General features: G+C 66.6%; 53 protein-coding genes and 2 tRNA genes (2 of these 55 only partly in view). 27 read left to right on the forward strand and 28 right to left on the reverse strand.

Annotation, left to right across the window (positions count from 1 at the left end; translation table 11 throughout):
- Window positions 1-212 carry the start of a recombinase family protein gene (locus tag FHS82_RS11450; RefSeq protein ID WP_166952779.1) on the reverse strand. The gene continues 421 nt to the left of window position 1, outside the view, so 212 of the gene's 633 nt are visible here — the first part of the coding sequence; its start codon is at window positions 210-212; its stop codon lies beyond the left edge, outside the window.
- Window positions 213-611: 399 nt separating this feature from the next.
- Window positions 612-2,108, reverse strand: a complete 1,497-nt coding sequence (locus FHS82_RS11455; RefSeq protein ID WP_166952782.1) for a site-specific integrase — start codon at window positions 2,106-2,108, stop codon at window positions 612-614.
- Between the two features lie 512 nt (window positions 2,109-2,620).
- On the opposite strand from FHS82_RS11455, the gene FHS82_RS11460 reads away from it, so the two are divergent.
- The 4 genes from FHS82_RS11460 (at window position 2,621) to pbpC (ending at window position 11,352) form a co-directional block, all read left to right on the forward strand.
- A complete protein-coding gene (locus FHS82_RS11460; protein ID WP_166952784.1) occupies window positions 2,621-2,899 on the forward strand; it encodes a metal/formaldehyde-sensitive transcriptional repressor in 279 nt (92 codons plus the stop codon).
- On the forward strand, window positions 2,896-3,840 hold the full coding sequence (gene dmeF, locus FHS82_RS11465) for a CDF family Co(II)/Ni(II) efflux transporter DmeF (RefSeq protein WP_166952787.1): 945 nt from the start codon (window positions 2,896-2,898) through the stop codon (window positions 3,838-3,840). The genes FHS82_RS11460 and dmeF overlap by 4 nt, the downstream gene beginning before the upstream one ends.
- A gap of 172 nt (window positions 3,841-4,012) precedes the next feature.
- Window positions 4,013-9,262 (forward strand): alpha-2-macroglobulin family protein, encoded by a 5,250-nt coding sequence (locus FHS82_RS11470; RefSeq protein WP_166952790.1) that lies wholly within the window; start codon window positions 4,013-4,015, stop codon window positions 9,260-9,262.
- Window positions 9,259-11,352, forward strand: coding sequence for a penicillin-binding protein 1C (gene pbpC / locus FHS82_RS11475; protein WP_166952793.1), 2,094 nt, complete (start codon window positions 9,259-9,261; stop codon window positions 11,350-11,352). The genes FHS82_RS11470 and pbpC overlap by 4 nt, the downstream gene beginning before the upstream one ends.
- 27 nt (window positions 11,353-11,379) lie before the next feature.
- Here the strand turns inward: pbpC and FHS82_RS11480 are convergent, their stop codons facing one another.
- The 4 genes from FHS82_RS11480 to FHS82_RS11495 form a co-directional block, all read right to left on the reverse strand.
- Window positions 11,380-12,042: an exopolysaccharide biosynthesis protein gene (locus tag FHS82_RS11480; RefSeq protein ID WP_246225310.1), complete on the reverse strand. Its 663-nt coding sequence runs from the start codon at window positions 12,040-12,042 to the stop codon at window positions 11,380-11,382.
- A 148-nt stretch (window positions 12,043-12,190) separates the two neighbouring features.
- The gene (locus FHS82_RS11485; protein WP_166952799.1) at window positions 12,191-12,916 is read right to left on the reverse strand and encodes a Bax inhibitor-1/YccA family protein; all 726 of its coding nucleotides are present in this window, start codon (window positions 12,914-12,916) and stop codon (window positions 12,191-12,193) included.
- Window positions 12,917-12,996: 80 nt separating this feature from the next.
- On the reverse strand, window positions 12,997-13,761 hold the full coding sequence (locus FHS82_RS11490) for an anti-sigma factor family protein (protein ID WP_166952802.1): 765 nt from the start codon (window positions 13,759-13,761) through the stop codon (window positions 12,997-12,999).
- Window positions 13,748-14,347, reverse strand: coding sequence for a sigma-70 family RNA polymerase sigma factor (locus FHS82_RS11495; protein WP_166952805.1), 600 nt, complete (start codon window positions 14,345-14,347; stop codon window positions 13,748-13,750). Before FHS82_RS11495 ends, FHS82_RS11490 begins: the two co-directional genes overlap by 14 nt.
- Before the next feature lie 341 nt (window positions 14,348-14,688).
- On the opposite strand from FHS82_RS11495, the gene FHS82_RS11500 reads away from it, so the two are divergent.
- The 3 genes from FHS82_RS11500 to FHS82_RS11510 all read left to right on the forward strand — a co-directional run bounded on the left by FHS82_RS11500 (window position 14,689) and on the right by FHS82_RS11510 (window position 18,229).
- Window positions 14,689-16,251: a TerC family protein gene (locus FHS82_RS11500; RefSeq protein WP_166952808.1), complete on the forward strand. Its 1,563-nt coding sequence runs from the start codon at window positions 14,689-14,691 to the stop codon at window positions 16,249-16,251.
- 27 nt (window positions 16,252-16,278) lie between these two features.
- Window positions 16,279-17,595 carry a UDP-glucose dehydrogenase family protein gene (locus FHS82_RS11505; protein ID WP_166952811.1) on the forward strand — a complete coding sequence of 439 codons (1,317 nt, stop codon included), beginning with the start codon at window positions 16,279-16,281 and terminating at the stop codon, window positions 17,593-17,595.
- Window positions 17,596-17,731: 136 nt separating this feature from the next.
- Window positions 17,732-18,229, forward strand: coding sequence for a YbaK/EbsC family protein (locus FHS82_RS11510; protein WP_166952814.1), 498 nt, complete (start codon window positions 17,732-17,734; stop codon window positions 18,227-18,229).
- Between the two features lie 15 nt (window positions 18,230-18,244).
- On the opposite strand, the gene FHS82_RS11515 is transcribed toward FHS82_RS11510, so the two are convergent.
- The gene (locus FHS82_RS11515; protein WP_166952817.1) at window positions 18,245-18,814 is read right to left on the reverse strand and encodes an HNH endonuclease; all 570 of its coding nucleotides are present in this window, start codon (window positions 18,812-18,814) and stop codon (window positions 18,245-18,247) included.
- 369 nt (window positions 18,815-19,183) lie between these two features.
- On the opposite strand from FHS82_RS11515, the gene FHS82_RS11520 reads away from it, so the two are divergent.
- Window positions 19,184-20,077 (forward strand): DMT family transporter, encoded by an 894-nt coding sequence (locus FHS82_RS11520; RefSeq protein ID WP_208394203.1) that lies wholly within the window; start codon window positions 19,184-19,186, stop codon window positions 20,075-20,077.
- Between the two features lie 42 nt (window positions 20,078-20,119).
- Here the strand turns inward: FHS82_RS11520 and FHS82_RS11525 are convergent, their stop codons facing one another.
- Window positions 20,120-21,043 carry a D-alanine--D-alanine ligase gene (locus tag FHS82_RS11525; RefSeq protein WP_166952820.1) on the reverse strand — a complete coding sequence of 308 codons (924 nt, stop codon included), beginning with the start codon at window positions 21,041-21,043 and terminating at the stop codon, window positions 20,120-20,122.
- Between the two features lie 364 nt (window positions 21,044-21,407).
- Between FHS82_RS11525 and lysM the strand changes: the two genes are divergently transcribed.
- From lysM to FHS82_RS11540, 3 genes are all read left to right on the forward strand, one after another.
- On the forward strand, window positions 21,408-21,854 hold the full coding sequence (gene lysM / locus FHS82_RS11530; protein WP_166952823.1) for a peptidoglycan-binding protein LysM: 447 nt from the start codon (window positions 21,408-21,410) through the stop codon (window positions 21,852-21,854).
- Window positions 21,855-21,942: 88 nt separating this feature from the next.
- Window positions 21,943-22,245, forward strand: coding sequence for an Rdx family protein (locus tag FHS82_RS11535; protein ID WP_166952826.1), 303 nt, complete (start codon window positions 21,943-21,945; stop codon window positions 22,243-22,245).
- Window positions 22,246-22,275: 30 nt separating this feature from the next.
- Window positions 22,276-22,830, forward strand: coding sequence for a DUF1269 domain-containing protein (locus FHS82_RS11540; RefSeq protein WP_166952829.1), 555 nt, complete (start codon window positions 22,276-22,278; stop codon window positions 22,828-22,830).
- Window positions 22,831-22,897: 67 nt separating this feature from the next.
- Here FHS82_RS11540 and mnhG read toward each other — a convergent pair whose 3' ends face one another.
- The 7 genes from mnhG to FHS82_RS11575 all read right to left on the reverse strand — a co-directional run bounded on the left by mnhG (window position 22,898) and on the right by FHS82_RS11575 (window position 29,589).
- Window positions 22,898-23,302: a monovalent cation/H(+) antiporter subunit G gene (gene mnhG, locus FHS82_RS11545; protein ID WP_166952831.1), complete on the reverse strand. Its 405-nt coding sequence runs from the start codon at window positions 23,300-23,302 to the stop codon at window positions 22,898-22,900.
- Window positions 23,299-23,607, reverse strand: coding sequence for a K+/H+ antiporter subunit F (locus FHS82_RS11550; protein WP_166952834.1), 309 nt, complete (start codon window positions 23,605-23,607; stop codon window positions 23,299-23,301). The genes mnhG and FHS82_RS11550 overlap by 4 nt, the downstream gene beginning before the upstream one ends.
- Window positions 23,604-24,092 (reverse strand): Na+/H+ antiporter subunit E, encoded by a 489-nt coding sequence (locus tag FHS82_RS11555; RefSeq protein WP_166953406.1) that lies wholly within the window; start codon window positions 24,090-24,092, stop codon window positions 23,604-23,606. The genes FHS82_RS11550 and FHS82_RS11555 overlap by 4 nt, the downstream gene beginning before the upstream one ends.
- An 8-nt stretch (window positions 24,093-24,100) precedes the next feature.
- Complete coding sequence (locus FHS82_RS11560) at window positions 24,101-25,744, reverse strand: monovalent cation/H+ antiporter subunit D (RefSeq protein ID WP_166952837.1); 1,644 nt, start codon at window positions 25,742-25,744, stop codon at window positions 24,101-24,103.
- Complete coding sequence (locus FHS82_RS11565) at window positions 25,741-26,085, reverse strand: Na+/H+ antiporter subunit C (protein ID WP_166952840.1); 345 nt, start codon at window positions 26,083-26,085, stop codon at window positions 25,741-25,743. The genes FHS82_RS11560 and FHS82_RS11565 overlap by 4 nt, the downstream gene beginning before the upstream one ends.
- Window positions 26,085-29,048, reverse strand: coding sequence for a monovalent cation/H+ antiporter subunit A (locus FHS82_RS11570; RefSeq protein ID WP_166952843.1), 2,964 nt, complete (start codon window positions 29,046-29,048; stop codon window positions 26,085-26,087). Before FHS82_RS11570 ends, FHS82_RS11565 begins: the two co-directional genes overlap by 1 nt.
- 121 nt (window positions 29,049-29,169) lie before the next feature.
- A complete protein-coding gene (locus FHS82_RS11575) occupies window positions 29,170-29,589 on the reverse strand; it encodes a hypothetical protein (protein ID WP_208394204.1) in 420 nt (139 codons plus the stop codon).
- Window positions 29,590-29,840: 251 nt separating this feature from the next.
- Between FHS82_RS11575 and FHS82_RS11580 the strand changes: the two genes are divergently transcribed.
- Together FHS82_RS11580 and FHS82_RS11585 are read left to right on the forward strand one after the other, a co-directional pair.
- Window positions 29,841-30,422 carry a YqaA family protein gene (locus tag FHS82_RS11580; protein WP_166952848.1) on the forward strand — a complete coding sequence of 194 codons (582 nt, stop codon included), beginning with the start codon at window positions 29,841-29,843 and terminating at the stop codon, window positions 30,420-30,422.
- 64 nt (window positions 30,423-30,486) lie between these two features.
- A complete protein-coding gene (locus tag FHS82_RS11585; RefSeq protein ID WP_166952851.1) occupies window positions 30,487-30,996 on the forward strand; it encodes a disulfide bond formation protein B in 510 nt (169 codons plus the stop codon).
- Window positions 30,997-31,148: 152 nt separating this feature from the next.
- Here FHS82_RS11585 and FHS82_RS11590 read toward each other — a convergent pair.
- Window positions 31,149-31,233: transfer RNA gene (locus tag FHS82_RS11590), tRNA-Leu, on the reverse strand.
- A gap of 235 nt (window positions 31,234-31,468) precedes the next feature.
- Here FHS82_RS11590 and FHS82_RS11595 point away from each other — a divergent pair.
- From FHS82_RS11595 to FHS82_RS11605, 3 genes are all read left to right on the forward strand, one after another.
- Window positions 31,469-32,179, forward strand: coding sequence for a CoA transferase subunit A (locus FHS82_RS11595; protein WP_166952854.1), 711 nt, complete (start codon window positions 31,469-31,471; stop codon window positions 32,177-32,179).
- An 11-nt stretch (window positions 32,180-32,190) separates the two neighbouring features.
- Window positions 32,191-32,835, forward strand: a complete 645-nt coding sequence (locus tag FHS82_RS11600) for a 3-oxoacid CoA-transferase subunit B (RefSeq protein ID WP_166952856.1) — start codon at window positions 32,191-32,193, stop codon at window positions 32,833-32,835.
- A 142-nt stretch (window positions 32,836-32,977) separates the two neighbouring features.
- A tRNA-Pro gene (locus tag FHS82_RS11605) sits at window positions 32,978-33,054 on the forward strand.
- A gap of 230 nt (window positions 33,055-33,284) precedes the next feature.
- Here FHS82_RS11605 and phnN read toward each other — a convergent pair.
- The 8 genes from phnN to phnG are packed head-to-tail and all read right to left on the reverse strand — an operon-like array spanning window position 33,285 to window position 39,659.
- Complete coding sequence (gene phnN / locus FHS82_RS11610) at window positions 33,285-33,872, reverse strand: phosphonate metabolism protein/1,5-bisphosphokinase (PRPP-forming) PhnN (protein WP_166952859.1); 588 nt, start codon at window positions 33,870-33,872, stop codon at window positions 33,285-33,287.
- A complete protein-coding gene (locus FHS82_RS11615) occupies window positions 33,869-35,023 on the reverse strand; it encodes an alpha-D-ribose 1-methylphosphonate 5-triphosphate diphosphatase (protein WP_166952861.1) in 1,155 nt (384 codons plus the stop codon). Before FHS82_RS11615 ends, phnN begins: the two co-directional genes overlap by 4 nt.
- Before the next feature lie 40 nt (window positions 35,024-35,063).
- Window positions 35,064-35,774 carry a phosphonate C-P lyase system protein PhnL gene (gene phnL / locus FHS82_RS11620; protein ID WP_166952864.1) on the reverse strand — a complete coding sequence of 237 codons (711 nt, stop codon included), beginning with the start codon at window positions 35,772-35,774 and terminating at the stop codon, window positions 35,064-35,066.
- Entirely contained in the window at window positions 35,771-36,556 is a 786-nt protein-coding gene (phnK, locus tag FHS82_RS11625; RefSeq protein ID WP_166952867.1) for a phosphonate C-P lyase system protein PhnK, read from the reverse strand. Before phnK ends, phnL begins: the two co-directional genes overlap by 4 nt.
- On the reverse strand, window positions 36,546-37,469 hold the full coding sequence (locus tag FHS82_RS11630) for an alpha-D-ribose 1-methylphosphonate 5-phosphate C-P-lyase PhnJ (protein WP_166952870.1): 924 nt from the start codon (window positions 37,467-37,469) through the stop codon (window positions 36,546-36,548). Before FHS82_RS11630 ends, phnK begins: the two co-directional genes overlap by 11 nt.
- A complete protein-coding gene (locus tag FHS82_RS11635) occupies window positions 37,466-38,566 on the reverse strand; it encodes a carbon-phosphorus lyase complex subunit (RefSeq protein ID WP_166952872.1) in 1,101 nt (366 codons plus the stop codon). Before FHS82_RS11635 ends, FHS82_RS11630 begins: the two co-directional genes overlap by 4 nt.
- A gap of 2 nt (window positions 38,567-38,568) precedes the next feature.
- Entirely contained in the window at window positions 38,569-39,189 is a 621-nt protein-coding gene (gene phnH, locus FHS82_RS11640) for a phosphonate C-P lyase system protein PhnH (protein WP_166952875.1), read from the reverse strand.
- Window positions 39,189-39,659, reverse strand: a complete 471-nt coding sequence (gene phnG / locus FHS82_RS11645; protein ID WP_281351119.1) for a phosphonate C-P lyase system protein PhnG — start codon at window positions 39,657-39,659, stop codon at window positions 39,189-39,191. Before phnG ends, phnH begins: the two co-directional genes overlap by 1 nt.
- A 209-nt stretch (window positions 39,660-39,868) precedes the next feature.
- Between phnG and phnF the strand changes: the two genes are divergently transcribed.
- The 11 genes from phnF to FHS82_RS11700 all read left to right on the forward strand — a co-directional run bounded on the left by phnF (window position 39,869) and on the right by FHS82_RS11700 (window position 53,375).
- A complete protein-coding gene (gene phnF, locus FHS82_RS11650) occupies window positions 39,869-40,657 on the forward strand; it encodes a phosphonate metabolism transcriptional regulator PhnF (protein ID WP_166952881.1) in 789 nt (262 codons plus the stop codon).
- Between the two features lie 10 nt (window positions 40,658-40,667).
- Window positions 40,668-41,966, forward strand: coding sequence for an MgtC/SapB family protein (locus tag FHS82_RS11655; RefSeq protein ID WP_166952883.1), 1,299 nt, complete (start codon window positions 40,668-40,670; stop codon window positions 41,964-41,966).
- 71 nt (window positions 41,967-42,037) lie between these two features.
- Window positions 42,038-43,084: a MaoC family dehydratase gene (locus tag FHS82_RS11660; RefSeq protein ID WP_166952886.1), complete on the forward strand. Its 1,047-nt coding sequence runs from the start codon at window positions 42,038-42,040 to the stop codon at window positions 43,082-43,084.
- Window positions 43,085-43,190: 106 nt separating this feature from the next.
- Complete coding sequence (locus FHS82_RS11665; protein ID WP_166952889.1) at window positions 43,191-43,769, forward strand: cytochrome b; 579 nt, start codon at window positions 43,191-43,193, stop codon at window positions 43,767-43,769.
- A gap of 109 nt (window positions 43,770-43,878) precedes the next feature.
- Window positions 43,879-44,559: a ribulose-phosphate 3-epimerase gene (gene rpe, locus FHS82_RS11670; protein WP_166952892.1), complete on the forward strand. Its 681-nt coding sequence runs from the start codon at window positions 43,879-43,881 to the stop codon at window positions 44,557-44,559.
- Between the two features lie 23 nt (window positions 44,560-44,582).
- The gene (gene purB / locus FHS82_RS11675) at window positions 44,583-45,890 is read left to right on the forward strand and encodes an adenylosuccinate lyase (RefSeq protein ID WP_166952895.1); all 1,308 of its coding nucleotides are present in this window, start codon (window positions 44,583-44,585) and stop codon (window positions 45,888-45,890) included.
- The gene (locus FHS82_RS11680) at window positions 45,890-46,444 is read left to right on the forward strand and encodes an RBBP9/YdeN family alpha/beta hydrolase (protein ID WP_166952898.1); all 555 of its coding nucleotides are present in this window, start codon (window positions 45,890-45,892) and stop codon (window positions 46,442-46,444) included. The genes purB and FHS82_RS11680 overlap by 1 nt, the downstream gene beginning before the upstream one ends.
- Window positions 46,445-46,657: 213 nt before the next feature.
- Window positions 46,658-49,084, forward strand: coding sequence for a DNA topoisomerase (ATP-hydrolyzing) subunit B (gene gyrB / locus FHS82_RS11685; protein ID WP_166952901.1), 2,427 nt, complete (start codon window positions 46,658-46,660; stop codon window positions 49,082-49,084).
- A gap of 127 nt (window positions 49,085-49,211) precedes the next feature.
- Window positions 49,212-50,420 carry an MFS transporter gene (locus FHS82_RS11690; protein WP_166952904.1) on the forward strand — a complete coding sequence of 403 codons (1,209 nt, stop codon included), beginning with the start codon at window positions 49,212-49,214 and terminating at the stop codon, window positions 50,418-50,420.
- Window positions 50,421-50,507: 87 nt separating this feature from the next.
- Window positions 50,508-51,713: a lytic murein transglycosylase gene (locus FHS82_RS11695; protein ID WP_166952907.1), complete on the forward strand. Its 1,206-nt coding sequence runs from the start codon at window positions 50,508-50,510 to the stop codon at window positions 51,711-51,713.
- A gap of 78 nt (window positions 51,714-51,791) precedes the next feature.
- Window positions 51,792-53,375: a peptide chain release factor 3 gene (locus FHS82_RS11700; protein WP_166952910.1), complete on the forward strand. Its 1,584-nt coding sequence runs from the start codon at window positions 51,792-51,794 to the stop codon at window positions 53,373-53,375.
- 36 nt (window positions 53,376-53,411) lie between these two features.
- Here FHS82_RS11700 and FHS82_RS11705 read toward each other — a convergent pair whose 3' ends face one another.
- The 4 genes from FHS82_RS11705 to FHS82_RS11720 form a co-directional block, all read right to left on the reverse strand.
- Complete coding sequence (locus FHS82_RS11705; RefSeq protein ID WP_166953408.1) at window positions 53,412-53,837, reverse strand: type II toxin-antitoxin system VapC family toxin; 426 nt, start codon at window positions 53,835-53,837, stop codon at window positions 53,412-53,414.
- Complete coding sequence (locus tag FHS82_RS11710; protein ID WP_166952913.1) at window positions 53,837-54,082, reverse strand: type II toxin-antitoxin system VapB family antitoxin; 246 nt, start codon at window positions 54,080-54,082, stop codon at window positions 53,837-53,839. The genes FHS82_RS11705 and FHS82_RS11710 overlap by 1 nt, the downstream gene beginning before the upstream one ends.
- 64 nt (window positions 54,083-54,146) lie before the next feature.
- Entirely contained in the window at window positions 54,147-54,632 is a 486-nt protein-coding gene (locus FHS82_RS11715) for a CAP domain-containing protein (protein WP_343042559.1), read from the reverse strand.
- 17 nt (window positions 54,633-54,649) lie between these two features.
- Window positions 54,650-56,012, reverse strand: partial view of a DUF3772 domain-containing protein gene (locus FHS82_RS11720; protein ID WP_166952918.1) — the 3' portion only. Its footprint extends 1,181 nt past the window's final position; 1,363 of the gene's 2,544 nt are visible here — the last part of the coding sequence; the start codon falls outside the window, past its right edge; its stop codon occupies window positions 54,650-54,652.

Consider the following 56,012-nt stretch of genomic DNA (forward strand, 5'->3'; position numbering starts at 1 on the left):
TCAACCCACCGGACCACCAGCACGTCGCCGCGCCGCAGGATGTCGAACAGGCGTTTGCCCTGCGGTCTGTCGGCAAGCCGCGTGTTGACGCCCGACACGCCATGATCGGCAACGACGGTATCAATCTTGAACTCGGCTGCTTCGGCCTGTGTGCGCTGATGGTCAAGCGTCTGATCGGCGGTGGAGACGCGGGCATAGAGGATCGTGGACATGGTGCCCTCCGGATGTACGTAAGGATTATGTCCATAGAAATGCATGTCCGCTGATCGAAGTCAATCCTTACGGACAGAATTTTGAGGGCTGATCTATCTGTCCACAGGGGTATACCCTTGCGGACGATTCAATGGTGACAAGCCTGCGCCGGGCGGAGGCGCGGTTCCTCCCGATAGGCACGTATCCACCGGAAAGCTTTCCTCCGGATGCCCTTGCCCGAGTTCAACGCCCTCCTGCCAAGGTGCTCGTGCGGACTCATAGGAGGCCCGCAGGACTCACGGTATGGGCAGGCGCTAGGTAGGTGCAGGCAGGGTGTGGCGAGTCTGTACGGGCTTCCCTGCGCAACTGCGAGTCTATGGCCCCGCCGCCGCCGGCAGGGGGGTAAACTCGCGCCGCGTTTACGATAATGCCGCTTCGGATTTTTCCGACAAAATGTCCGCTGTCGCCGCAGGCGCGGCTTCCGAGGCCGCTACCGTTTCCGGGCGCTCCTCCCGCACCGAGATTGACGGCAGCTTCACCGCCTCCACGCAAGCCCTCATGGCCTCCATGCTGGCCCTTCCGGGATAAAGGCCCATCGTCATGGGCAACGGCATGTCGTCCTTAGAGTGTCCCACCACGTCCGCTATGGTCCAGCTATCGAAGCCGTTCGCGCCCCGCTGGAGGGCCTGCACGGCCTTCGCAATGAACCAGCGCCGCCACGAATGGAAGTCGATACGGGACTGTCGGGCACCGGGGAGCATGTCATCCACGCCTAGCTTCCTGCGGATGCGGGTGAAGGCTTGTGACGCTGGCGCTCCCTTGCCGCGCATAGTTATGCCGTCTTCGTCGGGCTTCTGGTCCGGTAGCTCATGGAAGACGTAGGCGTCCGGTGTCTTGCCTTGGATACGTGCTGCCATGACTTCCCGAAGGCCGGAGTGCAAGGCGGTGCGCCGTCCTGCGTTCTCCGTCTTCTCTCCGGGAATGTAGACCTCCATCTTGTCGAGGTCGACATGCCGGACGCGGAGGGTCGCAATCTCGCCTATGCGAGCACCTTCAAGGGCCGCGAAGGTGGACATATCGGGGAGGGCTTCCCCGGCCCCTGTCGGCGGGTCCTGCCGGAGACCATTCAAGAGGATGGTGACTTCCTTGTCCGTGAAGGGGCGCTTGTTCCCTTGGCCGTCCTCGGGCTTCGCATGGCCGGTCTGCTCCTTCGCCACACGCTGCCCTTGCCACGGATTGGCCTGTAAGCCTTGGGGGAGATGCCCCCGGTCCATGAGCCATGACCAATAGGCAGACAGGCTCCCAAGGTCCTTGTTCGCGGTCCCGGCATTGGTCCCCGCCTTGATGAAGGTGGCCTTGTAGTCCCCGGCAACCTTCCGAGTGACCGCTTCAATGGCACTGATGGGAGCGGGGAGGCCGGACGCCCATGCGGTAAAGCTACGGACAGCCTTATCCCGTGCCTGCCGTGTCCTGCCTGCAAACCGGCTCTCCGCGAACCAGTCAGGGAGGAGGGACAAGATAGGCGTTGCCTTGCCTTGGGCAATGTCCGCGAATGTCTTTGCTGCCCGGAAGCCTCGCGCCTCTTCGATCTCTTCCGCACGGTCTGTCAGAAGGGACGACATGGCGGCCGACTGGTTGTCGTCGGCACGGGGGTCATTCAGGGCCTCCCGCCACTGCATCGCTTCGGCAACCAGCGGGTCCCCCTTCGTGCCCTTCCGGGCTTCGACAAGGCGATGCTTGAGGTCCGCGATGACACGCCACTTGATCGCCTCGGCGGTCTTCGGGCTGTCCGTGTGCAGGGACTGTTTCAGCTTCGTGGCCCCAAGGGCGGCTTGAAGGTCCTTCGGGACGTGGATGACAACGCGGATGGTGCCGCCGTTCCATTCAAGGTAACGGCCAAGGGCAGGACGGGACATGTCGACAGGGGTCTCATATTCGTGAAAGTCCTGCCAACGTACCTTGAAAACGTACCTGTCGTCAACCCATAGCGCCGTTGAATACAAGGCAGAAAACGGCTTTTCGGACGGCTGGAATCTGCTCCCCTTGGGCGCGCCATTTGAGCGCTTATATTCAAAGCGTCAATTTCCAGAATAAATCCCGGCCGATTTCCCTGATGTGCGCCTTGAAACGCATCTGTAGCGCCGCTGCACTTCAGCATCTGGGGCGAAAACCTGTAACGGCCGGTCGGAATGAATATCTGCTGGAACGGACCGCTTGCCCTCGAAGCTCCCACAAGGAATGCTCCCGGATTCGGGGCCCAATGCATGCACTTTTGAGGAGGGCCCGGATGTCCCCCTCACGGGTCGGTCTGATTTGCATGGCCGGTCTCTCCCTACGGGGAGATAATCAATGACGGAGATGGGGCCGGATCAAGCGGATGCCGAGGTATCGTTGCGTTGACCCGCAATATAGGGTATACCCCTATAGTATGTCGCACACGACGAAAAACAAAACGAAGCTTCTCGCCCGCGTCCGCCGTCTCAAAGGTCAGATCGAGGCGATAGAACGATCCCTTGAGGCGGAGGTGCCCTGTGGGGAGATCCTGAACCTTGTCGCTTCGGTTCGCGGCGCGGTCACCGGCCTGACGGCCGAACTGATCGAAGATCATATTCGCGAACACGTCTCCAACCCTGACAAGGACGAAGACGTAGCCCGCGCTCAAGGTGCCGCCGAGTTGATCGACGTTATCAGGACATACTTGAAATGACCGACACAGCCGTCCGTTTCGCCAGCCCGCACGAGCATGTCTTTCTTGGCCAGGATCACGAGCGCAACGAAAAACGCACCTGGCTCGTTATCGCCACCACCGCAACGATGATGGTCGTGGAGATCGTTGCCGGAACGATTTACGGCTCCATGGCTCTGGTCGCAGATGGCTGGCATATGTCCACCCATGCGGCGGCAATGTTGATTGCTGCGTTGGCCTATCTTTATGCCCGCCGGAATGCGCGAAATCCGCGTTTTACCTTCGGCACCGGCAAGCTGGGCGACCTTGCGGGCTTTGCGAGCGCTGTGGTTCTGGCTCTGATTGCCCTGCTGATCGGCTGGGAAAGCCTGATGCGGCTTTACAGCCCGGTGGCGATCAGCTTTTCGCAGGCTATCACCGTCGCTGTGATCGGGCTGGCGGTGAATCTCGTCTGTGCATGGCTGTTGCATGGCGATAATGCTCATCACCATGACCACCATCACGGTGCTGCTCACGATCACAACCACGGCCACCATGCTCACGACAACAACCTGCGCGCTGCCTATCTGCATGTTCTGGCGGACGCGCTGACCTCGGTTCTGGCTATCGCGGCGCTTGTTCTGGGAGGCCTTTACGGCTGGAACTGGATGGACCCGCTCATGGGTGTCGTCGGCGGTCTCGTCATCGCCCGCTGGTCATGGGGGCTTATCCGCGACACGGGCCGGGTTCTGCTGGATTACGTTCCGACTGGCGAAAATCTGCCGCAGAAAATCCGCGACGTTATCGAACAGGGCGGGGACGAGATCACCGATCTGCATGTATGGCAGCTCGGCCCCGGCCATCATGGAGCCATCATCTCGATCCGTTCCGCAACCCCGATGGAGCCATTGGTCTACCGCAGCAAGCTGGCCCATTTTCATGGCCTGTCGCATGTCACCATAGAGGTCGAAAATGGGGCCTGACGGGCTGCCCGATATGCCCGCAGCCGGATCGAAGCGCTGAAAGATACAAGCGCCGGGAAAATCGGAAGGCGCGCTGGTGGCAACTCCGGGGGCGCTTGCAAGTGGCCGTCCGCTGGTTCATCCTCTGCCGCGTCGTCCCTGCAGCCTGATCCCGCAGCCGTGGAGCGCGCCGATGTCGATTCCGTCCCTGTTTCGCCGGCTGGTGCTGCCGGCCGCACTCGCTCTTGGCATGCTGCCAGGTCTGGCGGTTGCGCAAGGCGCCTTTCAGCGCAACGATCTGGCGAGCAACGTGGTGCGCTTCGATGCCACGCTGAAGCGAGAAGCCGCGCAGGCCGATCTGTCGCGGCCCGTTGCGCAGTTGCGCAAGGACATTGCCGAGGCGACAGCGAGGGGCGATGCGAAGCGGGCGCTGGCGCTGACGAGCGCGCTGCTGCTGCGCGAGCCGGGCAATTTTCAGGACTGGCTGAGCTACGCGCGCCTTGCCTCCACGTTCGAGACGGATGACTACAGTCTGCGCATGCGCTGGCTCGACAGGGCGCAGACCGCGGCCTACGCCGGTTTCCAGCGCGCCGCGAAGCCCGCTGACAAGGCCGCCGCGCTCGTGACGCTGGGCGAGGCGCAGGTGCGCGCGACGCTCTTCCGGCAGGCGATCGACAGCTACAGGGCGGCGCTCGCGCTGCACGATACCGCGCCGGTGCGCGCGGCCTATGAGGAATTGCGCGCCCGCTACGGCTTTCGAATCACCGGCAACCGCGTGGATTCCGATGCGCTGACGCCGCGCGCTTGTTTCCAGTTTTCCGAGCCCGTGGCGAAGGGTGTGGACTTCGCTCCCTTCGTCGCGGTCGCGGGCGCGGCTAACGCCGCCGTCACGGGCGAGGAATCGCAGGTTTGCGTCGATGGGCTGAAGCACGGCGAGCGCTACGCCATCGTGCTGCGGCAGGGCCTGCCGGCGGCTTCCGGCGACACGCTGCTGCGCAGCGCCGACTATGAAATATACGTGCGCGACCGTGCGCCGTCCGTCCGCTTCACTGGCCGCAACTATGTGCTGCCCTCGACCGGGCAGGAGGGCATCCCGCTCGTTTCCGTCAACACGGCCGCAGCCGAGATCGATGTTTTCCGCGTTGGCGACCGCAATCTGATCGCGACGATTCGCGAGGGCGGCTTCCTCGACCAGCTTGGCCGCTGGGTGATCGACGCGCTGCGGGCGGAGCGCGGCGAGAAGGTGTGGAGCGGCACGCTCGAAACCCGCTCAAGCCTCAACAAGGACGAGATCACCGCTTTTCCGGTGCATGAGGCAATCGGCAAAGCCCTGTCGCCGGGCGTCTATGTGCTGACGGCGCGGCCGGGCGGCGGCCCGCCGGCGGACGAGGACTACAGCCAGCGTGCGACGCAGTGGTTCGTGGTGTCCGACATCGGCCTCACCGCGCTGACGAACGAGGGCGGCCTGCGTGTGCTGGCACGCTCGCTGGCTTCCGCCGGGCCTGCTGCGGGCGTAGACCTGCGGCTCGTCGCCCGCAACAACGAGGTGCTGGCGACGGCTCGCACCGACGCGCAGGGCGAGGCGACATTCGCCGCCGGCCTGACGCGCGGGCAGGGCGGCACGCGCCCCGGCCTGCTGGTGGCGACGACGGAGGCGGGCGACTACAACTTCCTCGATCTCGAACAGGCGCCTTTCGATCTCACCGACAGGGGCGTCGCCGGCCGGTCCGCGCCCGGCCCGCTTGACGGGCAGGTGTTCACGGAGCGCGGCGTCTATCGCACGGGCGAGACGGTCCATGTCACTGCGCTGCTGCGCGATGCAACCGGCAATGCCGCCGGCGGCCTGCCGCTGACGCTCGTCGCCCGCCGGCCGGACGGTGTGGAATACCGGCGCGCGCCTGTCGACGATCAGGGGCTCGGCGGGCGCGCGTGGTCCCTGCCGCTGCTCGCCGGCGCGGCGCACGGCACCTGGCGCGTGCAGGCCTATGTCGACCCGAAGGGCGAGCCGGTCGGCGAGACGACCTTTCTGGTGGAGGACTATGTTCCCGAACGCATCGAGCTGAAGCTGGCGCCGCAGGCGCCTGTGCTCGACTGGGGCGCGGTCGCGGAAATCGCGGTCGACGCACAATATTTATATGGCGCGCCTGCCGCCGGGCTCGATGTGAGCGGCGACGTGGTTGTGCAGCAGGCTGGCGGCACGGCCATCCCCGGACTGGAGGGTTATCGGGTCGGCATCGACGACGAGGCTTTCGAGAGCGTGTCGCTGGAAGTCGCATCCGGCGCCGTGACCGATACGCAGGGCAGGGCGAAACTTGCCGTGCCTGTGCCGGATGTCGCGGCGCAACGGCCTGTCGAGGCGCGGATCGCGCTGCGCGTCGCGGAGGCGGGCGGCCGGGCGGTGGAGCGCTCGGTGACCCTGCCGATCCTGCCCGCCGGTCCGGTTATCGGCGTGCGCCCGCTGTTCGACAACCTGACGGAAGGCGCACAGGCGCGCTTCGACGTGGTGGCGGCAACGCCGCAGGGGGCACGGCAGGCGGCCAAGGTGCACTGGACGCTGTCGCGGGTGGAGCAGCGCTTCCAGTGGTTCAACCAGGGCGGGCAGTGGTCGTTCGAGACCGTCACGACGACGCGCCGCGTGCAGGACGGCACGCTCGATCTTTCGACACAGGAACCGGGTCAGATTGCCGTGCCTGTCGAGTGGGGCCGCTACCGGCTCGATGTCGCGGCGGTCGACGGTTCGGTGCAGCCCGTGAGCGTGAGCTTCGCCTCGGGCTACAGCGGCACGGCGAGCGCGAATACGCCCGACCGGCTGGACCTCGTGCTCGACAAGGCGGCCTATGCGGCGGGCGAGGAACTCGCGGTGACGCTGAAGCCGCGCTTCACCGGCAAGGTAACGCTGCTTGTCGCCAGCGACCGCATCCATGAGGAGCGCGTCGTCGACGTCACGCCGGAGGGCGCGACGGTCACGCTGCCGGTGAAGGCGGAATGGGGGCCGGGCGCTTATGTGGTGGCGCTGGCGCATCGCCCGCTCGATGTCGCCGCGCGGCGACAACCCGGCCGGGCGCTGGGGCTCTCGTGGTTCTCGGTCGACCGTGCGGCGCGCACGCTCGGCGTCGACCTCGGCGGGCCGCGCACCGTCGCGCCGCGCGCGCCGCTGTCCGTGCCGGTGAAGGTGAGTGGCCTGCAGCCGGGCGAGGAGGCTTATGTGGCGGTGGCGGCGGTCGATGCCGGCATCCTCAACCTCACCCGCTATGAACCGCCGCAGCCCGACGAGTATTTCTTCGGCCAGCGGCAGCTCGGCACCGATATCCGCGACGTCTACGGCTTCCTGATCGACGGCATGCAGGGCACGCGCGGCGCGATCCGCTCGGGCGGCGACGCCGGGGCGCCGCCACTGGAAGGCGCGCCGCCGTCGCAGGAGCCGCTGGCGCTTTACACGGGCGTCGTGAAGGTGGGCGCGGACGGGACGGCGCCGGTCGATTTCGAGATCCCCGCCTTCAACGGCACGGTGCGGGTGTTCGCGGTCGCGTGGTCGAAGGAGCGTGTCGGCCAGGCGAGCGTCGATGTGGTGGTGCGCGATCCCGTGGTTGTTTCCGCCAGCCTGCCGCGCTTCCTCAATGCCGGCGATTCGTCGCTGCTGTTCCTCGCTGTCGACAACGTTTCCGGCGAAGCGGGGGACTACCGCCTGTCGCTCGCGGTCGATGGGCCGCTCACGGCGGACGCGCGGGTGCTGGAGCCCGCGATCCGGCTCGATCAGGGCGGCAGCGAAGGCTTCGCGATTCCGGTCAAGGCGACGGGCGTCGGGCAGGCGTCGGTGACGGCGACGATCGCCGGTCCGGGCATCGAGGCGTCGCAGACGCTGCGGCTCGGCATCGGTGCGGGCACGCGGCCGCTGACCCGCCGCACGGTGCATCCGCTCGCACCCGGCGCCAGCGTGAGCCTGTCCGGCGACCTGCTCGCGGATATCCAGCCGGGAACGGGCGTCGTCTCGTTGTCGGTCACGCCGCTTGCGGCGCTCGACGTACCGGCGCTGCTTGGCGCGCTCGACCGTTTTCCCTACGGCTGCACGGAGCAGACGGTGAGCCGTGCGCTGCCGCTGCTCTACGCGAATACGCTCGCCGCGCTCAACGCGCTGCCGCCCGACACAGATGCCGACAGGCGTGTCAACGAGGCAATCGCGCGGGTGCTGTCTCGGCAGGATGCCAGCGGTTCCTTCGGCCTCTGGTCCGTGGGCGGCGACGATTTGTGGCTTGATGCCTTCGTTGCCGATTTCCTCACGCGGGCGCGCGAGCGCTCGTTCGATGTGCCGCAGCGCGCGTTCACGCAGACGCTGGACCGGCTGCGCAATGCCGTCGTCAACAGCGCCGACTTCCCGGACGGCGAGGGCGAGGCGCTGGCCTACGCGGCTTACGTGCTGGCGCGCAACGGGCGGCCGGTCATCGGTGACCTGCGCTATTTCGCGGACGTACGCCTCGCCTCCTTCGGCTCGCCGCTGGCGCAGGCGCAGGTGGGGTCGGCGCTTGCGCTGCTCGGCGACCGCACGCGCGCCGACCGCGTGATTGGACAGGCGGTTGACGCACTGGCTGGCGCGAAGGACGACGAGCGTGGCCGCGCCGACTACGGCTCGGTACTGCGCGATGCGGCCGGGGTGCTGGCGCTCGTCGGCGAGACGGGCGCGGGGCGCGCTCATCTCGCCGCGCTCGGCCAGGCGGTCGAGCGGGCGCGCGACGGGCGCCGCTACACCAGCACGCAGGAAAACACGTGGCTGGTGCTGGCGGCCGCGAGCCTCGCGGAGGAAGCCAAGAACCTCTCGCTCACCGTCAACGGCGCGGAGCACAGGGGGCCGTTTTTCCGCACCGTCGCCGGCTTCGATCTCGCGGCTGGCGCGGTGAAGGTGACGAACGGCGGAGATGCGCCCGTGCAGGCGGTGATCGGCGTCGCTGGCAACCCCACGGCGCGCGAGCCGGCGCTGGCGCAGGGCTATACCGTCGAACGCTCCTACTTCCGTCTTGACGGCAAGGCCGCCGATCCGACGAAGGTGGCGCAGAACGAGCGGCTCGTGACCGTGCTGAAGGTGACGGAACGCGATGCGCGTCAGGCGCAGGTGCTATTGGCGGACTTCCTGCCGGCGGGGTTCGAGATTGACAGCCCGCGCCTCGTTGACAGCGCCGATCTGGCCGGCCTGCCGTGGCTGACGCGGGACGTGGAGCCGACCCATGTCGAGTACCGAGACGACCGTTTCGTCGCTTCCTTCGCCCGGGAGGCCGACCAGCCGGCGTTCTTCTCCGTCGCCTATATCGTGCGGGCGGTGTCGCCCGGCCAATACGTGCATCCGCCGGCGGTTGTCGAGGACCTCTACCGGCCTGAACGCTTCGGCCGCACGGGTTACGGCACGGTCGAGGTAACTGGCGCCAGGGTGACGGACGCCAAGGGGGCGCCGTGATCCGCAGGCTGGCCGCGACCGCGGGGGCGGTCGCGCTTGTCGCCGCGCTGCTGGCGGGCGGGGCGCTCTGGCGGTTCGCGGCGAGCCTGCCGCCGCTCGATCTTGCGGCCGCCCGGCAGTATTCCACTGTCGTGCTCGACCGGCACGGCGCGGTGCTGCGTGCCTTCACCTTCGACGATGGCCGCTGGCGGCTTCCCGCGACGGTGGCGGATGTCGATCCGCGCTTTCTCGATCTGCTGATGGCCTACGAGGACCGGCGCTTTCGCCGCCACCACGGCGTCGATCCGCTGGCGACGTCGCGCGCGGCCATACAGATGCTGGCGACCGGCCGCATCGTCTCCGGCGGTTCGACGCTCACCATGCAGGTGGCGCGGCTGATGGAGCCGCGCACGGAACGCACGATGGCCGCCAAGCTGCGGCAGGCCGTGCGGGCCATTGAGCTGGAGCGGCATTTCTCGAAGGACGGGATTCTGGCGTTCTATCTCGGCCTCGCGCCCTACGGCGGTAATCTGGAGGGCGTGCGCGCGGCGAGCCTCGCCTATTTCGGCAAGGAGCCGCGCCGCCTGTCCGTCGCCGAGGCCGCGCTGCTCGTCGCGCTGCCGCAATCGCCGGAAGCGCGCCGGCCGGACCGCTTTCCCGGGCAGGCCCGCGCGGCGCGCGGGCGTGTCCTGAAGCGCGCTTTCGAGCGCGGCCTGATTGGCGCGGCCGAGATGGAGGCGGCGCTCGCCGCGCCCGTGCCCACGGCGCGGCGCAGTTTTCCGATGCTCGCGGCCCATGTGGCGCAGGCCGAACGCGCCGCGAATCCCGAGGCCGGCACCCTGCGCCTCACCATCGATGCGGGCCTGCAAGCGGGTCTTGAAACGCTGGCACGGGAGGCGGCGCGACGCATCGGGCCGCAAATCTCGGCGGCCATCGTCGCCGTCGACAACTCCACCGGCGAGGTGCTGGCACACGTCGGCGCGGCGGATATCATGGCGTCCGAGCGGGCGGGGTGGGTGGATGCGGCGAAGGCCGTGCGCTCACCCGGATCGGCGCTGAAGCCGTTCATCTACGCCCTGGCGTTCGAGGCGGGCCTCGCACATCCAGAGACGGTTCTCGAAGACAGGCCAACACGCTATGGCCTCTATGCGCCGGAGAACTTCGACCAGACGTTTCAGGGCACGGTCACGGCGCGCAAGGCGCTGCAACTGTCGCTCAACGTGCCGGCGGTCGCGCTGCTCGCCGAGGTCGGCCCGGCGCATCTGCTGGCGCGGCTGCGGGCGGCCGGTGTCGCCGTGGAACTGCCGAAGGACGGCGGCGAGCCAGGGCTCGCCATCGCGCTCGGCGGCCTCGGCATCCGCCTGACGGATCTCGCCCGGGCCTATGCCGGGCTGGCGCGCGGCGGCAAGGTGCCGGCCCTGCGCTACCGGCTCGACAGCGAGATACCGGCGGCGGCGGAACCGGCGTTCGTGCAGCCGGTAGCGGCCTGGTATGTCGCTGATATCCTGCGCGGCGCGCCTGCGCCGCACAATGCGCCGGCGGGACGCATCGCCTACAAGACGGGCACGTCCTATGGCTATCGCGACGCGGTGGCGGCCGGCTTCGACCGCAACACGACGATTGCCGTGTGGCTAGGCCGTCCCGATGGCGGGGCGGTGCCGGGTCTGCTCGCGCGCCATACGGCGGCCCCCTTGCTGTTCGAGGCTTTCGCCCGCCTTGGGCGCGACTCGCTGCCGGTCATCGTCCCCGAAGGCCGGCTGACGGCGACGAGCGCGACCCTGCCGCCGCCACTACGGCATCTGCGCCGCGACGCGCCGCGCAACCTCATGGCCACGATCAGCGCACCGCTGCGGATCGCCTTTCCGCCGGATGGCGCGCTGATCGATCTGGGGCTGGAACAGGAGGGGGGGCAGGAGGCCGTGTTGCAGGAACTCGCGCTGAAGGCCTCCGGCGGCATACCGCCCCTCACCTGGATGGTCAACGGCCGGCCGGTGGAGCAGGGGGCGCTCCGGCGGGAGACGCGCTGGCGGCCGGACGGCGAGGGCTTCGCGTGGCTATCCGTGATCGATGCGCGCGGCAGCACGGACAACGTCACCGTGCGCATCCGGTGAAGGCGGGAAAGCAGCCCCGCGCTCCGGTCAGCCAAAGGCGTTGGCGATGATGAAGAGCGCGGTCTTCAGCAGGCCGTAGAGCACGCCGCCGACGACGACGAGCGACACGATGGTCGCCACCACGCCGAGCAGCACCCACACGCCGTCTCGACCCAGAATGCCGAGCGAGAACAGGCAGATGGCGAGCGCGGGGAGCATGTTGCCGAGCGGAATGGGCAGCAGCAGGATGACGGACAGCAGAAAGCAGACCGCGCCGATGAAATATTCCATCGGCGGCGTGGCGAGGTGCAGCAGGCGCGGACGCAGCAGGCGCTCCGCCCGCGCGAGCCACGGCACGGCGCGTTCCGTCATGGCGGCGAAATCCCGGCGGGCCATGGAGCGGGCGGCGATGACCTGCGGCAGCCACGGCTTGCGGCCGATCATCATCTGCGCGGTCAGGAAGACGAGCGGGGCGGCGAGAATGGCCGATGTGCCCGGCGGGGTAGGCAGGATGTTGGGGAAGGCGAAAATGAACATCAGCGCGCCGAATGCGCGGTCGTGCATGGTGTCGAGCAGGTCGCCGACCGAGATGCGCTCGCGGCTGGTGTCGCGCGCAAGGGAGCGCAGGATGGCCCACAGCCTGCGGCCGGGCGGCCGGCGGCGGATCCTCGGAAGCAGCCGCGAACCGGGGGTAGCGCCGGAATAGGACAATTTCTCACCTCCCGAAACGCCTTCTGAACCGGGCGCGTTATCATCCGACCCTGCCGATGGCGTTCCTGATGTGATGGAGCGCCATCGGGTCATATTCAAGACGGACCTTGCGAATTGGTCCAATTCGCAAGGCACCCATGCGTGATGCTTATTCCTCGCGCTGGCCCGTGAGGGACAGCAGCAACTGGAACATGTTGATGAAGTTCAAGTAAAGCGAGAACGCGCCGAAAATTGCAAGCTTCTGCTGCGACTCGGACGAGAAATTCTCGGCATACTGCTCCTTGATCGTCTGCGTGTCCCACGCCGTCAGGCCGACGAACACCAGCACGCCGATGACGGAAACGGCGAACTGCAGCATCGTCGATCCGATGAACAGGTTGATGAGGCTCGCGATGACGACGCCGATCAGGCCCATGATGAGGAACGAGCCGAACTGCGACAGGTCGCGCTTCGTCGTGTAGCCGTAAAGGCTCGTCGCGCCGAACATCGCCGCCGTGATGAAGAACGTGCGCGCGATGCTCGTGCCGGTGAACACGAGGAAAATCGAGGCGAGCGACAGGCCCATCACCGCGCAGAACGACCAGAACAGCGCCTGCGCGCCGCCGGCGGAGATCTTGTTGATGCGGAACGAGAAGAACAGCACGAAGGCGAGCGGCGCCAGCATCACCACCCACTTGAGCGGCGTGGAGAAGATCGGTACGTAAAGAGCGGGCGTCGTGCCGACGACGAAGGCGACGACGCCGGTGAGCACGAGGCCGAGCGCCATGTAGTTATAGATGCGCAGCATATGCTGGCGCAGGCCCTCGTTGAAGGCGGCGCGGTCGAGACCGCGGCTGGTCGTCTGCCAGCCGAAGCCGGAATGCGGATTGGTCATCGGTCTAACTCCGGGTAGGAAAATCGTTGTTGCCATAAACGTGGTTGGTGGAACCCGCGGACGCAAGCATCGCCCGCGGGTCAGTAAAGGGTTCTGACGAGACCGTCGGCGAGACGGTCGATGTCGCCCGCCGCCCCCTGCGCGACGAGCGCGTAGGCGACGTCGCCGATCTGCCAGTGAGCGACGGTCGTGTCGTTGCCGTGCGCGAGCGTCACCGGCACGACATCGAACACGCCGGGGCGGATGGCGATCAGGGAAAGCCGCCCCACGTCCGGCGCGCGGATGCTGACGGCCACGCTCGGCCCGAACCGCGACGGCGCGACGACGACGTCCTCCACCTGCCAGTCATCGGGCAGGACCGGCAGTGCGATGGCAGTCTCCGCCAGGATGCGATCCGGCTCGTAGGCCGGCGTGCGGGAGGCGTTGCCCAGGCGCGTCGGCTGCAGGAGGCCGGCGTCGACCGCCTCCTCGACGAAGGCGGGCGGCAGGCCGGAAGCGGAAACCGCGCCGATGCCGAGGGTGCCGAACTGGGCGTGCGCGAACCATCCTGCCATGAGGAACAGACCGATAGCCGCCGCGCGTCGCAGCGCACCGGAGTGCCTGCGCCAGCGCAGCCCCCGCTCCAGCCGCCTCGCGGCCTGCGTCGTGCGGGGGCGCGGCTGGCCGGCCGGCTGCATGAGGGCAAGTTTCAACTCGTCGCGCAGCCGCATGTCCGTCATGACGCGGGCCGCGAGATCGGGACGCGCGGCCAGATGCGCCTCCACAGCAATGCGCCGTTCGAGCGGCAACTGGTCGTCGAGATAGCCCTGGAGATCGGCCTCGACGATCGGATCAACCGTTTGCATCGTCAGAACCTCCCACGATACGCAGATGGACGATGTTCGCCGGCGTGGCCGGCGGTATGGCGGCGGGCCGCTCCTCGAAGGCGCGCAGCGCCGCGCGGGCGCGTGCCAGCCGCGACATCACGGTGCCGACTGGCAGACCCAGCGCCTGCGCGGCCTCGGCGTAGCTCAGCCCGTCGATGGAGACGAGATGCAGCACGGCCCGCTGCTCCTCCGGCAGCGACATGAAGGCCTGGCGCACTTGCGCCAGCCGCAGCGCATGCTCCTGCGCCGGCGATGCCTGATAGCCGGCCGGATCGGCGTGGACCTCCGCCGTGAGCTGCTCGATGCGCCGCTGGCGGGAACGGCGCGCGCGCACGCGGTCGATGAACGTGTTGTGCAGGATCGAGAGAAGCCAGTTGCGAACGCCCTTGTCGGGGCGGAACGACGACTGCTTCTCATAGGCGTGCACGAGTGCATCGTGCACGAGGTCCTCCGCCTCGCCGTCGTCGCGCGTCAGCGAGCGAGCATAGCGCCGCAGCGCCCCAAGCTGGCCGAGCACGTCGGGCAGGGGGCCGGTTGTCCGGACAGGGGTCTGATCGCGTTCCATGCTGCGTATACGAAACCGCCGCGCGCTTTATTCCGCGGCCACATGAATTTTCTGGCGGATATTTGGGGCGATTTTTGCAACGACCTAGCAGCCTCCAGCGGCGTCGCGCATCATTTTTTGCGCTGGCGGGGGTTGTTGGCGGCCTGTGCATGCCCCTATATGAAGCAGGCGCGTGCCAGCGCGCCGACCGATCGAGGAGAGGAGCCGTCCGTGTCCGCCCCGTGTGAGCCGCCTTCCAGTCGCGCCCGACGCAGGCATGGGACACCCGCTTCGAATCCTTCCTTTTCCACGCTGCGCCATTCCCGCGCAACAGTGGTGCTCCCAGCCACGGACAACAACTGATGCTGCTTGAATGGATGGCGGACCCCGCCGCCTGGGCCGGCCTTGCGACTCTGGTGGTGCTCGAAGTCGTTCTCGGCATCGATAACCTCGTCTTCATCGCTATTCTGGCGGACAAGCTACCGCCGCACCAGCGCAACAAGGCGCGCGTCATCGGCCTGACGCTCGCACTCGTCATGCGGTTGCTGCTGCTCGCCTCCATTTCGTGGATCGTGACGCTGACCGAACCGGTCTTCACGGTGCTCGGCGCGGAAATCTCGTGGCGCGACGTGATCCTGATCGGCGGTGGCGCCTTCCTGCTGTTCAAGGGCACGACGGAGCTGCACGAGCGGCTCGAAGGCCACAACGGCGCGAAGGAGTCCGGCGGCGCCTATGCCGTGTTCTGGCACGTCATCGCCCAGATCGTGGTGCTCGACGCCGTATTTTCGCTCGATTCGGTGATCACCGCCGTGGGCATGGTCAAGGACCTGTCGGTGATGATGATCGCCGTCGTCATCGCGGTGGGCGTGATGATGGTGGCGAGCAAGCCGCTGATGGCCTTCGTCAGCCGCCACCCGACCGTGGTGATCCTCTGCCTCGGCTTCCTGCTGATGATCGGCTTCAGCCTCATCGTCGAGGGGCTCGGCTATCACATTCCGAAGGGCTACCTCTACGCCGCCATCGGCTTCTCCATCCTCGTGGAAGCCGCGAACCAGGTGGGGCGGCGCAATGTGCGCCGGCGCGTGAGCAGTGTCGACCTGCGCGACCGCACGGCGCGCGCCGTGCTGCGCATCCTGCGCGGCGGCAAGGATGCGCCCGAGGCTTCCGAAGAGGTGGCCGCCATCATTTCCACCGGCGGCGCGGAGACTGTGTTCACGCCGGCGGAAAGCAGCATGATCGAACGGGTGCTCACGCTCGGCGAGCGTAGCGTGCGCTCGATCATGGTGCCGCGCGTCGACACCATCTGGCTCGACATCAACGACGACCCGGATGTGGTGCTGGAGGAGGTCCGCCAGAGCGGGCGCTCGCGCTTTCCCGTCTGCCGCGGCGATGTCGACGACGTGATCGGCGTGGTGCATGCGAAGGACCTGCTCGACCAGCAGCGGCGCAACGGGCGCATCGATCTGGAAGGCGCGGTACGCACGCCGCTCTACGTCAGTGACACGATGCCGGTCATCCGGCTGCTCGACAGCTTCAAAACCTCCAACGTCCACATGGCCATCGTCGTCGACGAGCACGGCACGTTCGAGGGCGTGGTGACGCCGACCGACGTGCTGATCGCCATCGCCGGCGACCTGCCGGAACTCGCTGGCGAGGAAAAGCCCGAGGCGGTGCGCCGCGCCGATGGCGCCTGGGTGCTCGACGGCCGCATGGCCATCGACGAGGTCGAACGCACGCTGTCGCTGGAGGACATGGATGAGGAAGGCGATTTCACCACGCTCGCCGGATTCATGCTGGCGCATCTCGGCCATCTGCCGGAGGCGGGCGAGGCCTTTTTCTGGCACGGCTGGCGGTTCGAGGTCGCGGACATGGACGGGCGGCGCATCGGCAGCGTCGTCGCCGACACCGCCCGTGTCGCGGCGTAGGTATCATCCTGACGTCAGGAGTTTGTCATGCGTGTAACGATGATCGGCGCCGGCTATGTCGGCCTTGTTTCCGGGGCGTGCTTCGCCGATTTCGGGCACGTCGTCACTTGTGTCGACAAGGACCCGGCCAAGATCGCCGCGCTCGAAAAAGGCGATATCCCGATCTACGAGCCGGGCCTCGCCGATCTCGTCGCCAACAACGTGCAGGCCGGTCGGCTGTTCTTCGCCACCGGGCAGACGGAAGCCGTGCGTTCCGCCGATGTGGTGTTCATCGCGGTCGGGACGCCCTCGCGGCGCGGTGACGGGCATGCGGACCTGTCATACGTCCATCAGGCGGCGCGCGAGATCGCGGAGGCCATGGACGGCTATACGGTCGTGGTGACGAAATCCACGGTGCCGGTCGGCACGGGCGACGCCGTGGAGGCTATCATCCGCGAGGTGCGGCCAGACGCCGATTTCGCCGTCGTTTCCAATCCGGAGTTTCTGCGCGAGGGCGCGGCCATCACCGACTTCAAGCGGCCGGATCGCATCGTCGTCGGCACCGAGGACGAGCGTGCCGGCGAGGTAATGCGCGCGCTCTACCGGCCGCTCTACCTGAACCAGTCGCCGCTCATCATCACCAACCGTCGCACGGCGGAGCTGATCAAGTACGCCGCCAACGCCTTTCTGGCCACCAAGATCACCTTCATCAACGAGATCGCCGACCTGTGCGAGAAGGTCGGCGCGAACGTGCAGGAGGTGGCGCGCGGCATAGGGCTCGACAACCGGATCGGCTCGAAGTTCCTGCACGCCGGGCCGGGCTATGGCGGCTCCTGCTTCCCCAAGGACACGCTGGCGCTGGTGAAGATTGCGCAGGATGCGGATTCGCCCGTGCGGATCGTGGAGACGGTCGCGGCGGTGAACGAGGTGCGCAAGCGCGCCATGGGCCGCAAGGTGATCGCTGCCTGCGGCGGCAGCGTCAGCGGCAAGACCGTCGCCGTGCTCGGCCTTACCTTCAAGCCCAACACGGACGACATGCGCGAGGCGCCGTCGATCGCCATTATTCGCGCCCTGCAGGACGCCGGTGCCAGCATCCGCGCCTACGATCCCGAGGGCATCGAGCAGGCGAAGACCGTGCTCGACGACGTGGCCTATGCCGACAACGTCTACACAGCCATAGAGGGTGCGGACGCGCTCGTCATCATCACGGAATGGGACGCCTTCCGCGCGCTCGATCTCGACCGCGTCAGGGCGCTTCTGAAAACGCCGGTGGTCGTCGATCTCCGTAACATCTATCCGCCGCAGGACCTGCTCGTGCGCGGCTTTACGTATGTCAGCGTCGGCCGCCCGGAGGAGCTGTACTGAGGCGGCGAACCGGAAGCAGCCGGGGCGGCAGGCATGAAGCCGGAATCATGCCGCCGCTCTTGTCCGCCGGACGGAATCATGTGATCGATGAAAATTCGTTTCAGATGATAGAGTCGCAGGCCATCCGGAGAGCGTCATGAGTCTTGAATCCGTCCGTGCCTTTCTGGCCGAACGCGCGCCGGATGTCGAAATCCTGGAACTCGCCGTCAGCACAGCGACCGTTGCCCTCGCCGCGGAGGCGCATGGCGTCGAACCCGGCCGGATTGCCAAGACACTGTCGCTGCGCTTCGGCGAGAAGGTGGTGCTGATTGTCGCGCGCGGCGATGCTCGCCTCGATAACCGGAAACTGAAGACGGCCTTCGGCGTCAAGGCGAAGATGCTCGGCCCGGACGAGGTGCTGGAGCTGACGGGCCATCCGGTCGGCGGCGTCTGCCCCTTCGGTCTCGCTACTCCCTTGCCGGTCTATTGCGACGTGTCGCTCCGGGCTTTCGACGAGGTGGTGCCGGCGGCGGGCTCCGTTCACTCGGCGGTGCGCATCAATACGCTGCGCATGGCGGAAATCGTCGGGGCTACGTGGGTGGACGTGTGCCAGGAACTGGTTCAGGAGGCGGTTCACGTCGCGGAAACGGCGTGAGCGCGCGTCTCGCTGTCAGGGCTCCAGTTCCACATCCCAATAGAGATAGTCGAGCCAGCTTTCGTGCAGGTAGTTAGGGGGAAACTGGCGGCCGTTCTGATGGAGATCGTGGACGGAGGGGGCGTAGGGCATCTGCGTCGGCCACATGTCGATCTCGCGGGGCATGCGGTTGCCTTTGCGCAGATTGCAGGGGGAGCACGCGGTGACCACGTTTTCCCAGGTCGTCTGCCCGCCCTTGGAGCGGGGAATCAGGTGATCGAAGGTAAGGTCCTCGCGGGAGCCGCAGTACTGGCAGGAAAACCGGTCTCGCAGGAAAACGTTGAAGCGGGTGAAGGCCGGATGACGCGAGGGCTGAACATAGGTTTTGAGGGAAACGACGGAGGGAAGGCGCATCTCGAAAGTGGGACTTCGCACCGCCGTATCATACTCCGAGACGATATTTACCCTGTCGAGAAACACCGCCTTGATTGCATCCTGCCAACTCCAGAGAGAAAGCGGATAGTAGCTCAACGGCCGGAAATCAGCGTTGAGGACAAGCGCCGGACAGGCTTCCGGCGTAACGGGAAGTGGGACGTGGACCGTCACCTTGCCGTCTCCGTATGTCCCTGATGGGTTTCCAAAAAACAGACTATTCTGCTTCGGCACGGATATTCTACAGCCCTTGTGACGTTGATGTGAAGGTTATTTGTTCCGTTTGTGGAGGAAACGTCACATCCGGAGTAACCTTTTTTATCTGTTGAACAAACGGGTGCCGCAAATCGCCTTCTGAACGCAGGTTGCGCGTGTCTTTCCACGATTGCGGCCGCCGTCGCCGTGGCGGAGCATGCGGCATGCGAATCGGGAAGGGAGCGCTGCGGCGGCGGGTGTTTCCTCAGCCCCGGGTTCATGGCATAGAGGGGGCCGACGGGCCTGTTCGATGTGTCGCGCCGCGTCGAATGTCCGGGAGCCCGTTTCTTGAGCGTATCATCTCAGTTCGCAGAACCCGCGCATCCGTGGCGCTTTTCCGTGCCGGAACTGGTGCTGGTGCTGATCACCGTCGTCTGGGGCACGACGTTCCTCATTGTCCAGCACGCGCTGACGGTCACGGGGCCGTTCTTTTTCGTCGGCCTGCGCTTCGCCACCGCCGCCCTCCTGCTGGGTGTAACGGCGACGCGCACGATGGCGGGCGTCACCTGGCTCGACCTGCGCGCCGGCAGCCTGATCGGCGTGGTGCTGATGCTGGGCTATTCGCTGCAGACGGTGGGGCTGAAGACGATCCCCAGCAGCCAGTCGGCGTTCATCACCGCACTCTATGTGCCGTTCGTGCCGCTGCTGCAGCTCTTCTTCCTGCGCCGCGTGCCGCAGCCGATGGCATGGATCGGCGTCGTGCTCGCGTTCACGGGCCTTGTCCTGCTCGCCGGTCCGGAGGGGGCGAGCATCAGCTTCGAGGTGGGCGAACTGTGGACGCTGGCATCGGCGGTCGCGATCGCGGGCGAGATCATCCTGATCGGCGCCTTCGCCGGCAAGGCGCATGCGCGGCGGGTGACGGTGGTGCAGCTTGGCGTGGCGTCGCTGCTGAGCTTCGCCGCGATGATTCCCGCTGGCGAGAGCATACCGCCGTTCTCGTGGCTTCTGGTTGCCACCGCCGTGGGGCTGGGTCTCGCGAGCGCGCTGATCCAGTTTGCGATGAACTGGGCGCAACGTACCGTCTCGCCCACACGCGCCACGCTGATCTACGCGGGCGAGCCGGTCTGGGCCGGGATATTCGGCCGGATCGCCGGCGAGAGGCTCGGGCCGATCGCCATTCTCGGTGCCGCGCTGATCGTGCTCGGCGTTCTCGTCAGCGAATTGCGGTGGAAAAGGCGATAGGCCGTCGCAGGGCAGGGCGGGCCTGCCCGTGACAGCCCGCGCTCAGTCGTGCCGCGCGATGGTGACCAGCCTCTCGACGAGGTCGGAGAAGTCCATGCCGACATGCCGCGCCTGCTCGGGCGCGAGGCTGAGCGGCGTCATGCCCGGCTGGGTATTGGTTTCCAGAATGTAGAGGCCGCCGGCTGTGCCGGCCTCCGGGCGGTCGTCGTAGCGGAAATCGGAGCGGCTGAGGCTGCGGCATCCCAACGCTTCGTGGGCGATCTCGGCCCAGCGCATCGCCTGCTGCGTGATCTCGTCCGGCACCGGCGCGGGGACGATGTGCTGCGTGCGGCCTTCCGTGTACTTGGCTTCGTAATCGTAGAACCCCTCGCCGGTGCGCAGTTCCGTGACGGCGAACGCCTTGCCCTCAAGCACGGCGACGGTCAACTCGCGCCCCTCGATGAAGCTCTCGACCAGCACGTGATCGCCGTAGGCCCAGTCCTCCTCGGAGGCGATGAGGTTGTCGCCGCTCGTGACGATGCGCACGCCCTTCGACGAACCTTCGGCCACGGGCTTGATGACGTAGGGCAGGGCCAACGGATGGCCGTTGCGGAAGTCCTCGCGGGTGCAAAGCCTGCCCGCAGCGCAGCGCAGGCCGACGCGGGCGAAAATGTCGCGCGCCAGCGCCTTGTTCATGGCGAGCGCCGAAGCGAGCAGGCCGGAATGCGTGTAAGGCACGCGCATCAGATCGAGCAGGCCCTGGATGGAACCGTCCTCGCCCCAGCGCCCGTGCAGCGCGTTGAAGACGACGTCGCGGGCGGGATCGAGCGCGTTGACGAGCGCCGGGATGCCATCGGCGGGATCGATGAGGACGACGTCGTGCCCACGTTGGCGCAGCGCCTGCGCGCAGGCGCGCCCGCTGACCAGCGACACCTCGCGCTCGGCGGAAAAGCCGCCATAGAGCACCACGATCCGTTTGTCCGACATTGGCGTTTCATCCGATTGTTGAAAGGGCGAAAGAGATGGTTGCGCCGCGCGCCGGCGGCAACCGGCCGCACACGGCGAACGCCTTGATTATCCCGCGCAATGGTAAACAATTTTTCATTCCGCGCGCGGGTTTCAGCGGTCCGCTATTCCCGGCGCCTCGCCCGCGTGGGTCTGCCTGTCCGGCGTGTGATTTCTGTATCAGGTGGAAATATACCGTTATCGTCGATTGAGATTGGCGTCTCTCTTGTTATTGTGTCGCGCGGTCCCTCCGATATCATCAGCATGATCGCTGACGCGGGGTGCGTTGAAATCCGCTGTGCGGCCGGTAGCGTATGCAACTTATTCAACCGACGAGGTGACAATCATGGGTTTGCTGAGCTTCATCAAGGGTGCGGGTGAAAAGCTGTTCGGCGCGAGCGAGGCCCAGGCGGCCACCGCCGATGACCTCAAGAAGGAAGTTGAGAAGCACGGCTTCAACGCCGAGGGCCTCGACATCCAGGTGGATGGCGACAAGGTCACCGTGAAGGGCAACGCAACCTCCACCGAGGAGGCCGAGAAGATTGCGCTCGCGCTCGGCAACACGCTGGGCGTGGCCGCCGTCGAGAACGAACTCAAGGTCGACAGCCCGGCCGCTGACGCTGCGTTCTACACGGTCGTGAAGGGCGACACGCTCTGGAAGATCGCCGAACACCACTACGGTGCCGGCAAGGGTGGCAAGTACGAGGTGATCTTCGACGCCAACAAGCCGCTGCTGAGCCATCCCGACAAGATCTACCCCGGCCAGGTGCTGCGCATTCCCCCGCTGGACTGATTCCAGTCGCCGCCGATCCTGCTTGTCATGGTGTCTGGCGTGATCCACCATGGGCCGGTTGTCGTCATCACACGCTTCCGGAATTGACATGACCGATCTGCCAGACACTGGGGCCGGGCCCCGCCCGAGCGTCATCATCACCTACTGCACGCAGTGCCAATGGCTGCTGCGTGCGGCGTGGATGGCGCAGGAACTGCTTTCCACCTTCTCGACCGACCTCGCGCAGGTGGCGCTCGCGCCCGGGACGGGAGGCGTGTTCCGCATCGACTATGACGGCGAGACGATTTGGGAGCGCAAGCGCGACGGCGGTTTTCCCGATGTAAAGACGCTCAAGCAGAGGGTGCGCGACCGGCTCGATCCCGCGCGCAGCCTCGGCCATATCGACAATTAACTTTTTGCCCCTCATCGAACGGAGTTCATCATGAGCGATCTCATCTTTATCGCCTTCCCGACCGAAGAAAAGGCCGTGGAAGTGCGCAAGCGCCTGCTGGAGCTTCAGCAGGAATATCTCATCGAGCTTGGCGACGCGGTCATCGCCGTCAAGGAAGCGGACGGCAATATCCGCCTCAACCAGCTGCTGAACCTCACCGCCACGGGCGCCGTCTCCGGCGCGCTGTGGGGTGCGCTGGTCGGCCTCATCTTCCTCAACCCGCTGCTCGGCACCGCCGTCGGCGCGGGTGCCGGCGCGCTCAGCGGCAAGCTGACCGATGTCGGTATCAATGACGAATTCATGAAGGAAGCGGCCCAGGCGCTTCAGCCGGGCACCGCTGGCCTGTTCCTGCTGGTCCGCAAGGTCACGGGCGACAAGGTGCTGAAGGAGTTCGAGGGCGTTGGCGGCACGGTGGTTTCCACCTCGCTCGACGAGGAGAAGGAAACGGCGCTGCGCCAGGCACTGGCCGGCCATGTAGCGGCCACGCCGGTGGACCAGACGCAGGACACGGCCGACAAGCCTGCCGAAGGCGGCGCCACGAGCTGAACGGATTGGAGCCGACGGGGATTGGGATCTGTCCTGTTTATGTTGAAACAGGACAGATTCTAGCGACTCAATCCTGCTGAACGGCGGCGTCCGGGGCACTCTGCTTCCCGGGCGTCGGATTGCCTTCCGGCACGTTATCGTTGCCCTCCACCCTGTCGCGATAGAGCGCGGATCGCACCAGCAGCATGAAGCCGACCGGGGTCGTGATCGTCAGGAACACGGCAATCAGGATTTCGTGCACCGACAGCCGCCCGCGCAACACGGAAAAGCAGATCATCGACCCCACCAGAATGAAGCCGGTGCCGAGCGTCGAGCCGAGCGTGGGCGCATGGACGCGCTCGTAGAAGGTCTTGAGTCGCAGCAGTCCTACCGAGCCCGTCAGCGTCAGGAACGCGCCCATGAAGACGCAGAAGGCGGTGAGCAACGCCGCCCACGGGGGCAGGTTCTCGAAGGCGAGTTCGATGTCGATCATTCGATCACCTCGCCCCGCATCAGGAATTTCGACAGCGCCACCGTGCCGGTGAAGCCGAGCAGGCCGATGATCAGCGCCACCTCGAAATAGATCGTGCTGGCCACGCGGATGCCGTAGGTCAGCAGCAGCAGCATCGCGTTGACGTAGAAGGTGTCGAGGCCAAGCACGCGGTCCTGCGCGCGGGGGCCAAGAATCAGCCGGTAGGCCGCGCAGGCCATCGCCAGCCCCAGAAAGAGCTGCGCGATGAACAGCGACCAGTCGAGCACCACGAACGGCCAGTCGGCGGGAAGGAAGGACGCGCTCATTCGAAAATCTCCATCAGCCGTCGCTCGTAACGGTTCTTGATGGTGTCGACCCATTCGGCCTCATCCTGCAGGTCGAGCACGTGGATCAGGAGGATGCCGGACGCGGAGGAGAAATTGGTCCAGATCGTGCCGGGCGTCGATGTGATGACGATCGCGAGCGCCGCAAGGCCGTATGGGTTGCGCATGTCGAGCTTCACGGCCATGAAGCCCGGCGTGCCGCGCCGGCTGCCGGGGCGGAAGATGATCTTCGCCACCGCGATGTTGGACCGGACGATATCGACAAAGACGATAACCCCCAGCCACAGGATCGTCAGCGGGCGGCGGATGCGCGGTGTTTCCTGCCCCAGCGTCGTCATGCCCCAGGCGCCGCCAAGGGCAAGCAGGCTGCCGAACACCACCTGGCCCGGCGATACGGACTGATTGAGCAGCAGCCACATGATGAGGATGGCGAGCGACAGCAACGGATAGGGCAGGAGATGCGCCATAAATCGCCTCATGGTGTGGCTCCTCCCTGTCCCGCGGCGCCCGCACGGCCCTGCAGGACGCTGTTGATGTAGTCGGTCGGCGCATGCAGGGAGGCGGCGGTGCTCTCCATGAAATCGAACACCGTCCCGGCCCGCACGGTGAGCGCAACGCACAGCAGGAGCAGGAACGCGACCGCCGCGATCTCGACGCCACGCACGCCGGGCACCACGCCATCTATCGGCGACCAGAAGGTCTGGATGCCGATGCGCGTCATCGCCAGCATGGCGGAAAGGCCGGAGAGGATCAACAGCGCGACCAGCACCCAGGTGACGACATACTGCGGCCCGCCCGTGCCTATCCCGGCCGGGTCCATGATCGCGGTGAGCAACGCGAACTTGGCGATGAAGCCGGAGAGGGGCGGCAGACCCGCGAGCAACAGGGCGAAGGCGATGAAGCTGCCACCCAGAAACGCTACCACTGTCGGGATGCGTTCGCCCACCTCGACCTCCTCTGCCACGTCGTCCTCGTCGGTGTAGCCGTAGGCCGCCATGGTGACGGCGAGAACGTCGGCGCCGGGATCGCGCCCGCGTTCCACGAGTTCGATCAGCAGGAAGAAGCCGCCGATGGCCAGCGTCGAGTTGACGAGATAGAAGAGGGCGCCGCTGGTTGCCGTGGCGTTGCCGACGCCGATGGCCGCGAGCAGCGTGCCGGAGGAGACGAGCACGCTGTAGCCGGCGAGCCTCGACATGGTCTGGGTGGCGAGCACGCCCACCGCCCCGAAGGCGATGGTCGCCATGCCGCCGTAGAGAAGCACCTGCGTGCCGAAATGCGCCGATTCTGCGGCGCCGTTGCCGAACAGCAGCAGCGACAGGCGCAGCAGCACGTAGACACCGACCTTCGTCATGATGGCGAAGACGGCCGCCGCCGGAGCGCTCGCCGCCGCATAGGCGGTGGGAAGCCAGAAGCTCAGCGGCCACATGCCGGCCTTGACGAGAAAGGCGACGCCCAGAATGGCCGCACCCGCCTCCAGGAACATGCGGTCGCTCTCCGCGAGGGTCGGGATGCGCAGCGCGAGATCGGCCATGTTGAGCGTGCCGGAGACGCCGTAGATGAGGCTGACGCCGATCAGGAACAGCGAAGAGGCCGCGAGATTGACGACGATGTAATGAAGACCCGCCTTCACCCGCACCACGCCCATGCCGTGCAGGACGAGCCCGTAGGAGGCCGCGAGCAGGATCTCGAAGAACACGAACAGGTTGAACAGGTCGCCGGTGAGAAAGGCGCCGTTGAGGCCCATGAGCTGGAACAGGAACAGCGTGTGGAAATGCGGCCCCGCCCGATGCCAGCGCGCCAGCGAGAAGACGAGCCCCGCAAGCCCCAGCACGCTCGTCAGCAGCACCATCATGGCGGAAAGGCGGTCCAGCACCAGCACGATGCCGAAGGGGGCGGGCCAGTTGCCGAGCGGATAGGACACGGTGTGCGACAGCGCCGTCATCCCGTCCGCGCGCCAGACGAGGAACATGGAAATGACGAGCAGCGCGGCGGTCGACGAGACCGACAGAAGCGCCTTGAGCGGGCGCCGCCGGTCGTCCATGAGCAGCAGCGCCGCGCCGACCAGCAGCGGCAGCACGATCGGAGCGATGATCAGATGGTTGGCGATGGCCGTCGTCACCGGTCGCTCTCCCGTCCATCGACATGGTCGGTGCCGGTGAGGCCGCGCGAGGCCAGCAGGACGACGAGGAAAAGCGCCGTCATGGCGAAGCCGATCACGATGGCGGTGAGAACGAGCGCCTGCGGCACGGGATCGGCGAGCTGGCTGATGTCACCGGCGGTACCAGGCTTCAGGATGGGCGGCGCGTTCCCGCGTAGCCGGCCCATGCCGAAGATGAACAGGTTCGTCGCATAGGATAGCAGCGACAGGCCGATGATCACCTGAAACGTGCGCGGACGCAGCAGGAGCCAGAGGCCGGACCCCGTCAGCACGCCGATTGCAACTGCAATGATGATCTCCATCAGCGGCCTCCCATTCCCGCCGGCGGCGGCGTGCCCTGGCCCGCCAGTGGCGGGGCTCCCTTGCGTGACGGTTTCGGACTGCGGATCGACTGGTGTGCCAGCGCGATCAGCATCAGCACCGTCGCCCCGACGACCAGCGAATAGACGCCGAGGTCGAACAGCAGCGCGCTCGCCATCGGCACCTTGCCGATCACCGGCAGCGTCACGTACTGGAAATGCGACGTGAGAAAGGGATAGCCGAACAGCCACGCCCCGAGCCCGGTGAACAGGGCAGTGAGCAGGCCGACGCCGATCCAGCGCACGGGCAGGATGCGCAGGTGATCCTCCACCCAGCGCGTGCCGCTCGCCATGTACTGCAGGATGAAGGAAATCGACATCGCCACGCCGGCCGCGAAGCCGCCGCCCGGCATGTCATGGCCGCGCATGAAGATGTAGACCGCGAACACGCCGATGACGGGGAACAGCCACAGCATGATGAGGCGCGGGATCATCAGGTATTCCGCCACCGTCTCGTCGGGTTTGCGGTCGGGATGGGCGATGTCGTAGGCGGCCTGCAGACGCTGCTGCTCCGGCATGCCGATGCTCTCCGGCGCGGGACGGAAACGGCGCAGCAGCGCGAACACGGTGAGCGCCACGATGGCGAGCACGGTGATTTCGCCGAGCGTGTCGAAGCCGCGGAAATCCACGAGGATGACGTTGACGACATTGGTGCCGCCGCCTTCCGTATAGGCGCGCTCCAGGAAAAAGCTCGCGATGCTGTCCGGCAGCGGGCGCGTCATGATGGCGTAGGAGAGCATGGCGATGCCGGCGCCTGCCGTGATGGAGGCGGCGAGGTCCCATCCCCGGCGCACGCGCATCCGGATCGTGATGCGCCCGGCGTCGTCGCCTTCGACGCGCTTCGGTATCCAGCGCAGGCCGAGCAGCAGCAGCACCGTGGTGACGATCTCGACCAGCAGCTGCGTCAGGGCGAGGTCGGGCGCCGACAGCCAGACGAAGGTGATGCAGGTGGCAAGGCCCGCGCCGCCCAGCATGACGAGCGCGGCGAGCCGGTGGTACTTCGCCTGGATGGCCGCCATGATGGCGCAGGCCATGCCCACCAGCCACATCAGCGCGAAGGCGGTGTCGAAACCGTGCCAGTCCAGCTTCTGGAACGACAGGCGGCGCGGCCCGAAGCCCTCGACATAGAGCGGGAAGATGGCGGCGAGCAGCGCGAGGCAGACCAGAAGCCGCAATTGCGGCTGCAGGCGGCGGGTGCCGAACAGGGATTCGAGCTGGCGCGCCCATTTCCATGACACGACGACCATGATGCGCTCGAATATGCGCTGCGCCTTGAGGCGGCGGAGCAGCGGCGGGCCCTCCTGCCCCGAGGCCAGGTAGCCGCGCAGCAGCAGGTAGACGAGCACGCCGCCGACCATCGCCACGACGCTCATCAGCAGCGGAAAGTTCAGCCCGTGCCAGACGGCGAGGCTGTAATAGGGGGTCCGATCGCCGAGGATGGAGGAGACGGCGATGTGCAGGAACGGGCCGATCGTCATCGCGGGGATGATGCCTACCAGCAGGCAGGCCAGCACCAGCAGCTCCACGGGAAAGCGCATCCAGTGCGGCGGCTCGTGCGGCGTGCGCGGCAGGCCGACGGGCGGCGGGCCGAAGAACACGTCGATGATGAGGCGCAGTGAATAGGCGACGCTGAACATGCCCGCGACCGTCGCCAGGAACGGCAGGGCCTCGTCGAACAGGGAATCGACGTGCTCGACGATGGTTTCGGCGAAGAACATCTCCTTCGACAGGAAGCCGTTGAGCAGCGGTACGCCGGCCATCGCGGCCGCTGCCACCATGGCGAGCGTCGCGGTGATGGGCATGAAGCGGAAGAGGCCGCTCAGGCGGCGGATGTCCCGGCTGCCGCTTTCATGGTCGATGATGCCGGCCGCCATGAACAACGAGCACTTGAAAGTCGCATGGTTCAGCAGATGGAACACCGCTGCCACAACCCCAAGCGGGCTACCCAGCCCGAGGAGGAGCGTGATCAGCCCCAGGTGACTGATGGTGGAATACGCCAGCAACCCCTTGAGATCGTTCTGGAAAATGGCAATGTAGGCGCCGAGCAGCAAGGTGGTGACGCCCGCGCCGCCGACGATCCAGAACCACGGCTCCGTTCCTCCCAGCACGGGCCAGAGCCGCGCGAGGAGAAACACGCCCACCTTCACCATCGTCGCGGAGTGGAGGTAGGCGGAAACGGGCGTCGGCGCCGCCATGGCCTGCGGCAGCCAGAAATGGAACGGGAACTGCGCGCTCTTGGTCAGCGCGCCGAGCAGCACCAGCACCAGCGCTGTCCGGTAGAGGTCGTGGGAGCGGATGATTTCTCCCGCGCCGAGCACACGGTCGAGGTCATAACTGCCGACGATGTGGCCGATCACCATGACACCGGCGAACAGGCAGAGGCCGCCGATGCCCGTCACCGTCAGCGCCATGCGCGCGCCCTCGCGCGCGCCCGGATTATGGTGCCAGTAGCCGATCAGCAGAAAGGAAAACAGGCTCGTGAGTTCCCAGAAGAAAACCATCTGGATGAGGTTGCCGGAAAGGACGACCCCCAGCATCGACCCCATGAAGGCAAGCAGAAACGAGAAGAAGCGCGGGACGGGATCGCGCCGCGACATGTAATAACGCGCGTAGACGACGACCAGAAACCCGATGATGGTGACGAGCCCCGCCATGACCCAGGCAAAACCGTCAAGGCGTATGGTGAAGTTGAACCCGAGGCTCGGCAGCCATTCCACGCTGCTGCGGATGACGGCGGCGGAGGCCATGTCGCCGTAGAACGAGGCAACGATCGCGGAGGCAAGAAGCGTCACGACCCCCGTCAGCAGCCCGGCGGTGTCCCGTGCGTCGCGCGGCAGCATGGCGACGACGCCGCTCCCCAGGAACGGCAGGGCGATCAGAAAAAGAAGCCGCGCGTCATCCCACATGGTTTGCCGAGGTGCCGTTGAGGAGGTCTGGGGGGTGGTGGATGCCTGCCCGTTGCGGAAAGTCACCCATTATGGTTTATTTGGAATAACAGACGCTAGGGCGGATGTGCAAGAGAAGATGTCACGAACAGGCGCAAAAGGCCTGCTGCCGGAACAATGCCGTGCGGCACGCGGGTTTCTCAATTGGACGCAGGATTGTCTCGCCGAACGGGCGGGCGTTTCCCGCAGCACGGTTCGCGGCTTCGAGGGGCAACGCCACGTGCTCCACCGCACGACGGAGGAGCAGCTTGTCCGCGTGTTGGAAGACGCGGGGATATGTTTTCTCAGCGCCGGCAAGTTCGGGCCGGGCGTCCGGCTGCGCCGGTCGCGGCCGGAGGTCGCGAAGCCGGAACAACCGGTCTGAACCTTTCTTCCATTGGGCATGGGCCGCGCTCCAGAAGCCGGAAAACCGCCACGCGACGCGCGCCGCCACCCGGCGGTCACGCTGACGGTTGACCGCATCAGAGAACGCAAAAGGGGCCGCATTGCGACCTGCGCTCATTTTGGTGGTGAAATCGGCGCCACCGCGTGCGGTGCGGGCAAGGGCAGGGGGCGGGAACCGGGGATAACGGCACTTGCAGCCGCCGCCGCGCTGATGCGTCGATTTTCGCCGGGCTGGTTTCACCGAGAATCGATGTAAAGGTTCAATTCCCGGAAGCGCACCGACCCCCGCAACTTCATTCTCCCATATCGGGAAACGGAACCAGCAGGGCGCGCATGCACGTCCCGCCTCTACGATCTGACTGGAGCGCCATGTTTCGCCGTCTTTACGATTGGGTCCTCACCCTGTCGGGCAGTCGCCACGCCATCTGGGCTCTGGCGGCCGTTTCGTTCGCCGAGAGTTCATTCTTCCCGGTGCCGCCGGATGTGCTGCTGCTGCCGATGGCGCTCGCCAAGCCCAACCGGGCGCTGCTCTACGCCGGCGTCTGCACCGTTTCGTCTGTGCTGGGCGGCCTGCTGGGCTATGCCATCGGCGCCCTGTTGTACGATTCGATCGGCCAATGGCTGATTTCCGCCTATGGCTACGGCGAGAACCTTGAGGCGTTCCGGCAGGCCTACGCGCAGTATGGAGAATGGATCATTCTCATCAAGGGCATAACGCCGATCCCGTACAAGCTCGTGACGATCACTTCCGGCTTCGCCGGCTATGATCTGATGTGGTTCACGATATTGTCGATTATCACGCGCGGCGCCCGCTTCTATCTGTTGGCCGGACTGCTCCATCGCTACGGCAATCCGATTCGCCAGATCGTGGAGGAGCATTTCGGGCTTGTGCTCGGCGTGCTGGCCTTTTTCGTCGTGGCGGGGTTCGTGGGCGTGAGATACGTGTTCTGAACGGTTTCCACCTGTCGCGGATGGTGCGTTCCACGGGCGACATATGAAGGGGTGAGACATCCAAATGCTGCCGTTTCTGGAAAGCCTGACCGTGTTCCGGGCATCTCTCGTCGTTCTGGCGGTTTCCGTTCTCGCCATCGCGGGCGCGTTCTATTTCCAGTATGTCCTGCACCTGCCGCCTTGCCCGCTGTGCCTGATCCAGCGCTGGCCGTTCTATGCAGCCATGCCCGCGGCGCTGATCGCCGCCGTGCTGTCGCGATCGTCGCAGGAGCCATCCCGCTGGTCGCGCCTGCTGCTTGGCGCCATCGCGCTGGCGTTTCTGGCGGGCGCCGGCGTCGCAGCCTACCATACGGGCATCGAGTGGAAATTCTGGCAGGGGCCGGAAAGCTGCAGCGGCACGCTTACCGTAGCGAACGATGCCAGTGCATTCCTGCAGCGGCTGCAGACGGTCCAGGTCGTCCGCTGCGACGAGGCGGCGTGGCGGTTCGCCGGCCTGTCCCTTGCGGGCTGGAACGTGCTGATTTCGTTTGGCCTCGCAGTAACAGCTGCCTGGGGCTCCCGCAGCCGGTGGTAATGCGGCGGGAGGGAAACCGGAGACGCCCCGCGTCGGGACGCGCTCCGGTTCCATAACGTGTCTTCTCCGAATCGCGTGTTCGCGGTTTCCGGGCGGCTCCGGGACGCCTCCATGGCGGAAGTTCCGGAGATATTTCCGTACTGAAAGAAAAGTGGTGCGGGTGGTCGGAATCGAACCGACACTCCTTTCGGAACCGGATTTTGAGTCCGGCGCGTCTACCAGTTCCACCACACCCGCACAATCGACCTGCTGTCCAGGCCCTCGTATTCCAGGCCCGTTGTCCCGCGGCGCCATCTGGCACGCGGCCTCCGGCACGGACAGAAGCACTGTTTGCCATATGTCGCCGTCTCAAGTCCAGCCCCTTGTGGGCCGGTTCCACAGGGCCTGCGGCTCAAGGGCTGCCGGGGGGATTGTCCTTGCAATTTCGGCAGCACGGTTGGAAAGTGCGTGCATTCGAGGGAGAAAAACGCTTATGGCAGTCAACAAAGTCTATCCTGATGCGCGCGCGGCGCTTGACGGCGTTCTGCGCGACGGCATGACGATCATGGCCGGCGGTTTCGGCCTGTGCGGCATTCCGGAGAAGCTGATCGACGCGCTGGTAGAGAGCGGCGTCAAGGACCTCACCGTTATTTCCAACAACTGCGGCATCGATGGCGTCGGGCTTGGCAAGCTGCTGGATCGCGGCCAGATCCGGAAGATGATCTCGTCCTATGTCGGCGAAAACAAGCTGTTCGCGGAGCAGTACCTCTCCGGCAAGCTTGAGCTTGAGTTCAACCCGCAGGGCACCCTCGCCGAGCGCATCCGCGCCGGCGGCGCGGGCATTCCCGCCTTCTTCACCAAAACCGGCGTCGGCACGCTGGTTGCGGAAGGCAAGGACCTGTGCGAGTTCGACGGCGAGATCTATGTCATGGAGCGCGCGCTCAAGGCGGACCTCGCCATCATCAAGGCCCAGATCGGTGATACCGAGGGCAACCTGATCTTCAGCAAGACGGCGCGCAACTTCAATCCGGAAATGGCGACCGCCGCCGAAGTCACCGTCGCCGAGGTCGAGGAACTCGTCGACGTGGGCGGCATCGATCCCGATGCGATCCATACCCCCGGCATTTTCGTGTCGCGGATCATTCACGGCACCAGCTACGAAAAGCGCATCGAACGGGTGACGACCCGCCCGCGCGCGGCCTGAGGGAGGCAGACATGGCCTGGACACGCGAACAGATGGCGGAACGCGCCGCCAAGGAACTCGGCGACGGCTTTTACGTCAATCTCGGCATCGGCATTCCGACGCTCGTCGCCAATTACATCCCCGACGGCATCACCGTGACGCTGCAGAGCGAGAACGGCATGCTCGGCATGGGGCCCTTTCCCTACGAGGGCGAGGAAGACCCCGATCTCATCAACGCCGGCAAGCAGACGATCACCGCCCTGCCCCATTCGAGCTTCTTCAGCTCGGCGACCAGCTTCGGCATGATTCGCGGCGGGCACATCGACCTGTCGATTCTCGGCGCGATGCAGGTGTCGCAGAAGGGCGATCTCGCCAACTGGATGATTCCGGGCAAGATGGTCAAGGGCATGGGCGGCGCCATGGACCTCGTCGCCGGCGTGAAGCGCGTCGTCGTCGTGATGGAGCACACCGCCAAGGGCGAGCCCAAGATCCTTGAGGAATGCGACCTGCCGCTGACCGGCAAGGGAGTCGTCGACCTGATCATCACCGATCTCGCGGTCTTCGAGGTCGATTCAGACGGCCTGACGCTGACCGAACTCGCCGACGGCGTGACGCTCGACGAGGTGAAGGCCGGCACGGCAGCGCCGTTCCGCATCGCCGGCGGCCTCGCGGCGTAGGATTATCCACAGGCGAAATGCCCGTTACGGGCATTTCGCCTGCGATCCGCAATTTATGCGCCATGACGCTTGCGGACAGGAAATCGCGGCGTTATAAGGCGTTCCTGTCGTGGTTGTCCGCTCTTGCGGACGGGCGATGTGTCGGAGCGTAGCGCAGTCTGGTAGCGCACCTCGTTCGGGACGAGGGGGTCGGAGGTTCGAATCCTCTCGCTCCGACCATGTTTCAAAGGCTTGGGCAGGTGTGTTCAAGCCGCGCCGGCTTCCCCGACGGTTCCCATCTTTTGATTGTTCAAGCCCATATGAGCTGCTTGCGGTGTTATGCGTCGTATCCTGGCGCATCTTCGGGCATGACAGGCGTTGCCTGTCCCTGCCCGGGAAACGCGCTGTCAGGCTCATAATGTCAGGTGAGAAAACCGTCTCGGGCAGGAAAGCCGCTCTACAGACGCCCGTTACACATCCGCTTTGGCGGCTTTCGTCCTCTCTACCGCGCGGCGCAGGAAGCTCACCAGCCGTTCGCCGCCGATCTCGACCGGCCCCGTGTTCATGATGGTGAGATCGGGCATGAGGACGGCACTCAGCTTGCGGTTCCGTTCGAGGCGGGCGGCGATGCTGGCGCTCGATTCGCGGCCGCGCTTGCGCAGCCGTTCCGTAATAATGGCGGGCGGCGCGGTGATCAGCACCACGAAAACGTGTTCGAACAGATCGAAAACCTGCGGGACGACGGCGCGGGAGACGTTGCACACCGCGACCTTGCCGCCCGCGATCGCTTCCGCGACGCTCAGTGGCAGGGCGTAGCTCAGGCCGTGCGCTTGCCAGTGAAGGGCGAAGGCGCCGTCACGGACGCCTTCGTCGAACGCGGCCTGGGTGATGGTGTCGTGATCTTCCGAATCGTTGCTCGCCCGCGTCACCAGCCGGCGCGGAAAAACGACGTCCGCGTCGTCGGCAAGTCCCGCGCGTGCCTTCGCCAGCAAGCTGTCCTTGCCCGCGCCGCTTGGTCCGACAATGCAGACGAAGGCGCCTGTGGTGAGATTGGTCATGCTACCCTGCGCCCCTCACGCCACACCTCCCGAACCACCGGAACATCGCCGGAAATGTGCGCCCGCACGATGTCGGCGCGGAGGCCGGCCTCAAGCGTGCCCCTGTCGGCGAGCCCGGCCGCCCTCGCCGGATTGGCGGTGACGGTGGCGAGCGCCTTCGGCAGGCTGATTTCCGGCACGCGCCGGGGCAGGTCGAAGGCCGCCATCAGGAGGCTGGCCGGCACGTAGTCGGAGGACAGAAGGTCGAGAATGCCCTCGCGTGCCAGCGTTTCGGCGGCGATGTTGCCGGAGTGGGAGCCGCCGCGCACGACGTTAGGGCCGCCCATCATCACCTGAATGCCGGCGGCGTGGGAGGCCTGCGCGGCTTCCATCGTCGTGGGGAACTCGGCCACCGCGACACCGTCGGCGACGGCCTGCGCGACGTGCTCCTTCGTGCCGTCGTCGTGGCTCGCCAGCACCGCGCCGTGCTCGCGGGCGAACTCCACCAGCGCCTGCCGGTGCCGGACAGCGTTGCGCTCGTGCAGGTCGAGGCGCCACGCGATCAGCTTGCTCGCTTCCTCGTCGGAGGCGTCCGACTTGCCCATGTAGTACGTTTTCCAGATGGAGATGTCGCGGAACTGCCGTTGGCCGGGCGTGTGATCCATCAGCGACATGAGATGCACGGGATAGCGCGCGGCGTATCCCTCGGCCTGCTCCAGCACGTCCGACGACGAGATTTCGCAGCGCAGGTGCGTGCGGTGTTCGGCGCGCAGGTGGCCCGATGCCTTGGCGGCGGCGAGCGCTTCCGACAGCTGCCACAGATCGTCGTTATCAAGCGACGCGAGGTCGAAGTCCGAACCGACGCGCAGTGAATCGAACACCGTCGTGATGCCGGCCGAGGCGATCTGCGCATCATAGGCCATGACGGCGCTCAGCGCATGCCAGCGCACGTGGGGGCGCGGAATGAAGTGGCTCTCGATGTGGTCCGTGTGCAGTTCGATCAGGCCCGGCAGCAGGTAATCGCCGCCGACGTCGAAGCCGCGCTCCGGCGCCCGCCCCTCCCCGATTTCAGCGATCCGGCCTTCCGAAATCGCGATCCAGCCCTGTTCCACCACCCGGTCGGGAAGGATGAGGATAGCGTTTTCGAGAATGTAATTGTCAGTCGTTGTCATGAAGATTCTTCTTTTTGAGGCTCTCGCGTCGGGGGCCGGCTCAGGCGGCATGTGAGTCGGCGAAGTGGCGAATATCAATGATACGGTCCGCCACCTGCGCGCGCACGTCCTCATCGTGGAAAATGCCGATCATGGCCATCCCGCGGCGCTTGCGCTCGTTGATGAGGTCGACGACCACCTTCCGGTTGTCCGCGTCCAGGGAGGCGGTCGGCTCATCGAGCAACAGCAGCGGCCGCTCTGCCGCGAGCCCGCGCGCCACGTTCACCCGCTGCTGCTCGCCGCCGGAAAAGGTGGCAGGCGGCAGCGACCACAGGCTCTCGCGCACGTTGAGCATGGCCAGCAGATGCCGCGCCCGCGCCTGCGCCTCCTCGGCTTCCACGCCGCCCTCGCGCGCCGCCTCCGCGACGATTTCGAGCGTGGGGACGCGCGGAATGACGCGCAGGAACTGGCTGACATACCCCATCGCCGAGCGGCGCAGCGCCAGCACCCGCCTCGGCGAGGCCGACGCCACGTCGACGTAGGTGCCGCGGTCGTCGACGAGGATGGCGCCGCTATCGCAGCGGTAGGTGCCGTAGATCATCTTCAGGATGGAGGACTTGCCCGCGCCCGAGGGGCCGCCCAGCACCACGCACTCGCCCGGCTCGACGCTGAAGCTCACGCCCGCGACCACGCCGATGCGCGTGCCGCCCTGCAGATGGAGCGTGAAGCTCTTGGTAACGTTGTCGAGAATCAGAACAGGTTGCGTACTCATGCCGCCAGCACCGATGAAACGAGAAGTTGGGTATAGGCTTCGCGGGGGTCGTCCAGCACCTGATCCGCCAGGCCGGCTTCGATCACGTGACCCGCGCGCATGACCATAATTCGGTGAGACAACAATCGTGCGACGGCGAGGTCATGCGTGACGATAATCACGGCGAGCCCCATCTCGCGCACCAGGGAACGCACCAGATCAAGCAACCGCGCCTGCACGGAGACGTCGAGGCCGGAGGTCGGCTCGTCCATGAAGACGAGGCGTGGTCCCGTCACCAGATTGCGTGCGATCTGCAAGCGCTGGCGCATGCCGCCGGAAAAGCTCCGCGGCGTGTCATCGATGCGCGCGGTGTCGATCTCGACCCGCTGCAGCCAATCGCCCGCCGTGGCGCGGATGCGGCCGTAATGGCGGCTGCCGACCGCCATCAACCGCTCACCGACGTTGCCGCCGGCGGACACGCCCATCCGCAGGCCCTCGCGCGCATCCTGCCGCACGAAGCCCCAGTCCGTGCGCAGCAGCAGCCGGCGCTCGGACTCCGACAGGGTGGCGAGATCGCGCGTCTCTCCGTCGCGCATGCGGTAGAGCACGGTGCCGCAAGTCGGCGCGAGTTCGTTGGCGAGCAGCGACAGCAGCGTGGACTTGCCGGACCCCGATTCGCCGACGATGGCCAGCACCTCGCCTTCGTAGAGATCGAAGCTGACGTCGGCGCAGCCGATGCGGTTGCCGTAATATTTGGTCAGGCCGCGTGTCGAGAGCAGCGGCCGGTCGTCGTCAACGCTCATTCGCCTGCCTCCCGCCATTCGCGCCCTCGCCCTTCCAGTCCGGCGACATCGTGCCCGTGAAACCCTGCGCGCGCCGCTCCTCGCAGAAGTCCGTATCGGAACACACGAACATACGCCCGCCCCGATCGTCGAGCACGACTTCGTCGAGGTAGACGCCCTCGGCCCCACACAGGGCGCAGGGCGTCGCGAACTGCTGCACCCGGAACGGGTGGTCCTCGAAATCGAGGCTGCGGACATTGGTGTGCGGCGGCACGGCATAGATGCGCTTTTCACGGCCTGCGCCAAAGAGTTGCAGCGCTTCGCTCATATTCATTTTAGGATTGTCGAACTTCGGGATGGGCGAAGGATCCATCACATAGCGCCCCGCCACCTCCACCGGATAGGCGTAGGTCGTGGCGATGTGGCCGTGGCGCGCGATGTCCTCGTAGAGCTTGACCTGCATCAGGCCATAGTCCTTGAGGGCGTGCAGCCGGCGCGTCTCGGTCTCGCGCGGCTCCAGAAACCGCAGGGGCTCGGGAATCGGCACCTGATAGACGAGGATCTGCCCCGCCTTCAGCGTGTGCTCCGGAATGCGGTGGCGCGTCTGGATGATGGTGGCCTCCGCGGTGTGCGTCGTCGTCGCGACGCCCGCGGTCTTCGCGAAGAACTTGCGGATCGATACGGCGTTCGTGGTGTCGTCGGAGCCCTGATCGATAACCTTGAGCGTATCGCAGCGCCCGATGATCGCGGCCGTCACCTGCACACCGCCCGTGCCCCAGCCGTACGGCATCGGCATCTCGCGCGAGGCGAAGGGCACCTGATAGCCGGGAATGGCGACCGCCTTCAGGATCGCGCGCCGGATCATGCGCTTCGTCTGCTCGTCGAGATAGGCGAAGTTGTAGCCGTGGGTCGGCCCGGTCTCTGCAGCGCTCATTCCCGCGCCTCCTCTTCTACCCGCTCTTCCCGCGCCGCGTATTCCGCGCGCATGCGGCGGACGAGTTCGAGTTCGGCCTGGAAATCCACGTAGTGCGGCAGTTTCAAATGCTCCACGAAACCTGTCGCCTGTACGTTGTCACAATGGGATAGAACGAATTCTTCATCCTGCGCGGGAGCGCCGCTCTCCTCGCCGAACTCGTGCGCGCGGAGCGCCCGGTCGACCAGCGACATCGCCATAGCCTTGCGCTCGCCCTGTCCGAACACGAGGCCGTAGCCGCGCGTGAACTGGGGCGGTTTGTCCGCCGAGCCCGTGAACTGGTTGACCATCTGGCATTCGGTGAGACGGACGTTGCCGAGCGGCACGGGAAAGCCCAGTTCCTCGGGCACGAATTCCACCGCCACCTCGCCGAAGCGGATTTCGCCCACAAAGGGATGCGTGCGCCCGTAGCCGCGCTGGGTGGAATAGCCGAGCGCCAGCAGAAAACCCTCGTCGCCGCGCGCCAGCACCTGCAGGCGCTGATCGCGCGAGGCCGGAAACTCCATGGGCTCGCGGGTGATGTCCGGCGCGGGCGCGTCGTCCGCTCGCGTCTCGCGCTCGATCAGGCTTTCGCCGTCGAGCAGGTCCGTCACCCGCGGTGCGACGACGGCGTCGCCGGCGTCGGCCCGTGCGGGTTCCGGCACCTCGGCCCCGGCCTCCAGCAGGAAGTCGATCAGGCGATGCGTGTAGTCGAACGTCGGCCCCAGCACCTGCCCGCCCGGCAGGTCCTTGTAGGTCGCCGAGATGCGCCGCTCGATGGCCATGGCCGACGTGTCGAGCGGCACGGACTGGCCGAAGCGCGGCAGCGTGGTACGGAAGGCGCGCACCAGGAAGATCGCCTCCACGAGGTCTCCGCGCGCCTGCTTGATGGCGAGCGCCGCGAGTGCCGGATCGTAGAGGGAGCCCTCCGCCATGACGCGCTCGGCCGCGAGCGTGAGCTGCCCGGCGATCTGCGCCGGCGTGATCTCGGGCACCTCCGGAGCGCCGCGCCGCGTGTGGGCGAGCAGCGTGTGGGCGTTGTCGATGGCGGCCTCGCCGCCCTTGACCGCGACATACATGGTCACACCCCTCCGATAATGGTCGAGGAACGCGGAATGGCGGCGATCCGCCCCGCGCACGCGAACAGGCAATCGACGCCACGCGGGAAGCGTGCGCGGTTGCGCTGCAGCTGCGCGCGAAAATCGTCCGGCAGCGGTGAGGCGATGAACGCCGCCCGCTCCGCGATGCCCGGACCTTCGAGCACGAAGGCGCGCGCATTGTCCGGTGTCGCGGCGGCGAGTTCCTCCACCGCGATCACCAGCGTCGTCGAGCGGTCGGGATAGTCCTCCAGCCCCTGCGAGAAAGCGTCGAGCGGCGGCATGTGGCGCGGGTCGCCGATCAGCGCGAAGGCGCCCTGCGCGGGATCGTCAGTGAGCGGCGCACCCGTGTGGAAACGCAGATACCGGGCCACGGCATCGACTGCCGACAAGCCCGGATCGAGCCACAGGGAAGCCTCCTGATCCGCCATGGTCAGCGCGATCGCTGCAAGTTCCGGCGTCAGCGGCGCGGGCGGCGCCAGATCGAACGGCATGCGCCCGATGCTGCCCGGGCGCGCCATGGCGTCCATGAGGACGCGGAACAGAGCCTGCGTCTGGCCCACGGCATCCGTGAAGCCGGCGCCGGATGGGAGAGTGGCTGTCATCAGTCGTCTCCCCGCACCATGGTGAAGAAATTGACCCGCGTCGCCGCCGTCTGCGCGGCGCGCACCGCGGCCTCCGCCTCAAGACGCGCCTCGACTTCGGCAAGGGCGGTCTCCACGGCGGCGCGGCGGTTGTCGTCCTGCCACAGGGCGTCGACGATGGCCGCCAGCCGCGCCTTCGTCTGGTCGCGCCCCAGATGGTAGGCGAAGCCGCTGCGCTCGCCGACCTGGACGGCCGCACGCGACACCGTGGCCTCGCCCACGTTGAAGGGAGCGCCGTCGCCGCCCATGCGCCCCTGCACCATCACGAGCCCGGTTTCGGGGACGCGAAGATCGGCGGCGGGAGATATCGGCGCGAGCGTGCCGAGTACCGCCTGAAGATCGCTCCGTGTTGCCGCGGCGCACAGCGCCATGACCCGTCGCCGGGCCCTGAGCCCGGCAGAGTCGGTATTATCGTTTTCAGCGTCAGCCATTTTTCGTCATTTGATATTGCAGGTGACAGCGAGATCAGGAACGATAACGCCGCTGCGGTTCGATGCGGGGGTTGCCCGGCGGTTGAATTTGTCTCTATTTATAGACAACTCGATCCGGGAATCCAATGAAGGTTTGGTGACAGCGTCATCCGGCGCGGTCTGAGCGGCGGAACGAGTATCGGAACGTATGGGAAATGGACGACCGGCAGATGACGACAGGAAACGAAGCCCCGGCTTTCGGCGGCATTTTCGAGCCGCCTGCCTCGCCGCTCGTGCGCGGCGAGGGCGTGGCGGCCTGGCGGCGCATCGCTGACGAGATCGAGGCGGATATCGCGACGCAGCGTCTTGCGCCCGGCACGCAACTGCCGACGGAGGCGCAGCTTTCGGCGCGCTTCGGCGTCAACCGCCACACGGTGCGCCGGGCGCTGGCGGCGCTGGCGGAGCGGGGACTGCTGCGGGCGAATCAGGGGCGCGGCACCTTTGTCGAGAACAGGCCTCTCTCCTATCCCATCGGTCCGCGCACCCGCTTCTCCGAAAACATCCTGCGGGAGCATCTGGAGCCCGGTGGCGAGTTTCTCGGCGCGGAGGAAATACCCGCGACTCCGCTGGTCGCGCGCGCCCTGTCGGTGGTGGCGGCCTCGCCGGTGCTGGCGGTGAGGTCCCGGCGCTTCGCGGACGCCACGCCGGTTTCCTGCGGCGTGATGTATATGCCGCTGCCGCGCTTCGCGGCGTTCGTCGACACCTACCGCAGCCATCTGGCGGTGACGCCGGCGCTCGCTGCTTGCGGCGTTGCCGACTACCGGCGACTGGAGACGCGCATTTCCGCCCGCACGGCGACCGGTGAGGAGGCGGCGCATCTGAACCTCGCGCCCGGCCGGCTGGTCATCACCGCCACCGGCGTCGATGTCTGCGTGGATGGTGTGCCGATCCTGCTCGCCCAGACGGCGTTTGCGGCCGACAGGGTCGAACTCGTCGTCTCCAGCGACGATCAGTGCTGAAGCCGCACCGATGAACACGGAATCGCTCCTGTTCCAGCTCGGCCTCGCGCTCGCCATCGGCCTGCTCGTGGGCACGGAGAGGCACTGGCGCGAACGTGGAGAGGCGCCGGGCGCGCGCACGGCCGGCATCCGCACCTTCGGCATCACCGGCCTTCTTGGCGGCCTCGCCGGCGCGGTGGCACAGGCGGCCTCGCCGGCGCCGTCGCTCTCCGCCGCCATCCTGGCCGGCGCGGTCTTTCTGGCGTTCTCCGCCGTCCTCGGCCTGTTCAAATGGCGCGAGTTGCAGGAGGAGCACGATTTCAGCGTCACCAGCGTGGTCGCGGGGCAGGCGACGTTCCTGCTCGGGTGCTTCGCCGTTCTGGGCGATCCCGCGACGGCCGGGGGCGCGGCCATCGCCCTCACCGTCGTGCTGGCGAGCCGCGAGACCCTGCACGCCTTCGTGGCCCGGCTGACATGGCCGGAACTACGTTCGGCGATCTTTCTGCTCGCGATGGCCTTCATCGTGCTGCCGCTGTTGCCGAACCGCACGATCGATCCCTTCAACACAGTCAATCCCGCCGAGATCTGGGTGTTCGCGATCGCGCTCGCCGGCGTGTCGTTCGTCGGCTATGCCGCGGTGCGCCTTTTCGGCACTTCGCGCGGGCCGCTGATCGCCGGCATCGCCGGCGGCCTCGTCTCATCGACGGCGGTGGCGTTGACGTCGGCGCGCGATTCAGTGTCCGGCACGGCGCCGGTCCAGACCGTCGCCGCCGGCGCGCTGGCCGCGAGCGCCGTGTCGGTCGCGCGCGGCATCGTGCTCGTCATGCTCTTTGCGCCCGCCATGTTGTCGACGCTGCTGCCGGCACTCGCCGGCATCGCCGTCGTGCTCGTCTGCGCGGCGATCGTCTGCGCGGTCAGGAGCGTGCCGGATGCGAACGGCGCCCTGCCCGTGGACGGCGAAGCGCCCGGCCCGGAAAATCCGTTCGAGATCGGCTCGGTGCTCAAGCTCGCCGCGGTCATCGCCTTCGCCACCGTCGCCGCGCGCGTGGCGGCCGCGGCCTTCGGCGACAGGGGAACGATCGTGGTCTCCGTGATCATGGGCCTCGTCGATATCGATTCCGTCATCCTGTCGATCACCCGTCTCACCGACGCCACGCTATCGGCGGGCACGCGCGAGCTGGCGATTCTGGCGGCGATCACGACCAATATCATCGCCAAGATGGTCTATAGTGTCGCGCTCGGATCGCGGCGCTACGGCCTCCTGATTGCCGCCGTCTCGGTCGCGTCGCTCGTCGCGGGCGCTCTTGTGGCCGCCTTCACACTGGTGTAGCAAGAAACAAACAAGCGTTAGGGAACGGCGGGGCCAGCCGTCGGCATACGGAAGCGTGCAAGAGGTGAAAGATGCCTGCCAATGTTTTCGAGGACTTCGTCGCCGGTGACGTCACCACCTACGGCAAGCGAACCGTGGGCGAGGACGACATGGTCGCCTTCGCGCAGGAGTTCGACGCCCAGCCCATGCATGTGGACCCTCAGGCGGCGCGCGAGACTTTCGCCGGGCAACTGATCGGCTCCGGCTGGTATACCTGTTCCATCGCCATGCGCATGTTCTACGACAATGTGCTCGCCGGCTCCTCCAGCATGGGCTCGCCCGGCGTCGATCAGGGGCTGTGGGTGCGGCCGGTGCTGCCGGGCGACACGCTGCAACTGCGCCAGACCATTGCCGGGACGCGCACCTCGCGCAGCCGCCCGGAGATGGGGCTCGTCAACTTCGTCTTCGACGTGTTCAATCAGAAGGACGAAACCGTCTACCGGCAGGACTGCTGGGTGATGTTCGGCCGCCGCGAGGCGTGGCAGAACCGGAACGCCGAAAACCTGAACGGGGAGCCCGCGCCGGCGTCGCAGGGCACGCAGGAGAGCCCGGCGGCCGACGCGGCGCAGCAGCCCGGCGGCGCGCCCGACACTCCTGCGCGCGTGTGGTTCGACGATCTCGAGATCGGCGACACGGCGTCGATCGGCAGCCATCATTTCTCCGCCGAGGAAATCATCCGTTTCGCGCGGGCCTTCGATCCGCAGCCCTTCCACACCGATCCCGACGCGGCGCGGGAGACGCATTTCGGCGGGCTGTGCGCCTCCGGCTGGCATACCGCGTCGGTGTGGATGAAGCTGACAGTGGCGCACCGGAGGGCCGAGGCGCGTCGCGCGCGGGAGGCGGGCGCGGAAGTCGGCCGGCTGGGCCCCTCCCCGGGCTTCACCAACCTGCGCTGGCGGCGCCCCGTCTATGCCGGCGACGTGCTGACCTATCACAGCCGTGTCGCCGACAAGCGCATCTCGTCCTCCCGGCCCGGATGGGGCATCGTCAGCACCGTGAACTCGGCCACCAATGCCCGGGGCGAGCCTGTGTTCAGCTTCGACGGCGCGGTGTTCTGGGAGCGGCGCGGCGCGGACTGACCGGCCCGACACGTCATTGTTATTCGGCGCAGCTGTCGGGCTCTGTTAGACAGCTGCCGAATCCATGCGGATTCGGCAGCTACTGAAATGTCGGAGCACGACGGCGATGGAATGGCGCGATACGCGAGAGAAATACGGCCTCGTAAGCCGCATCCTGCACTGGGTGATGGCGGGCCTGCTTCTGTGGCAGTTCACGGGCATGGCCGCCCGCGTCGCCTTCGGGCGCGCGCCGCTGGTTTCCCTCTTCGTCGGCACGCACGCGCCACTGGGCGCCCTCCTCTTCGTCCTGATCGTCGCGCGGCTTCTATGGGGGCTCGCGAATCGGGAACGCCGCCCTGCCTACGAGCCGGGACTGCTCGGGTTGCTGGCAAAAGCGGGGCATCTCGCCCTCTATGCGCTGATGTTCATCGTGCCGGCGCTGGCGCTGATGCGCGCCTACGGCTCCGGGCGCGGCTTCCAGCCTTTCGGCATTCCCTTGTTCCCCGCGACGGGAGAGCAGATCGCGTGGCTCATGGCGCCGGCGAACGCGCTGCACGGTGTGCTCGCCTGGGTGCTGCTCTCGCTGATCGCCGGCCATGTCGGCATGGTGCTGGTGCACCGGTTCGTCTGGCGCGACGATGTTGCGAGCCGCATGATCCCGGGCCGCGGGGCGCGGGTCCGCGCAGCCGCATCGGCCGCCGGATGAGTGCCTGCGCCGGGAGCGCGCCTGCCTTCCGGCGCGGCGCATTGCGCTCCGCCCACTGACATGCTACGCGCCTGACGTGTTTCCCTGAATGTGTCATCCGGTGCGCAGCATGTCGTCCTTGTTCATCGCCCCTTCGATCCTCGCCAGCGATTTTGCCCGTTTCGGCGAGGAAGTGCAGGCCATCGACCGCGCGGGAGCGGACTGGGTGCATGTCGATGTCATGGACGGCCATTTCGTCCCCAACATCAGTTTCGGTCCGGAGGTGGTGCGCGCCATCCGGCCGTTGACCCCGAAAATCCTCGACGTGCATCTCATGATCGCGCCCGTCGATCCCTACCTGCCGGCCTTCGCGGAAGCGGGCGCGGACATCATCACCGTCCATGCCGAGGCGGGGCCGCATCTCCACCGCACCTTGCAGGCCATCCGCGGCCTGGGCAAGAAGGCGGGCGTGGCGCTCAACCCGGCGACGCCCGTGAGCGTGCTCGAACACGTCCTCGACGATGTCGATCTCATCCTCATCATGAGCGTCAATCCGGGCTTCGGCGGCCAGTCCTTCATTCCTTCCGCGGTCGAGAAGGTGGCGAAGGTACGCGCGCTGGTCGGCGAGCGCCCGGTCGTCATCGAGGTCGACGGCGGCGTCACCAGCGAGACCGCGCCAGCCGTGGCGCGCGCGGGCGCGCGGGCGCTCGTCGCCGGTTCCGCCGTGTTCAGGGGCGGCGCTGCGGCGTATGCCGACAATATTTCCGCCATTCGCAAGGCGGCTGAATCCGCTATTGGTGAATGGATCTGACGAATACTGCGTAAGGAAAAGAGATGATCCCGCGTTACAGCCGCCCCGAGATGGTCGCCATCTGGTCGCCGGAGACGAAGTTCCGCATCTGGTTCGAGATCGAGGCGCATGCCACCACCGCGCTCGCCAATCTCGGCGTCGTGCCGAAGGAGGCGGCGGAGATCGTCTGGGAAAAGGGCTCGGAGGCCACGTTCGACGTCGCCCGCATCGACGCCATCGAGCGCGAGGTCAAGCACGACGTCATCGCCTTCCTGACGCATCTAGCCGAAATCGTCGGCCCGGAGGCGCGCTTCGTGCATCAGGGCATGACCTCTTCGGATGTGCTCGACACCTGCCTCAACGTCCAGCTCGTGCGCGCCGCGGATATCCTGCTCGCCGATCTCGACGCCCTGCTCGCCGCGCTGAAGCGGCGCGCCTTCGAGTACAAGCTCACGCCCACCATCGGCCGTTCGCACGGCATCCATGCCGAGCCGGTCACCTTCGGCCTGAAGCTGGCGCAGGCCTATGCCGAGTTTTCCCGCGCGCGCGAGCGGCTCGTGGCGGCGCGGCGCGAGGTGGCGACCTGCGCCATTTCGGGCGCGGTCGGCACCTTCGCCAACATCGATCCGTCCGTGGAGGCCTATGTGGCGGACAAGCTCGGCCTCGCGGTCGAGCCCGTCTCGACGCAGGTCATTCCGCGCGACCGGCATGCGATGTATTTCGCGACGCTCGCGGTGATCGCCTCCTCCATCGAGCGGCTCGCCGTCGAGGTGCGCCATCTCCAGCGCACCGAGGTTTACGAGGCGGAAGAGTATTTCTCCGAGGGGCAGAAGGGCTCCTCGGCCATGCCGCACAAGCGCAACCCGGTGCTGACGGAAAACCTCACCGGCCTTGCCCGCATGGTGCGCGCCTACGCCCTGCCGGCGATGGAGAACGTCGCACTGTGGCACGAGCGCGACATCTCGCATTCGTCCGTCGAGCGCATGATCGGTCCGGATGCGACGGTGACGCTCGATTTCGCGCTGGCGCGGCTCGCCGGCGTCATCGACAAGCTGGTGGTCTATCCGGAGAATATGCAGGCCAATCTGGACAAGCTCGGCGGGCTGGTGCACTCTCAGCGGGTGCTGCTGGCGCTGACGCAGAAGGGCATCTCGCGTGAGGATGCGTATCGGCTCGTGCAGCGCAACGCCATGCCCGTATGGCGCGGGGAAGGCGATTTCCTGACGCTGCTGAAAAACGACAAGGATGTCCGTGCCGCTCTTTCGGAAGCTGAAATCGAGGAAAATTTCGACCTCGGCTATCACCTCAAGCACGTCGACACCATCTTCCGGCGGGTGTTCGGAGAATCGTGATGCGCATTTCTGAATGCGACGTGCTGATCGTGCCGGGGCTTTCCGGCTCGGACGAAGGTCACTGGCAATCCCGCTGGGAGGATCGGCTGTCGACGGCGACGCGCGTCGCGCAGGTGGACTGGAATGCGCCCGATCGCGAGGCATGGGTGGATACGCTCGTGCAGGCCGTCGCGGCGACGACGCGGCCCGCGGTCATTGTCGCCCACAGCCTGGGTGCGCTAACGGCTGCCCATGCGGCGCCGGAGTTCGCGTCGGGCAAGGTGATCGGCGGCTTCCTGGTGGCGGTGCCGGATGCCGAGCAGGCGGAAGGCATGCCGGCGGAGGTCGCCCGCTTCGGGCCGGTTCCGACAGAGCCCCTGCCCTTTCCGTCATTGTTCGTGGCAAGCCGCAACGATCCTTTCTGCTCATTTTCCCGCGCGCAGGAAATAGCGCTCGACTGGGGGGCGCAGATTGTCGATGCCGGAGAAGTCGGCCATCTCAACGCCGCTTCCGGCCATGGGCCGTGGCCGGAAGGGCTGATGCGGCTCGGCCAGTTTCTCGGCCGCCTCGGCTGACCGGCCGGCGGCGCACATTACAGATGTTAAGCACCGGGACCGGATGATGAAATCGTCTGTGACGGGTGCTTTTTCGTGTCCCGATCATTACATTAGCAAGGCAGCCGTGTGACGATTCGGTCACCGGCCGGATCCCGGCCCGTGCCGGGCCCCGGTCCCGGCGCAAGTTCATGTTCTCACGCCCCGATGGCGTGCATACCGCAAGGAAGCGTAATGTCCGAACCCGCCCGCGAGCTTCAGCCTGATGAATACGGAGCCGACTCGATCAAGGTGCTGAAGGGGCTCGATGCTGTTCGCAAACGGCCGGGCATGTATATCGGCGATACCGACGACGGCTCCGGCCTGCACCACATGGTCTACGAGGTCGTGGACAACGCCATCGACGAGGCGCTGGCGGGCTATGCCGATCTGGTCACGGTGACGCTGAATGCCGACGGCTCCGTCACCGTCACCGACAACGGGCGCGGCGTTCCCACCGCCATCCATACGGAAGAAGGCATTTCGGCGGCCGAGGTCATCATGACCCAGCTTCACGCCGGCGGCAAGTTCGACCAGAATTCCTACAAGGTGTCGGGCGGCCTGCACGGCGTCGGCGTTTCCGTCGTCAACGCGCTGTCCACGTGGCTGAAGCTGCGCATCTGGCGCGGCGGCAAGGAGCATTTCATCGAGTTCCGCCGTGGCGAGGCAGTGGCGCCGCTTGCCGTCGTCGGCGAGGCGGCCGGCCGGCGCGGCACGGAGGTGACGTTTCTGGCGAGCACGGAAACTTTCTCCATGACCGAGTACGACTACACCACGCTGGAACACCGCCTGCGCGAACTCGCCTTCCTCAATTCCGGCGTGCGCATCGTCCTCACCGACAACCGCTCGGCGGAGCGCAAGGTGGAGGAATTGCACTACGAGGGCGGCATCGAGGCTTTCGTCCGTTATATTGACCGCACCAAGCAGCCGCTGATCGCCAGGCCGATCGTGGTGCAGGGCGTGCGCGACGGCATCGAGGTGCAGGTCGCGCTGTGGTGGAACAACGGCTACCACGAAAACGTGCTCTGCTTCACCAACAACATTCCGCAGCGCGACGGCGGCACGCATCTCGCGGGCTTCCGCGGCGCCCTCACCCGGCAGGTGACGGGCTATGCGGAATCGTCCGGCACCGCGAAGAAGGAAAAGGTCTCGCTGACCGGCGACGACTGCCGCGAGGGCCTTACCGCCATCGTCTCCGTCAAGGTGCCCGATCCGAAGTTCTCCTCCCAGACGAAGGACAAGCTCGTCTCTTCCGAGGTGCGCCCGGTGGTGGAGAGCGTGCTGAACGAGACGCTGGCGACGTGGTTCGAGGAAAACCCGGCCGACGCCAGGGTCGTGATGACCAAGGTGGTCGAGGCGGCGGCTGCCCGCGAGGCGGCGCGGCGCGCGCGCGAGCTGACGCGCCGCAAGGGCGCGCTCGACGTCGCCTCCCTGCCCGGCAAGCTCGCCGACTGTCAGGAGCGTGATCCGGCGAAGTCCGAGCTGTTCCTCGTCGAGGGCGACTCGGCAGGCGGCTCCGCCAAGCAGGGCCGCAACCGGGAGTACCAGGCGGTGCTGCCCCTGAAAGGCAAGATACTCAACGTGGAGCGGGCGCGCTTCGACAAGATGCTGTCCAGCCAGGAAATCGGCACCCTCATCACGGCGCTCGGCACGAGCATCGGGCGCGAGGACTTCAAGCCGGAGAAGCTGCGCTACCACAAGATCATCATCATGACGGACGCCGACGTCGACGGCAGCCACATCCGCACGCTGCTGCTGACGTTCTTTTTCCGCCAGATGCCGGAACTCATCGAGCGCGGCCATATCTTCATCGCCCAGCCGCCGCTGTACAAGGTGACGCGCGGCAAATCCCAGCAATACCTGAGGGATGAGCGCGCGCTGGAGGACTACCTGATCGAGGCCGGTACCGAAGGCGCGGTGCTCAAGGTCGCCAGCGGCGAGGAGCGCGCGGGCGCGGACCTGCGCAGGCTGGTGGAGGAATCGCGCATGGTGCGCCATGTGCTCGATCACCTGCATACGCGCTACAACCGCGTCGTGGTGGAGCAGGCGGCCATCGCCGGCGCGCTACGCCCGCAGCTGCTGGACGACCCGGAGAAGGCCGGCGAGGCCGCGGCCTATCTCGCCCGCCGCCTCGACGCGATCTCGGACGAGACCGAGCGCGGCTGGGAAGGCCGCGCCACGGATGACGGCTTCGTGCTCTCGCGCACGGTGCGCGGTGTGAAGCAGGTGGCGCTGCTCGACCTCGCCTTGCTGGAATCCGCCGATGCCCGCCGTCTCGACGAGGTATCGCCGCACCTGCAGGACGCCTACGGCAAGCCGGCGGCGCTGACCCGCAAGGGCGAGACGAGCATCGTCACCGGCCCGGTTTCCCTGTTCGCGAGCATCACCGCTTCCGGCCGCAAGGGGCTGCAGATGCAGCGCTACAAGGGCCTCGGCGAGATGAACCCGGACCAGTTGTGGGAAACCACGCTCGACCGCGACAACCGCTCGCTGCTGCAGGTGCGCGTCCGCGAGGTCGCTGCGGCCGACGACATCTTCGTCAAGCTGATGGGCGACGTGGTGGAGCCCCGCCGGGAGTTCATCCAGGACAACGCGCTGAACGTCGCCAATCTGGATATCTGACGCGCGGGCGCCAGCAAACGCACCATGCGCATCCGCCATGCACCGCGGGGGATTGCGCCGGCGCGCTTTTGCCTGCACCTTTCGCGCGCGGCGGTCGTCGCCGCTTCCATCAGCGCGAGCCTTCACCATGACGGTTGCCCAAACTGTTGCCCGGGCCGCCGAGCCCGTCAGGCGTCCGATGGGCTTCGGCACGGTGTTTGCGATGGCTGTCGCCTGTGCGTTCGCCGTCGCCAACATCTACTACAACCAGCCGATGATGGTGCTCATGGCGCGCGACCTCGGGGTGCCCGAGACGTCGGCCGGTTTCATCGCCACGGCGACGCAGGCGGGCTACACCATCGGCCTCGCGCTGCTCGCGCCGCTGGGCGACCGCTTCGAGCGGCGCAGCCTCATCCTGCGCATCATGCTGCTGCTGACCGTGGCGCTGGTGGCGGTGAGCCTCGCGCCCACGTTCGCGCTCCTGCTGACGGCAAGCTTCTTCGTCGGCGTGCTATCGATTCCCGCCCAGTACATCATTCCGATGGCGGCGGCCCTTGCCTCTCCCGAGCGGCGCGGCAGCGTCATCGGTGTCATCATGTCGGGCCTGCTCACCGGCATCCTGGGCGCGCGGGCGTTCGCCGGCGTCATCGCCGAATTCGCGGGCTGGCGGGCGATGTTCGCGATCGCGGCGATCATCATGGTGCTGGTGGCGGGGCTGGTGCGCGCCGCTTTCCCGAAGCTCGACGCGACGTCCTCGCTCGGCTACGGCGCGCTGATGCGCTCCCTGCTGCCGCTGTGGCAGGCGGAGCCGGTGCTGCGTGAGGCGACCCTGGTCGCTGCCTTCGCCTTCGCCACCTTCAACGTATTCTGGACGACGCTGACGCCCCATCTCGCCAGCCCGGAGCTTGGCTACGGACCGTCGGTGGCGGGGCTGTTCGGCCTCATCGGCCTGTTCGGCGCGTTGACGGCCACGGTGGCGGGCCGCCTCGCCGACCGTGTCCGGCCGCGCATCATCGTCGGCAGCGCCATGGCTTTGATGGTTGCGGCGTTCATGCTCATGGGCGTGAGCGGCCATCTCATCGTCGGCCTCGTGGCGGGCGTCATCCTCCTCGACATTGGCCTGCAAGGCGTCCAGATCACCAGCCAGACACGGATCTTCGCGCTTCAGCCCGATGCGCGCAACCGCGTCAATACCATCTTCATGACCGCCTATTTCATCGGCGGAACGTCGGGCTCCGCCATCGGCACGCTGGCGTGGCAGTATGGGGGATGGGCCGGTGTGAGCATTGCCGGCATCGCGCTCTCGTCGGTCGGCCTCGTCCTGCATCTGCTCGGTCCGCGGCTGTTCGGCCGCTGACCGTCCGGCGCATCGCCATCGTTCCCTCTTGACCGCGTGGACGCATCTGCCAAACTGCGGCCGAACAGGCTGGGCGTGGGGGAGATCATGCGTCGTCTCATCTTGAACGCGATTGTGTGGGGCGCGGCCGCTGCCGCATCGGTCGGCGCGGCACAGGCCGCGTGTCAGCGCGAAGGCGGTTTCGGGCAATGGCTCGAAGGCGTCCGCAAGGAGGCGCAGGCCGCCGGCATCTCGCCGGCCGCCGTTTCCGCAGGACTCGACGGCCTCGCCTACGATGCGAAGATCGTCTCGCTGGACCGCGGCCAGGGCGTCTTCGGGCAGAGCTTCCTGCAGTTCTCCGACCGCATGGTTTCGGCCGGGCGCCTTCAGCAGGGCCGCAAGCAGATCGGCGTCCACCGCGGCACCTTCCAGAGGATCGAGTCGCAGTTCGGCGTGCCTGCTTCCATCATCGCCGCCTTCTGGGGGCTGGAGACGGATTTCGGCGCCAACAACGGCAAGTTCCCCGCGCTGCGGTCGCTCGCGACCCTCGCCTACGACTGCCGCCGCCCGGAGTTGTTCCGCGGGCAGTTGCTCGATGCGCTGCGGCTCATCGAGCGCGGCGACCTCGCGCCCTCGCAGATGGTCGGCGCATGGGCGGGCGAGATCGGCCAGGTGCAATTCATGCCCTCGGACTATTATCGCTACGCGCTCGACTACAGCGGCAACGGGCGGCGCGACCTCATTCGCGATACGGCCGATGCGCTGGGGTCCGCCGGCAACTATCTGTCGACGCTCGGCTGGCAACGCGGCCAGCCGTGGCTGGAGGAGGTTCGCGTGCCGGCGGAGCTGCCGTGGGATCAGGCCGGTCTCGACCGCAGGCAACCGCGCTCGCGCTGGGCGAGCCTCGGCGTCACCCGTGCCGACGGCTCGCGCCTGCCTGCTGACGGCCTCTCATCGTCCCTGCTGCTGCCGATGGGCAAGGACGGGCCGGCCTTCCTCGCCTATCCCAATTTCCACGTGCTGCTGAAGTGGAACCAGTCCTTTATCTACGTGACCACGGTCGGCTATTTCGCCAACAGGCTCGACGGAGCGCCGCCCGTGCGGCGGGGTGGCAAGATCAACCATCTGGGGCCGCAGCAGGTCAGCGAACTGCAGCGCCTGCTCAACGCGCGCGGCTTCGGCGCGGGCAAGGTCGACGGTATGATCGGTGCTGACACGCGCGCCGGCACGCGCGAGGCCCAGCTCCGCTACGGTCTGCCCGCTGATGGCTACCCGACGGTCGCGCTGCTGGAGAAGCTGCGCACCGGAAGGTGAGACGACGGGAACACGCGCCGCTTGCATTGTGGGCCGTTTCGCGCGACAAGCGGCTTTTCGTCATCAATTCAGCATCCTATGAACGACAAATCTTCCCCGGAGGCCCTTCGCCGGACCTTCGCCATTATCTCCCACCCGGACGCCGGCAAGACCACGCTGACCGAAAAGATCCTGCTTTTCGGTGGCGCGATCCAGCTTGCCGGCGAGGTCAAGGCCAAGAAGAACCGCGTCCAGACCCGATCCGACTGGATGGGGATCGAGCGCGAGCGCGGCATTTCGGTCGTTACCTCGGTGATGACGTTCGAATATGACGGCCACGTCTTCAACCTGCTCGATACGCCGGGCCACGAGGACTTTTCGGAGGACACCTACCGCACGCTGACCGCCGTCGATTCGGCGGTGATGGTGATCGACGCGGCCAAGGGCATAGAGGCGCGCACGCGCAAGCTCTTCGAGGTCTGCCGCCTGCGCGACATCCCGATCGTCACCTTCATCAACAAGCTCGACCGCGAGATCCGCGACCCGTTCGACCTGCTCGACGAGATCGAGAAGACGCTGGCGCTCGACACCGCGCCCATCAACTGGCCGATCAGCCGGGGCAAGACCTTCGCGGGCACGTATGACCTCGCGCACAACACCATCCGGCAGATCGACAAGGACGGCCCGGCCATTTCCGTGAGCGGCCCGGACGATCCCGCCGTTGCGGGGCTCGTGCCCGAATACGAGCGCGATGCGTGGCTGGAGGAGATCGAACTGGCGCGCGAGGGCTGCCGGCCGTTCGAACTTGCCGCCTTCCGCGAGGGGCATCTCACGCCTGTGTTCTTCGGCAGCGCGCTGCGCAACTTCGGCGTGCGCGACCTCATCGACGCGATGGGGGCATTCGCGCCCCCGCCGCGCGAGCAGCAGGCGCAGACCCGCATGGTGCAGGCGGACGAGCCGAAGATGACCGGCTTCGTGTTCAAGATTCAGGCGAACATGGATCCGAACCACCGCGACCGCATTGCCTTCATGCGCATCTGCTCCGGCAAGCTCACGCGCGGCATGAAGGCGAAGCTCGTGCGCACCGGCAAGCCCATGAGCCTTTCCGCGCCGCAGTTCTTCTTCGCGCAGGACCGCGCCATCGCGGACGAGGCTTATGCGGGCGACGTAGTCGGCATCCCGAATCACGGCACCCTGCGCATCGGCGACACGCTGACCGAGGGCGAGGATATCGTGTTCCGGGGCGTGCCCTCCTTCGCGCCGGAAATCATGCGCCGCATCAAACTCACCGACGCCATGAAGGCCAAGAAGCTGCGCGAGGCCCTGCAGCAGATGGCGGAGGAAGGCGTCGTTCAGCTCTTTATTCCGCAGGATGGTTCCTCTCCCATCGTCGGCGTCGTCGGCGCACTCCAGCTCGACGTGCTGAAGACACGGCTCATGGGCGAATACGGCCTGCCGATCGACTACGAGACGACACGCTTCTCCGTCTGCCGCTGGATCGACAGCGACGACCGGCGGGAACTGGACAAGTTCATCAACGCCAATGGCTCGGCGCTGGCCGTGGATCTGGACGGCGCGCCCGTGTTCATGGCCTCGACGGCGTTCTCGCTCAACTACGAGATCGAGCGCTGGCCGGAGATACGCTTCACGGACGTGAAGGATTATCAGGTGCAGGAGGCGTGACAGCGCTTCCCGACGAGCGTGGCTCGTCGGGAAGCGTCAGGCAAGGTCCGTGTGGGTGAAATCGTTGCCCTTGTAAAGCAGGGCTACATTCAGTGCCCGAGCGCAGGCATAGGCGAAGCAATCGCCGAAATTGAGATCGGCGACGTGGCCCACGGCTTTGCCATAGGTCGCGCTTGCCTCCAGCGCCCCCTGCCCGATCTCGGGAGAGATGGCAATCTCCTGCGCGTCGAGAGCCTCGACGAAAGCGTCCACGGCCGCCTGCGCCTGCCGCAATAGCTGCGGCGATGGCTTCGCGGGTCCCGATCCCGTCGCCTTCTGCCGGGCAAGGGCGACGGCGGCCTCGAACCTGACCAGAGGCGAAACGAAGAAAGGGCCGTCAGCCAGGGCCAATCGCTTTTCGATTTCCACATGGCCCGGCTCCCGCCCGAGAATGGCGACGATGGCGGACGCATCCACGAACATCAGGCGTTGTCCCACATGTCGTCCGTGTAGGATTTCATATCGAAGGCGGGATCGCTCGCCCCCATTGCGTCGGCCAGCGCCCGGGCACGCGCAAGGCGATCCCTTAACGGCATGCCACGCCTCGCCTCGGCAAGCCGGGCCTGCAGGGCATCGCGAACGGCCTCGGTTTTGGTTTTGGCTCGGGTGAGCTTGCGGACCTCCTCCGCAAGGGCATCCACCTCCGCGTCGCGGATGAAAAGCGCCATGGCAGATATCTCCTTCGGATATTCATATATCATGAAACGGATATCCCCGCGAGTCGCTCGGCCGTCACGGTCCCGCCACCACCAGCGCCCAGTACACCTTGTACTTCGAGCCCGGCGCATAGGCCGTCGCGATGCCGAAGCGGGTTGCCGGGTTCTGCAGCAGCACGCGGTTGTGCTGCGGCGATTCACGCCAGCCGGAGAATGCCTCGGCCAATGTCCTGTATCCGGCGGAAAGATTGATGCCCGGCGACTTCACCCCGGCCGCCGTCAACCGTGCCTTCAGGGCATCGGCCGACGCCGGCTTGTCGGCGCGCGCGGCGGAGGACGCGCTCGCCTGTGCCAAGGCGGTGAGCGCGGGGTCGACGGCGAGCGGTCCGAGCCCGTGGTTGCGGCGGTATGCGGAAAGGATTTCCGCCGCCGCGTTGGCGTCTACCGCCGCGCCCTGCCGGTCGAGCTGGCGGTAGAAGGGCGCGACGCCCGTTACCGGCGGCTTTTCCGCGCAGGAGGAAAGGCCCAGGGCAAGGCAGGCCAGCAGTGCGGCCTTCGTCAAGGAAAATCCCGCCATGATCACGTTGTCGCCGCTCCTGTATCGTCCTGTCCGTGATGGTGATTGTATCCGCCCTCGTCGTCCGCCCGTGTGGCGCGCCCGAACCTCCACTCTTCCCACACCATCGGGCGCACGGGTACGAGATCGCGCTCGCGCAGCGTCCGCAGTACGGCGAACCTGAGATCGCTGGAGACTGTCAGCCTGTTCTCGACGTTGGGAATGAAGCAGCGCAGCTCGAAGCGCAGCATCGTCGGCTCGAAGCCCATCAGCAGCACGTGGGGCGCGGGTGTGTCCAGCACCTGTGGATGGGCTTTCGCGCAGGCCAGCATCAGTTCGCGCACCTCGTCCGGATCGGCGGTATAGCTCACGCCGATGGAAACGATGAGCCGCCCCAGCCTGTCGCGGTGAAGCCAGTTCTTCACGGTTCCCGACACGAGGCTGGAATTCGGCACGATCACGGCCGCGCGGTCGAATGTCTCGATTTCGGTCGCGCGCACGTTGATGCGCTTGACGTATCCCTCCTCCGGGCCAACCACCACCCAGTCGCCGACCTTGATGGGGCGCTCCCACAGCAGGATGAGGCCGGAGACGAAATTGTTGACGATGGACTGCAGGCCGAAACCGATACCGACCGACAGCGCGCCGGCGACGATCGCCACCCGGTCCAGGCTTAGGCCGAGCTGCGTGCAGGCAATCCCCACGGCGAGGAAGAAGCCGACATAGCCCACGCCGGTGGCGATCGAGTTGCGGATGCCGACGTCGAGGCCCGTCGATGGCAGGAAGCGTGCGGACAGCCAGCGCTGGATGATGCGGCTCACCGTCAGCGTCACCGCGAAGGTGATGATCGCGCCCAGGATCTCTACCGGAGACATGCGCACTTCGCCGATGGTGAAGCCGTTCTGCACGGACCGCAGGGAGGAAAAGACGTCGTTCGATTCCACGCCCCACGGCGCGAGGATCAGCATGACGCCGAGCGCAATCAGGATGAGCTTGATCACGCCCGAGAACAGGATGCCGATCTGCTCCAGCGTGCGCCGGCGCAAGCCGACGCTCGTCTGCAGGACAAGCGAGACGCGCGAGTTGCGCCGGGGCATCTCGATGGCGATCTCGTCGATCAGCGTGGTCAGCAGGAAGAACAGCCCCACGACGGTGGAAACCCAGACGACCTGATCGACGATGAACGACGCGAAGGCGATGAACCCCGTCAGTGCGGCCAGCATGATGGCGAAGGTCGCCAGCCACGCCGCTGCCCGCAGCAGGCTCCAGAGCTGCGGCTCCGAAGGCACGTAGGGGCCGAAATCCTCCTCGATGGGCTTGGTGCGCCGCCGCAGCCCCTGCAGCGTCACGAACATGACGACGGCGAACGAGAACGCGGCAAGGCCA

This window comes from Pseudochelatococcus lubricantis (assembly GCF_011762225.1).
GTDB classification, from domain to species: domain Bacteria; phylum Pseudomonadota; class Alphaproteobacteria; order Rhizobiales; family Beijerinckiaceae; genus Pseudochelatococcus; species Pseudochelatococcus lubricantis.

Excerpts from the sequence above, each read along its gene's own strand:
- FHS82_RS11455 (WP_166952782.1), bottom strand. The coding sequence starts at position 2,108 with ATGTCCCGTCCTGCCCTTGGCCGTTACCTTGAATGGAACGGCGGCACC.
- FHS82_RS11460 (WP_166952784.1), top strand. The coding sequence starts at position 2,621 with ATGTCGCACACGACGAAAAACAAAACGAAGCTTCTCGCCCGCGTCCGC.
- dmeF (WP_166952787.1), top strand. The coding sequence starts at position 2,896 with ATGACCGACACAGCCGTCCGTTTCGCCAGCCCGCACGAGCATGTCTTT.
- FHS82_RS11470 (WP_166952790.1), top strand. The coding sequence starts at position 4,013 with ATGTCGATTCCGTCCCTGTTTCGCCGGCTGGTGCTGCCGGCCGCACTC.
- FHS82_RS11485 (WP_166952799.1), bottom strand. The coding sequence starts at position 12,916 with ATGACCAATCCGCATTCCGGCTTCGGCTGGCAGACGACCAGCCGCGGT.
- FHS82_RS11490 (WP_166952802.1), bottom strand. The coding sequence starts at position 13,761 with ATGCAAACGGTTGATCCGATCGTCGAGGCCGATCTCCAGGGCTATCTC.
- FHS82_RS11495 (WP_166952805.1), bottom strand. The coding sequence starts at position 14,347 with ATGGAACGCGATCAGACCCCTGTCCGGACAACCGGCCCCCTGCCCGAC.
- FHS82_RS11500 (WP_166952808.1), top strand. The coding sequence starts at position 14,689 with ATGCTGCTTGAATGGATGGCGGACCCCGCCGCCTGGGCCGGCCTTGCG.
- FHS82_RS11505 (WP_166952811.1), top strand. The coding sequence starts at position 16,279 with ATGCGTGTAACGATGATCGGCGCCGGCTATGTCGGCCTTGTTTCCGGG.
- FHS82_RS11510 (WP_166952814.1), top strand. The coding sequence starts at position 17,732 with ATGAGTCTTGAATCCGTCCGTGCCTTTCTGGCCGAACGCGCGCCGGAT.
- FHS82_RS11525 (WP_166952820.1), bottom strand. The coding sequence starts at position 21,043 with ATGTCGGACAAACGGATCGTGGTGCTCTATGGCGGCTTTTCCGCCGAG.
- lysM (WP_166952823.1), top strand. The coding sequence starts at position 21,408 with ATGGGTTTGCTGAGCTTCATCAAGGGTGCGGGTGAAAAGCTGTTCGGC.
- FHS82_RS11535 (WP_166952826.1), top strand. The coding sequence starts at position 21,943 with ATGACCGATCTGCCAGACACTGGGGCCGGGCCCCGCCCGAGCGTCATC.
- FHS82_RS11540 (WP_166952829.1), top strand. The coding sequence starts at position 22,276 with ATGAGCGATCTCATCTTTATCGCCTTCCCGACCGAAGAAAAGGCCGTG.
- mnhG (WP_166952831.1), bottom strand. The coding sequence starts at position 23,302 with ATGATCGACATCGAACTCGCCTTCGAGAACCTGCCCCCGTGGGCGGCG.
- FHS82_RS11550 (WP_166952834.1), bottom strand. The coding sequence starts at position 23,607 with ATGAGCGCGTCCTTCCTTCCCGCCGACTGGCCGTTCGTGGTGCTCGAC.
- FHS82_RS11555 (WP_166953406.1), bottom strand. The coding sequence starts at position 24,092 with ATGGCGCATCTCCTGCCCTATCCGTTGCTGTCGCTCGCCATCCTCATC.
- FHS82_RS11565 (WP_166952840.1), bottom strand. The coding sequence starts at position 26,085 with ATGGAGATCATCATTGCAGTTGCAATCGGCGTGCTGACGGGGTCCGGC.
- FHS82_RS11570 (WP_166952843.1), bottom strand. The coding sequence starts at position 29,048 with ATGTGGGATGACGCGCGGCTTCTTTTTCTGATCGCCCTGCCGTTCCTG.
- FHS82_RS11575 (WP_208394204.1), bottom strand. The coding sequence starts at position 29,589 with ATGAGCGCAGGTCGCAATGCGGCCCCTTTTGCGTTCTCTGATGCGGTC.
- FHS82_RS11580 (WP_166952848.1), top strand. The coding sequence starts at position 29,841 with ATGTTTCGCCGTCTTTACGATTGGGTCCTCACCCTGTCGGGCAGTCGC.
- FHS82_RS11585 (WP_166952851.1), top strand. The coding sequence starts at position 30,487 with ATGCTGCCGTTTCTGGAAAGCCTGACCGTGTTCCGGGCATCTCTCGTC.
- FHS82_RS11595 (WP_166952854.1), top strand. The coding sequence starts at position 31,469 with ATGGCAGTCAACAAAGTCTATCCTGATGCGCGCGCGGCGCTTGACGGC.
- FHS82_RS11600 (WP_166952856.1), top strand. The coding sequence starts at position 32,191 with ATGGCCTGGACACGCGAACAGATGGCGGAACGCGCCGCCAAGGAACTC.
- phnN (WP_166952859.1), bottom strand. The coding sequence starts at position 33,872 with ATGACCAATCTCACCACAGGCGCCTTCGTCTGCATTGTCGGACCAAGC.
- FHS82_RS11615 (WP_166952861.1), bottom strand. The coding sequence starts at position 35,023 with ATGACAACGACTGACAATTACATTCTCGAAAACGCTATCCTCATCCTT.
- phnL (WP_166952864.1), bottom strand. The coding sequence starts at position 35,774 with ATGAGTACGCAACCTGTTCTGATTCTCGACAACGTTACCAAGAGCTTC.
- phnK (WP_166952867.1), bottom strand. The coding sequence starts at position 36,556 with ATGAGCGTTGACGACGACCGGCCGCTGCTCTCGACACGCGGCCTGACC.
- FHS82_RS11630 (WP_166952870.1), bottom strand. The coding sequence starts at position 37,469 with ATGAGCGCTGCAGAGACCGGGCCGACCCACGGCTACAACTTCGCCTAT.
- FHS82_RS11635 (WP_166952872.1), bottom strand. The coding sequence starts at position 38,566 with ATGTATGTCGCGGTCAAGGGCGGCGAGGCCGCCATCGACAACGCCCAC.
- phnH (WP_166952875.1), bottom strand. The coding sequence starts at position 39,189 with ATGACAGCCACTCTCCCATCCGGCGCCGGCTTCACGGATGCCGTGGGC.
- phnG (WP_281351119.1), bottom strand. The coding sequence starts at position 39,659 with ATGGCTGACGCTGAAAACGATAATACCGACTCTGCCGGGCTCAGGGCC.
- phnF (WP_166952881.1), top strand. The coding sequence starts at position 39,869 with ATGACGACAGGAAACGAAGCCCCGGCTTTCGGCGGCATTTTCGAGCCG.
- FHS82_RS11655 (WP_166952883.1), top strand. The coding sequence starts at position 40,668 with ATGAACACGGAATCGCTCCTGTTCCAGCTCGGCCTCGCGCTCGCCATC.
- FHS82_RS11660 (WP_166952886.1), top strand. The coding sequence starts at position 42,038 with ATGCCTGCCAATGTTTTCGAGGACTTCGTCGCCGGTGACGTCACCACC.
- FHS82_RS11665 (WP_166952889.1), top strand. The coding sequence starts at position 43,191 with ATGGAATGGCGCGATACGCGAGAGAAATACGGCCTCGTAAGCCGCATC.
- rpe (WP_166952892.1), top strand. The coding sequence starts at position 43,879 with ATGTCGTCCTTGTTCATCGCCCCTTCGATCCTCGCCAGCGATTTTGCC.
- purB (WP_166952895.1), top strand. The coding sequence starts at position 44,583 with ATGATCCCGCGTTACAGCCGCCCCGAGATGGTCGCCATCTGGTCGCCG.
- FHS82_RS11680 (WP_166952898.1), top strand. The coding sequence starts at position 45,890 with ATGCGCATTTCTGAATGCGACGTGCTGATCGTGCCGGGGCTTTCCGGC.
- gyrB (WP_166952901.1), top strand. The coding sequence starts at position 46,658 with ATGTCCGAACCCGCCCGCGAGCTTCAGCCTGATGAATACGGAGCCGAC.
- FHS82_RS11690 (WP_166952904.1), top strand. The coding sequence starts at position 49,212 with ATGACGGTTGCCCAAACTGTTGCCCGGGCCGCCGAGCCCGTCAGGCGT.
- FHS82_RS11695 (WP_166952907.1), top strand. The coding sequence starts at position 50,508 with ATGCGTCGTCTCATCTTGAACGCGATTGTGTGGGGCGCGGCCGCTGCC.
- FHS82_RS11700 (WP_166952910.1), top strand. The coding sequence starts at position 51,792 with ATGAACGACAAATCTTCCCCGGAGGCCCTTCGCCGGACCTTCGCCATT.
- FHS82_RS11705 (WP_166953408.1), bottom strand. The coding sequence starts at position 53,837 with ATGTTCGTGGATGCGTCCGCCATCGTCGCCATTCTCGGGCGGGAGCCG.
- FHS82_RS11710 (WP_166952913.1), bottom strand. The coding sequence starts at position 54,082 with ATGGCGCTTTTCATCCGCGACGCGGAGGTGGATGCCCTTGCGGAGGAG.